At 60.8% G+C, this 57671-nt stretch carries 52 protein-coding genes and 3 pseudogenes (2 of these 55 cut by a window edge); 32 read left to right on the top strand and 23 right to left on the bottom strand.

The window, feature by feature from the left end; translation table 11 throughout:
- On the bottom strand, positions 1-433 hold the 5' portion of the coding sequence (locus tag KW839_RS25430; RefSeq protein WP_218425807.1) for a helix-turn-helix transcriptional regulator. Its footprint begins 302 nt before the window's first position; 433 of the gene's 735 nt are visible here — the first part of the coding sequence; the start codon lies at positions 431-433; the stop codon falls past the left edge of the window.
- A 223-nt stretch (positions 434-656) separates the two neighbouring features.
- Entirely contained in the window at positions 657-1586 is a 930-nt protein-coding gene (locus KW839_RS25425; protein WP_218425806.1) for a LysR family transcriptional regulator, read from the bottom strand.
- 126 nt (positions 1587-1712) lie between these two features.
- Between KW839_RS25425 and KW839_RS25420 the strand changes: the two genes are divergently transcribed.
- Together KW839_RS25420 and KW839_RS25415 are read left to right on the top strand one after the other, a co-directional pair.
- The gene (locus KW839_RS25420; RefSeq protein WP_060540531.1) at positions 1713-2726 is read left to right on the top strand and encodes a zinc-binding alcohol dehydrogenase family protein; all 1014 of its coding nucleotides are present in this window, start codon (positions 1713-1715) and stop codon (positions 2724-2726) included.
- A 213-nt stretch (positions 2727-2939) separates the two neighbouring features.
- Complete coding sequence (locus KW839_RS25415) at positions 2940-3113, top strand: hypothetical protein (RefSeq protein ID WP_177336950.1); 174 nt, start codon at positions 2940-2942, stop codon at positions 3111-3113.
- An 8-nt stretch (positions 3114-3121) separates the two neighbouring features.
- On the opposite strand, the gene KW839_RS25410 is transcribed toward KW839_RS25415, so the two are convergent.
- Together KW839_RS25410 and KW839_RS25405 are read right to left on the bottom strand one after the other, a co-directional pair.
- Positions 3122-4318: a multidrug effflux MFS transporter gene (locus KW839_RS25410; protein ID WP_218425805.1), complete on the bottom strand. Its 1197-nt coding sequence runs from the start codon at positions 4316-4318 to the stop codon at positions 3122-3124.
- A gap of 91 nt (positions 4319-4409) precedes the next feature.
- Positions 4410-4607 (bottom strand): heavy-metal-associated domain-containing protein, encoded by a 198-nt coding sequence (locus KW839_RS25405; protein WP_060540529.1) that lies wholly within the window; start codon positions 4605-4607, stop codon positions 4410-4412.
- Between the two features lie 148 nt (positions 4608-4755).
- Between KW839_RS25405 and KW839_RS25400 the strand changes: the two genes are divergently transcribed.
- From KW839_RS25400 to cueR, 3 genes are all read left to right on the top strand, one after another.
- Positions 4756-5139 carry a hypothetical protein gene (locus KW839_RS25400; protein ID WP_060540528.1) on the top strand — a complete coding sequence of 128 codons (384 nt, stop codon included), beginning with the start codon at positions 4756-4758 and terminating at the stop codon, positions 5137-5139.
- 194 nt (positions 5140-5333) lie between these two features.
- Positions 5334-7727: a heavy metal translocating P-type ATPase gene (locus KW839_RS25395; protein WP_218425804.1), complete on the top strand. Its 2394-nt coding sequence runs from the start codon at positions 5334-5336 to the stop codon at positions 7725-7727.
- Entirely contained in the window at positions 7724-8137 is a 414-nt protein-coding gene (gene cueR / locus KW839_RS25390) for a Cu(I)-responsive transcriptional regulator (protein WP_060540526.1), read from the top strand. The genes KW839_RS25395 and cueR overlap by 4 nt, the downstream gene beginning before the upstream one ends.
- A 228-nt stretch (positions 8138-8365) precedes the next feature.
- Here the strand turns inward: cueR and KW839_RS25385 are convergent, their stop codons facing one another.
- Complete coding sequence (locus KW839_RS25385; protein ID WP_060540525.1) at positions 8366-9259, bottom strand: PA4780 family RIO1-like protein kinase; 894 nt, start codon at positions 9257-9259, stop codon at positions 8366-8368.
- A 266-nt stretch (positions 9260-9525) separates the two neighbouring features.
- On the opposite strand from KW839_RS25385, the pseudogene KW839_RS25380 reads away from it, so the two are divergent.
- A pseudogene (locus KW839_RS25380) lies at positions 9526-9771 on the top strand (chemotaxis protein); the annotation flags it as partial.
- A gap of 530 nt (positions 9772-10301) precedes the next feature.
- Here KW839_RS25380 and KW839_RS25375 read toward each other — a convergent pair.
- On the bottom strand, positions 10302-11579 hold the full coding sequence (locus KW839_RS25375; RefSeq protein ID WP_218425803.1) for an acetyl-CoA C-acetyltransferase: 1278 nt from the start codon (positions 11577-11579) through the stop codon (positions 10302-10304).
- A gap of 265 nt (positions 11580-11844) precedes the next feature.
- On the opposite strand from KW839_RS25375, the gene KW839_RS25370 reads away from it, so the two are divergent.
- Both KW839_RS25370 and KW839_RS25365 read left to right on the top strand, forming a co-directional pair.
- Positions 11845-13197 (top strand): 3-oxoacyl-ACP reductase, encoded by a 1353-nt coding sequence (locus KW839_RS25370; RefSeq protein WP_218425802.1) that lies wholly within the window; start codon positions 11845-11847, stop codon positions 13195-13197.
- A 2-nt stretch (positions 13198-13199) separates the two neighbouring features.
- Complete coding sequence (locus tag KW839_RS25365) at positions 13200-14054, top strand: MaoC/PaaZ C-terminal domain-containing protein (RefSeq protein WP_218425801.1); 855 nt, start codon at positions 13200-13202, stop codon at positions 14052-14054.
- Between the two features lie 22 nt (positions 14055-14076).
- Here the strand turns inward: KW839_RS25365 and KW839_RS25360 are convergent.
- The 5 genes and pseudogenes from KW839_RS25360 to KW839_RS25340 form a co-directional block, all read right to left on the bottom strand.
- A pseudogene (locus KW839_RS25360) lies at positions 14077-14178 on the bottom strand (response regulator); the annotation flags it as partial.
- 458 nt (positions 14179-14636) lie between these two features.
- Positions 14637-15194: a DUF4136 domain-containing protein gene (locus tag KW839_RS25355; RefSeq protein ID WP_218425800.1), complete on the bottom strand. Its 558-nt coding sequence runs from the start codon at positions 15192-15194 to the stop codon at positions 14637-14639.
- 53 nt (positions 15195-15247) lie between these two features.
- Entirely contained in the window at positions 15248-15868 is a 621-nt protein-coding gene (locus KW839_RS25350) for a DUF4136 domain-containing protein (protein ID WP_060542835.1), read from the bottom strand.
- A 12-nt stretch (positions 15869-15880) separates the two neighbouring features.
- Complete coding sequence (locus tag KW839_RS25345; protein ID WP_218425799.1) at positions 15881-16630, bottom strand: methyltransferase domain-containing protein; 750 nt, start codon at positions 16628-16630, stop codon at positions 15881-15883.
- Complete coding sequence (locus tag KW839_RS25340; protein WP_060542833.1) at positions 16630-16932, bottom strand: MazG-like family protein; 303 nt, start codon at positions 16930-16932, stop codon at positions 16630-16632. The genes KW839_RS25345 and KW839_RS25340 overlap by 1 nt, the downstream gene beginning before the upstream one ends.
- A gap of 193 nt (positions 16933-17125) precedes the next feature.
- Here KW839_RS25340 and KW839_RS25335 point away from each other — a divergent pair, with 193 nt between their 5' ends.
- Positions 17126-17419: a hypothetical protein gene (locus KW839_RS25335; protein ID WP_218425798.1), complete on the top strand. Its 294-nt coding sequence runs from the start codon at positions 17126-17128 to the stop codon at positions 17417-17419.
- Between the two features lie 72 nt (positions 17420-17491).
- Positions 17492-18841, top strand: coding sequence for an MATE family efflux transporter (locus KW839_RS25330; protein WP_218425797.1), 1350 nt, complete (start codon positions 17492-17494; stop codon positions 18839-18841).
- Between the two features lie 29 nt (positions 18842-18870).
- Here KW839_RS25330 and KW839_RS25325 read toward each other — a convergent pair whose 3' ends face one another.
- The 6 genes from KW839_RS25325 to KW839_RS25300 form a co-directional block, all read right to left on the bottom strand.
- Positions 18871-19665, bottom strand: coding sequence for a DUF4123 domain-containing protein (locus tag KW839_RS25325; protein WP_218425796.1), 795 nt, complete (start codon positions 19663-19665; stop codon positions 18871-18873).
- Positions 19662-20981, bottom strand: a complete 1320-nt coding sequence (locus KW839_RS25320) for a type VI secretion system Vgr family protein (protein WP_218425795.1) — start codon at positions 20979-20981, stop codon at positions 19662-19664. Before KW839_RS25320 ends, KW839_RS25325 begins: the two co-directional genes overlap by 4 nt.
- Positions 20982-21213: 232 nt before the next feature.
- Positions 21214-23127 (bottom strand): arginine decarboxylase, encoded by a 1914-nt coding sequence (gene speA / locus KW839_RS25315; RefSeq protein WP_060542828.1) that lies wholly within the window; start codon positions 23125-23127, stop codon positions 21214-21216.
- Between the two features lie 218 nt (positions 23128-23345).
- The gene (locus KW839_RS25310) at positions 23346-23717 is read right to left on the bottom strand and encodes a translation initiation factor Sui1 (RefSeq protein WP_060542827.1); all 372 of its coding nucleotides are present in this window, start codon (positions 23715-23717) and stop codon (positions 23346-23348) included.
- 210 nt (positions 23718-23927) lie between these two features.
- Positions 23928-24497: an NUDIX hydrolase gene (locus KW839_RS25305; RefSeq protein ID WP_060542826.1), complete on the bottom strand. Its 570-nt coding sequence runs from the start codon at positions 24495-24497 to the stop codon at positions 23928-23930.
- 3 nt (positions 24498-24500) lie between these two features.
- Positions 24501-25568, bottom strand: coding sequence for a DUF2333 family protein (locus KW839_RS25300; RefSeq protein ID WP_060542825.1), 1068 nt, complete (start codon positions 25566-25568; stop codon positions 24501-24503).
- A 459-nt stretch (positions 25569-26027) separates the two neighbouring features.
- On the opposite strand from KW839_RS25300, the gene KW839_RS25295 reads away from it, so the two are divergent.
- From KW839_RS25295 to KW839_RS25230, 14 genes are all read left to right on the top strand, one after another.
- Positions 26028-27698: a PleD family two-component system response regulator gene (locus tag KW839_RS25295; protein WP_218425794.1), complete on the top strand. Its 1671-nt coding sequence runs from the start codon at positions 26028-26030 to the stop codon at positions 27696-27698.
- Between the two features lie 52 nt (positions 27699-27750).
- Positions 27751-29697 (top strand): methyl-accepting chemotaxis protein, encoded by a 1947-nt coding sequence (locus KW839_RS25290; RefSeq protein ID WP_218425793.1) that lies wholly within the window; start codon positions 27751-27753, stop codon positions 29695-29697.
- Between the two features lie 178 nt (positions 29698-29875).
- The gene (locus tag KW839_RS25285) at positions 29876-31621 is read left to right on the top strand and encodes a protein-disulfide reductase DsbD (RefSeq protein WP_218425792.1); all 1746 of its coding nucleotides are present in this window, start codon (positions 29876-29878) and stop codon (positions 31619-31621) included.
- Between the two features lie 132 nt (positions 31622-31753).
- A complete protein-coding gene (gene aroQ / locus KW839_RS25280) occupies positions 31754-32206 on the top strand; it encodes a type II 3-dehydroquinate dehydratase (protein WP_060542821.1) in 453 nt (150 codons plus the stop codon).
- A gap of 48 nt (positions 32207-32254) precedes the next feature.
- The gene (gene accB / locus KW839_RS25275) at positions 32255-32719 is read left to right on the top strand and encodes an acetyl-CoA carboxylase biotin carboxyl carrier protein (protein ID WP_060542820.1); all 465 of its coding nucleotides are present in this window, start codon (positions 32255-32257) and stop codon (positions 32717-32719) included.
- A gap of 17 nt (positions 32720-32736) precedes the next feature.
- Complete coding sequence (gene accC / locus KW839_RS25270) at positions 32737-34095, top strand: acetyl-CoA carboxylase biotin carboxylase subunit (RefSeq protein ID WP_218425791.1); 1359 nt, start codon at positions 32737-32739, stop codon at positions 34093-34095.
- Between the two features lie 326 nt (positions 34096-34421).
- Positions 34422-35300: a 50S ribosomal protein L11 methyltransferase gene (gene prmA, locus KW839_RS25265; RefSeq protein WP_060542818.1), complete on the top strand. Its 879-nt coding sequence runs from the start codon at positions 34422-34424 to the stop codon at positions 35298-35300.
- 30 nt (positions 35301-35330) lie between these two features.
- Positions 35331-36548: a DUF3426 domain-containing protein gene (locus tag KW839_RS25260; protein WP_218425790.1), complete on the top strand. Its 1218-nt coding sequence runs from the start codon at positions 35331-35333 to the stop codon at positions 36546-36548.
- A gap of 184 nt (positions 36549-36732) precedes the next feature.
- Positions 36733-37743 (top strand): tRNA dihydrouridine synthase DusB, encoded by a 1011-nt coding sequence (gene dusB, locus KW839_RS25255; protein ID WP_060542816.1) that lies wholly within the window; start codon positions 36733-36735, stop codon positions 37741-37743.
- Positions 37740-38060: a DNA-binding transcriptional regulator Fis gene (fis, locus tag KW839_RS25250; protein ID WP_007907419.1), complete on the top strand. Its 321-nt coding sequence runs from the start codon at positions 37740-37742 to the stop codon at positions 38058-38060. The genes dusB and fis overlap by 4 nt, the downstream gene beginning before the upstream one ends.
- 82 nt (positions 38061-38142) lie before the next feature.
- Positions 38143-39750, top strand: a complete 1608-nt coding sequence (gene purH, locus KW839_RS25245; RefSeq protein WP_060542815.1) for a bifunctional phosphoribosylaminoimidazolecarboxamide formyltransferase/IMP cyclohydrolase — start codon at positions 38143-38145, stop codon at positions 39748-39750.
- Between the two features lie 173 nt (positions 39751-39923).
- Complete coding sequence (gene purD, locus KW839_RS25240) at positions 39924-41219, top strand: phosphoribosylamine--glycine ligase (RefSeq protein WP_060542814.1); 1296 nt, start codon at positions 39924-39926, stop codon at positions 41217-41219.
- Positions 41220-41318: 99 nt separating this feature from the next.
- On the top strand, positions 41319-44096 hold the full coding sequence (locus KW839_RS25235; RefSeq protein WP_218425789.1) for a hybrid sensor histidine kinase/response regulator: 2778 nt from the start codon (positions 41319-41321) through the stop codon (positions 44094-44096).
- Positions 44097-44160: 64 nt separating this feature from the next.
- Entirely contained in the window at positions 44161-44757 is a 597-nt protein-coding gene (locus tag KW839_RS25230) for a MarC family protein (protein ID WP_060542812.1), read from the top strand.
- A gap of 90 nt (positions 44758-44847) precedes the next feature.
- On the opposite strand, the gene KW839_RS25225 is transcribed toward KW839_RS25230, so the two are convergent.
- The 6 genes from KW839_RS25225 to cobG form a co-directional block, all read right to left on the bottom strand.
- Positions 44848-45498, bottom strand: coding sequence for a hypothetical protein (locus tag KW839_RS25225; RefSeq protein WP_218425788.1), 651 nt, complete (start codon positions 45496-45498; stop codon positions 44848-44850).
- Between the two features lie 57 nt (positions 45499-45555).
- Positions 45556-46362: a hypothetical protein gene (locus KW839_RS25220; protein WP_256352832.1), complete on the bottom strand. Its 807-nt coding sequence runs from the start codon at positions 46360-46362 to the stop codon at positions 45556-45558.
- A 204-nt stretch (positions 46363-46566) separates the two neighbouring features.
- On the bottom strand, positions 46567-48270 hold the full coding sequence (gene cobJ, locus KW839_RS25215; protein WP_218425787.1) for a precorrin-3B C(17)-methyltransferase: 1704 nt from the start codon (positions 48268-48270) through the stop codon (positions 46567-46569).
- Positions 48270-49001, bottom strand: coding sequence for a precorrin-2 C(20)-methyltransferase (locus tag KW839_RS25210; RefSeq protein ID WP_218425786.1), 732 nt, complete (start codon positions 48999-49001; stop codon positions 48270-48272). Before KW839_RS25210 ends, cobJ begins: the two co-directional genes overlap by 1 nt.
- The gene (locus tag KW839_RS25205; protein WP_019650629.1) at positions 49001-49627 is read right to left on the bottom strand and encodes a precorrin-8X methylmutase; all 627 of its coding nucleotides are present in this window, start codon (positions 49625-49627) and stop codon (positions 49001-49003) included. Before KW839_RS25205 ends, KW839_RS25210 begins: the two co-directional genes overlap by 1 nt.
- Positions 49620-50942, bottom strand: a complete 1323-nt coding sequence (gene cobG / locus KW839_RS25200) for a precorrin-3B synthase (RefSeq protein ID WP_218425785.1) — start codon at positions 50940-50942, stop codon at positions 49620-49622. The genes KW839_RS25205 and cobG overlap by 8 nt, the downstream gene beginning before the upstream one ends.
- 168 nt (positions 50943-51110) lie before the next feature.
- Here cobG and cbiE point away from each other — a divergent pair, with 168 nt between their 5' ends.
- From cbiE to KW839_RS25165, 8 genes and pseudogenes are all read left to right on the top strand, one after another.
- A complete protein-coding gene (gene cbiE / locus KW839_RS25195) occupies positions 51111-52322 on the top strand; it encodes a precorrin-6y C5,15-methyltransferase (decarboxylating) subunit CbiE (protein ID WP_218425784.1) in 1212 nt (403 codons plus the stop codon).
- Positions 52315-53412 carry a cobalt-precorrin-5B (C(1))-methyltransferase gene (locus KW839_RS25190; RefSeq protein ID WP_218425783.1) on the top strand — a complete coding sequence of 366 codons (1098 nt, stop codon included), beginning with the start codon at positions 52315-52317 and terminating at the stop codon, positions 53410-53412. The genes cbiE and KW839_RS25190 overlap by 8 nt, the downstream gene beginning before the upstream one ends.
- The gene (locus KW839_RS25185) at positions 53409-54137 is read left to right on the top strand and encodes a cobalt-precorrin-6A reductase (RefSeq protein ID WP_218425782.1); all 729 of its coding nucleotides are present in this window, start codon (positions 53409-53411) and stop codon (positions 54135-54137) included. The genes KW839_RS25190 and KW839_RS25185 overlap by 4 nt, the downstream gene beginning before the upstream one ends.
- 136 nt (positions 54138-54273) lie before the next feature.
- Positions 54274-54378: pseudogene (locus KW839_RS27795) on the top strand (DNA-binding protein); the annotation flags it as partial.
- 97 nt (positions 54379-54475) lie between these two features.
- Entirely contained in the window at positions 54476-54874 is a 399-nt protein-coding gene (locus tag KW839_RS25180) for a DUF2946 domain-containing protein (RefSeq protein WP_060542804.1), read from the top strand.
- 48 nt (positions 54875-54922) lie between these two features.
- The gene (locus KW839_RS25175; RefSeq protein ID WP_218425781.1) at positions 54923-55402 is read left to right on the top strand and encodes a copper chaperone PCu(A)C; all 480 of its coding nucleotides are present in this window, start codon (positions 54923-54925) and stop codon (positions 55400-55402) included.
- Positions 55403-55423: 21 nt separating this feature from the next.
- Positions 55424-55882, top strand: coding sequence for a DUF2946 domain-containing protein (locus KW839_RS25170; RefSeq protein ID WP_218425780.1), 459 nt, complete (start codon positions 55424-55426; stop codon positions 55880-55882).
- Positions 55883-55968: 86 nt separating this feature from the next.
- Positions 55969-57671 carry the 5' portion of a TonB-dependent copper receptor gene (locus KW839_RS25165; RefSeq protein ID WP_218425779.1) on the top strand. The gene runs 415 nt beyond the window's last position, so the window shows 1703 of its 2118 coding nt (coding positions 1-1703); it begins with the start codon at positions 55969-55971; its stop codon lies off the right edge, out of view.

Below are 57671 nucleotides of genomic sequence, written 5' to 3'. Positions count from 1 at the left end.
AGCCCGCATCCAGCAGACGCTGGTACAGCTCCGCCGCCAGGGTGCCTCCAAGGTGATCGTCGCACAGACGTGCGCGCAGCAATGACGGAGGCTTCGCCTGGGGCTTGTACAGGGGCGCGGTACGTTTGAAGACAGCCGGAATGTCCCGGGGCGCGCTGGCGATGCTTGCACTGGCCAGCGCTTCGATTGCCGCCCCCACTTCCGGCGCCGCCAGGCGGAAAAAGCGTTTGCGCCCGCGGCTTTCGACTTTCAACAGACCACCAGCGGACAAACGTCCCAGGTGTGCACTGGCCGAAGATGGTGACAGGCCCGCCAGCAATGCCAGCTCTTCGGTTGCTCGAGCCGAGCCATCCATCAAGGCCCACATCATCGCACTGCGCTTTGGCTCAGCCAGCAATGTGGCTATCTGGCTGATGCAAGGTGCATGTTCCATGTATTCACTCCCTGTTGAATCGTTCCGTCTACTGCCCGCAGACATCCGCTGATGTACCGCCGGCCGTGGCGCTGAAGACGTCTTGAGTCTGGCGACCCAATGACAAGCCGCCGATCTGTAGATGAGGCACACGATAGTGTATGCAGATTAGTCGTCTGCTCCCGCCCGACGCCAACCCCAGGTGCTGATAGGTTCTGAGAGAAATTTCTCTTTTTTCGTGCGACTAATGATCGATCTTCGATAAACCCGGAAATTGACTACTCAACCCGGCGCATCGGCTGGCGAGCATTTCACGCAAAAGGTTCACCGGCTTACTCAATTGCGCCCGATGGGCACACAGCAGATTCAGCGGTGCGCGCTCACACAGCAACTCCGGCATCAGTATTTTCAAACGACCGGCGAGCACATCGGCGGCGACATCAAGCCACGACTTGTAAGCGATCCCTGCACCCGCCACGGCCCACAACCGCACGACGTCGGCATCATCGCTGAAGCGATCACCGTTGACGGTCAGGCCGACCTGGCGTTTGCCATCGTGGAAACTCCAGTGGTCGTGGACCCGGCTGCCGAGCATGTACAACAAGCAGTTGTGCTGCGCCAATTGCTCCAGTTGCCGTGGCTCGCCATGCCTGGCCAGATAATCCGGGGAAGCGCAGAGTACGCGGCGGTTGTTCGTGGCGATGGGCAGCGCCACCAGGCTGGAATCCTCCGGTTCGCCGTAACGCAAGGCAATGTCCACCGGCTGGCGGAACAGGTCGGCAATGCGGTCACCCAGCAGCAAGCGCACGCTGAGTTTCGGATGCTCGCGCTGAAATGCGTCAAGCCACGGCAGCAGCAGATTGCGCCCGAAGTCCGAGGGTGCCGACAGCTGAAGAATCCCGCTGACCTGATCCTGGCCGCTGGCCAACAGGCGTCGACCTTCATCGAGATTGCTCAAGGCCGCGCGAGCGTACTCAAGAAAACCCTCGCCCTCGGCAGTCAGGCGCAGGCTGCGAGTGGAGCGGGCGAGCAAGCGCGCCCCGAGTTGCTGTTCGATACGTTTGAGCGCCGCACTGGCCACCGCCGCCGACATGTCCATGCCACGCGCGGCCGCCGACAGGCTACCCAGGTCCGCCGCCCGGACAAATAGCTGCAAGTCATCGAAACGCAACATCTCAAGCTCCGATTATCAAAAAAATATTGAAAGAGACTGCTCTTGTAGCCGGTTTTATCTTCGCAAGAAATAGCCAATCATCTGTCCCATCCCGTCTTACCTTTATTTGTGTTCCTGGAGCCCTACATGAAAGCCGTTGCCTACTACTCGTCTTTGCCAATCAGCGACGACAATGCCCTGCAGGACATTGAACTGCCCGAGCCGGTTGCCGGCCCCCGCGATCTCTTGGTGGAAGTCAAAGCCATTTCGGTCAACCCGGTGGATACCAAGGTGCGTCAGAATGTGCAGCCTGAAGGTGGCGCGGCGAAAGTGCTGGGCTGGGACGTGGCTGGCGTGGTCAAGGCCGTTGGCAGTGAAGTGTCGCTGTTCAAGGCTGGCGACAAGGTGTTCTACGCCGGCTCCATCGCCCGGGCAGGCGCCAACAGTGAGCTGCATGTGGTGGATGAGCGCATTGTCGGGCATATGCCCCGCACGCTCGATTTCGCCGAAGCCGCTGCACTGCCGCTGACCGCAATCACTGCCTGGGAGCTACTGTTCGAACGCCTGCAAGTGCGCGAAGGCAACGTCGACGAAGGCCAGAGTTTGCTGATCGTCGGTGCAGCCGGTGGCGTGGGTTCGATCCTGACGCAACTGGCCAGCCAGCTCACCGGTCTGAAAGTCATCGGCAGCGCTTCGCGTGCGCAGACCCAGAGCTGGGTGAAAGAGCTGGGCGCCGACCTGGTGATCGACCATAGCCAGCCATTGAGTGAAGAACTCAAGCGTGCAGGCCTGGATCAGGTGACCCATGTCGCCAGCCTGACCCAGACTGACCAGCACCTCGATCAACTGGTCGAAGCCTTGGCCCCTCAAGGCAAGCTGGCTCTGATCGATGATCCCAAGTCGCTGGACGTGGTCAAGCTCAAGCGCAAGAGCCTGTCGCTGCACTGGGAATTCATGTACACCCGCTCGCTGTTTGAAACCGCCGACATGATCGAGCAGCACAACTTGCTCAATCGCGTCGCCGGACTGATTGACGCCGGCACCCTGAAAACCACGGTTGGCGAACACTTCGGCACCATCAACGCAGCCAACCTGCGCCGTGCCCATGCACTGCTGGAAAGCGGCAAGGCCAAGGGCAAGATTGTGCTGGAAGGGTTCTGAGCTCAATCGCCCTGCAAGGAGATACCGCGCACAATCAGGAAACCGGGAGGTAGAGCCTCTCTCTCCCGGAGCCCCGAGGCTCTGATTATTTTTGTTACACACCGTCAGTCCGACAGTTGACCCTTGTCACAAAAGCGCTCGTATAGAGGACTACAATCGAATCTCCTGTGAGGCAACCTTTTGCATGACGTCTTTTACAAGAGGAGATCAGCTGTGAAGATCCTGATAAAAGAACTGGCAAAATCCCAGTGGCAAGTCAATCTTGACCAGCATGCCGTGACTTTCCGTAGCGAAGCGGAAGCCCGTGCTTTTACCCGCACCCTGGAAGCACGTATCCAGGCACCCCACCAGATTCCCCTCCTCTATCCGCAGCGTGCTGCTGGCTGAGCCTCACCTCAAGCCTGGGCCTTCTGCAATACCCGGGTATTCTGCAAACGCCGGGTGAGCATCGCGACGCTCACCACCAGAACGCCGCACAGGCTGATGACCATGGCCATCGGCATGGCGCTGCCGTCGTGCAACACGCCTACCAGCGCGGCAGCACCTGCCGCCACGCTGAATTGCAGGCAGCCAAGCATGGCCGAAGCGCTGCCGGCGCGTGCCCCCTGGCCGTTCATCGCACAGGCCGAGGCGTTGGGAAGAATGCAACCGAGACTGGCGATACAGACGAACAACGGAATCAGCAGTGGCCACAGTTTTTCGGTTTGCAGCGAGCTGACCGCGAACAACGTCAGGCCGGCCGCCAGATAAATCCACACCGCACGCGCCAGCAAAAAAGCCGGGCCACGTTTTGCCAGTAACCGCGCGTTGATCTGCGAGACCAGAATCAATCCTGCCGCGTTGATGCCGAACAGCCAGCCGAAGTGCTCGGCGGGAACGCCATAAAGCTTGATAAAGACAAACGGTGATCCAGCGATGTAGGCAAACATCCCGGCAATGGCAATGCCTCCGGTCATGGCGTGGCCGAGGAACACCGGGTCAGCCAATAGCCGACCGTACTGGCGCAACGCCCCCGAGAGTGGTTGACGCGGCACATGGGCCGGCAAACTCTCCGGCAATCCGAAGGCCACGGCCAAGCCCGCCAATGCACTGAACCCGCTCAGGGCGAGGAAGATCGATTGCCAACCGGTGGTGTTGACCAACAGCCCGCCGAGCATCGGCGCGAGAATCGGTGCCAGCCCCATCACCAATATCAGTTGCGAAAAGACTTTTGCCGCCCCCACTGCATCGCATTTGTCGCTGACCACCGCCCGGGAGATCACCATTCCCGCACACCCGCCCAGCGCCTGGACAAAACGTGCGCCGATCAGCCACTCCAGGTTCGGCGCATAAGCACACGCCAGAGAAGCAACGGTGAACAGGCCGACCCCCGTCAGAAGTGGAATGCGTCGGCCGAAACGATCCGCTACCGGGCCGTAGGCAAGCTGACCGATGGACAAGCCGAGGAAGTACGCCGCTAGCGTCAGCTGAACGTGCTGTTCGTCCGTGGCGAACGCCAGCGCCATGGCCGGAAACGCCGGCAGATAGAAGTCGATCGCCAGTGGACCGAAAGCGCTCAAGGCGCCGAGAATCAGAATGGTGCGAAAGTTCATCAGGCATCCAGAGGGGCAAGAGTCGGCAGCCCGACAGTCTAGCCGCCCATGGACGCCTTGAACATTCCGATAGCTCGCTAACTATCAAAAATCAGACCAGCTGGATGCCATAGCCTTCTTCGCGAATCGCCTCCATAACCTGTTGCGCCGTCAAGGCACTCTCGACACCCACCTCCCTGGCAGCCAGATCGACGCGCACGCTGGCCGCCGGATCTTTAGCCTGCACTGCCTGGGTGATGGCCTTGACGCAATGACCACAGGACATGCCTTCAACATTGAAAACCTGCATGGAATGACTCCTTTGATTAGGGTTGAGTAAAGTCTCGGGCTTGCCACCATGGCAAGGTCAAGTTCTGCAGCTATCTGCCGGGCTGGCAATCGACGTCGCGCTCGGCCAAGCTGCGTCCATCAATGACTCGAACTCAGGAGATTCAGCCATGCGCTGGTCAGCTTTCAGCCTGTTTGGCTTCCTCAGCCTTTTCGCCGCCCTGCCCTCGGCCCATGCCAACGGGGAGGATTACGGCGTGCTGGTGATTTCCCGCGAGCGCCTGGAAGTCGCAACTTCCTGCGAGATCGGCGTGTACATCCAGGATCAACTGGCGGCGCGTCTGTTTCAGGAACAGAGCACTTCGTTCAACCTGCCGCCGGGCAATGTGTCGCTGCGTCTCAAGCTGCTGCCGGGGCAAACGCCGGGCTGCAACCCGGGCATGCTCGCCCCGGGCTCACAGCAGATTTCGCTCAAGGCCGGGGATGTGCTCAAGTACCGGATCGCGATGACGCAGGAAGGGATGTATCTCAAGCGAGCTGATTTGGGCTACTGACACACACATCCCTCCTGTGGGAGCGGGCTTGCTCGCGAAGGCGTCAGATCATTCAACAAATATGTCGACTAATCTGACGCCTTCGCGAGCAAGCCCGCTCCTACAGGGGTTCTGCGGTGAATATTGATTGGTGCTTGACCTTGCCAGCATGGCAAGGTTGATCCTGTGGTTATCTACTACAGGGAGCGTGACCGATGTCCGAATCCACCACCTTCGACCTACCAATTGCCGGAATGACCTGCGCCAGTTGTGCCGGACGTGTCGAGCGAGCATTGAGCAAAGTCAGTGGCGCCAGTGCGGTCAGCGTCAATCTCGCCACTGAGCAGGCCCGGGTCCAGGCACCCGGCGACAGCCTGCCGGCCTTGATGGACGCCGTGGAAAAGGCCGGTTACAGCGTGCCGCAGCAGACCCTGGAATTGAACATCGAAGGCATGACCTGCGCCTCCTGTGTCGGTCGGGTGGAACGGGCACTGAGCAAAGTGCCGGGGGTAAAACGCGTCAGCGTCAACCTGGCCAATGAACGCGCGCACCTTGAACTGCTCGGCCAGATCGACGCGCAAATCCTGATCGCGGCCGTCACCCGGGCAGGCTACAGCGCCAGCGTCCAGGAAGCCGGGCATCAACAATCCGACGATCAGCAACGGCGTCTGCACCGCGACCGTTGGGCGTTGATCATGGCTATCGGCCTCGCCTTGCCGCTGGTGTTGCCGATGTTGTTGCAGCCGTTTGGCGTGCACTGGATGCTTCCGGCCTGGGCGCAATTCGCCCTGGCCACGCCGGTGCAATTCATCTTCGGTGCCAGGTTTTACCTCGCCGCGTGGAAAGCCGTGCGTGCCGGTGCCGGTAACATGGATTTGCTGGTCGCGATCGGCACCAGCGCCGGATATGGCTTGAGCCTCTACGAATGGGCCACCGCTGCCGGGCGCATGCCGCACCTTTACTTCGAAGCGTCAGCGGTAGTGATCGCCCTGGTGTTGCTGGGCAAATACCTGGAAAGCCGCGCCAAGCGCCAGACCGCCAGCGCAATCCGTGCCCTCGAAGCACTGCGCCCGGAACGGGCCATTCAGGTGATCGATGGGCGCGAGCAAGACGTCGCCATCAGCGCCCTGCGCCTGCATGACCTGGTGCTGGTCAAACCCGGCGAACGCTTCCCTGTGGACGGTGAAGTGGTCGAAGGCCAGAGCCACGCCGACGAAGCGCTGATCAGCGGCGAAAGCCTGCCGGTGCCGAAACAACCGGGTGACAAGGTCACCGGTGGCGCGATCAACGGCGAAGGCCGCTTGCTCGTGCGCACTCAGGCCCTCGGTGCGGAAACGGTGTTGGCACGCATCATCCGCCTGGTGGAAGACGCCCAGGCGGCGAAAGCACCGATCCAGAAACTGGTGGATAAAGTCAGCCAGGTGTTCGTGCCGACGGTACTGGTGATCGCCCTGGCCACCCTGATCGGCTGGTGGCTGTACGGCGCCCCGCTGGAAACCGCGCTGATCAACGCCGTGACGGTGCTGGTGATCGCCTGCCCTTGCGCGCTGGGCCTGGCAACGCCGACGGCGATCATGGCCGGCACCGGGGTGGCGGCGCGGCACGGGATTCTGATCAAGGACGCCGAAGCCCTTGAGCGTGCCCATGAGGTCAGCGCGGTAGTGTTCGACAAGACCGGCACCCTGACCTCGGGGGCGCCACGCATTGCCCATTTGAGCGCGGTCGATGGCGACGAAGCACTCCTGTTGCAACAGGCCGGCGCCCTGCAACGCGGCAGTGAGCATCCGTTGGCGAGGGCCGTGCTGGATGCGTGTGCCGAACGTGGTTTGAACGTGGCCGATGTCAGCGACAGTCAAACCCTGACCGGGCGCGGCATAGCCGGCACTCTTGGGGGGCGGCGACTGGCGTTGGGCAATCGGCGCCTGCTCGAGGAAACGGGTTTGAGCGCAGGGCAATTGGCCGATTCGGCAGCTCCCTGGGAGACCGAAGGCCGCACCCTATCCTGGCTGATCGAGCAAAGCCCCGAGCCACGGGTATTGGGCCTGTTCGCCTTCGGTGACACCCTCAAGCCCGGCGCGCTGCCAGCGGTGCAACAACTCGCTGCACGCCACATCAGCAGCCACCTGCTGACCGGCGATAACCGTGGCAGCGCCAAGGTGGTGGCCGATGCGCTGGGGATTGCCGATGTCTACGCCGAAGTGCTGCCGGCGGACAAAGCCGCGACTGTCACTGCACTGAAAAAAACCGCCGTGGTAGCGATGGTCGGCGACGGTATCAACGACGCTCCTGCGCTGGCTGCCGCGGATATCGGCATTGCCATGGGCGGCGGCACCGACGTGGCCATGCACGCCGCCGGCATTACCCTCATGCGTGGCGATCCACGGTTGGTGCCGGCGGCGCTGGAGATCAGCCGCAAGACCTACGCAAAAATCCGCCAGAATCTGTTCTGGGCATTTGTGTATAACCTGATCGGTATTCCGCTGGCGGTATTCGGTGTGCTTAACCCGGTGCTGGCCGGCGCCGCCATGGCGCTGTCGAGCGTCAGCGTGGTGAGCAATGCGTTACTGTTGAAAACCTGGAAACCCAAGGACCTGGAGGACAACCGATGAACATCGGCCAAGCGGCTCGCCAGAGCGGTCTCACTGCGAAGATGATTCGTTATTACGAGTCTATCGGCCTGCTCAAGGCGGCCCATCGCACCGACAGTGGTTATCGGCTGTACGGCGACGATGACCTGCATACCCTGGCCTTCATCAAGCGCTCACGGGATTTGGGGTTTTCCCTGGAAGAGGTCGGCAAGCTGCTGACCCTCTGGCAAGACCGTCAACGTGCCAGCGCCGATGTGAAAGCCCTGGCCCGGCAGCATATCGATGAACTGAACCGCAAGATCCGCGAGCTGGGGCAACTGCGCGATACCTTGCAGGACCTGGTTGAGCATTGCCAGGGGGATCATCGGCCGGATTGCCCGATTCTGAAAAATCTTGAGTCGGGGTGTTGTGCGCAACTGATACATGCCTGAACCCACCCCTCACCCCAGCCCTCTCCCGGAGGAAAAGGGCTGGAGTGAGGCGCTTCAAGTAATGAGTTCGACTCAAAGTTTAAGGTTGCAGTGATTCTTGCCAATAACTCGGTCGGCTCCCTCTCCCTCCGGGAGAGGGCTGGGGTGAGGGAAGAATCTGACTGACACCCCACGAAATAACTGACACCCACAAAAAACCCGGCCGAAGCCGGGTTTTTCTTTAGCCCATCACTGCATCCAAGGCGGAGGCGGTTCTTCAGTCTTGCCTGGCGGCGCGTCATCAGCCGCGCGCACCGCTTGCTTGCGCTCTTCATCCAGGCGCGCAGCCTCGATTTCACGCATGATCCCGCCGACATCCGCCAGCTCTTCCGGTTCGTCGAACTCCCCGGTCAGGACGCTCGCCGGGTGCAAGGTGCCGGCCTCGTACAAGGCCCACATTTCCTTGGCGTACCGGGTCTTTTTCAGCTCCGGGGCAAACCGCCCGAAGTAGGACGCCATGTTGCCGACATCCCGCTCCAGCATGCTGAACGCGTGGTTGTTGCCCGCCGCATCGACCGCTTGGGGCAGGTCGATGATCACAGGCCCCGTAGGCGTCAGCAGCACGTTGAACTCGGACAGGTCGCCGTGCACCAGGCCGGTACACAACATCAGCACGATCTGCGAGATCAGGAACGCGTGATACTCGCGCGCTTGATCCGGTTCCAGTACCACATCGTTCAGGCGCGGCGCGGCATCACCGTATTCGTCGGCCACCAGCTCCATGAGCAGCACGCCTTCGAGGAAATCGAACGGCTTGGGTACCCGCACGCCGGCACTGGCCAGCCTGAACAGCGCCGCCACTTCGGCGTTCTGCCAGGCGTCTTCGGTTTCCTTGCGGCCAAACTTGGAGCCCTTGGCCATCGCCCGGGCCTGACGGCTGTTGCGCACCTTGCGGCCTTCCTGATACTCGGCCGCCTGACGGAAACTGCGTTTATTCGCCTCCTTGTAGACCTTCGCGCAACGTAACTCGTTACCGCAGCGCACCACATAAACAGCTGCTTCTTTACCACTCATGAGTGGGCGCAGCACCTCGTCGACCAGACCGTCCTCGATCAGGGGTTCAATGCGTTTTGGAGTCTTCATCAGCTTTTATTATGGGTCCTTTATTACCAAACACGCGAAAGTCATTCGTTATACGGCAATCCACTCGCCGGGGGGAGGGGTTGCCGACCTAAGACAAGCATTTCCGACACAAGCTGGCAACGCAACTCATCACATAGGCAGGATTTTTCCCGGTAATCCTCAATTTCCTTCGACCGCAGCCGAAGCTCTTGGTGACAAAGTGACGTGTCTGACAATCGCGCCAAAACCAGCGATGCCGCACTCAGGACCCGGGGTTGACCAAGAGTGAGGCGCGTAACAGCTTCGGGCAGATCCGCGAGTCGGTGGACGTGATCCGTGACATGAACACCCAGATCGGCACGGCAGCCGAGCAACAGCATCAAGTGGCCGAAGACATAAACCGGCACATCAGCCAGATCCACAGCGATACACAGTGGGTGGCGGAACTGGCGAACTCGGCGTACCTGGACTCCCAGAGTCTGGCCGGGTTGTCGAATGAGCTCGACGGGTTGATGCGGCGGTTTCGTACCTGATAGTCGGCGAAGAACCTTTAAAAGCCCCCCTCACCCCAGCCCTCTCCCCCAAGGGGAGAGGGGGAAAGGGAGCAGATCTTCAAACTGTTCAAAACCTGAGTTTGACTCAGGCTCTAAGGTCGCCGTACATCGTCCAGACGACTCGGTCAGTCCCCTTTCCCTCCGGAAGAGAGGGAAATCGAGCTGATCCTCATGCAGTTCAAAACCTGAGTTCGATTCAGACTCTCAGGTCGCCGTACATCGTCCAGACAACCCGGTCATTCCCCTCTCCCTTTGGGAAAGAGGGAAATCGAGCTGATCCTCATGCAGTTCAAAACCTGAGTTCAACTCAGGCTCTCAGGTCGCTGTATATCGTCCAGCCAACCCGGTCAGTCCCCTCTCCCTTTGGGAAATAGGGAAATCGAGTTGATCCTCATGCAGTTCAAAACCTGAGTTCAACTCAGGCTCTCAGGTCGCTGTATATCGTCCAGACAACCCGGTCAGTCCCCTCTCCCTTTGGGAGAGGGTTAGGGTGAGGGTGGCCCTTGCAGTCAACGCTCAAGTATCGCCGTCACCCCCTGCCCTCCTGCCGCGCAAATCGAAATCAACCCCCGCCCCCTGCCCGCCGCATCCAGCAACTTCGCCAGGTTGGCAACAATGCGCCCACCCGTGGCCGCAAACGGATGCCCTGCCGCCAGGGAACTGCCTTTGACGTTAAGCCGGCTCCGATCAATCGACCCCAATGGCGCATCAAGGCCGAGCCGGGTTTTGCAGTACTCGGGATCCTCCCAGGCCTTCAGGGTGCACAACACCTGCGCGGCGAAAGCTTCGTGGATTTCGTAATAGTCGAAGTCCTGTAGCGTCAGGCCATTGCGCGCCAGCAAGCGTGGTACCGCATAGACCGGCGCCATCAACAAGCCTTCAGCTCCGTTGACGAAATCCACCGCTGCCGCTTCACCGTCGCGCAGGTACGCCAGGATCGGCAAGCCGCGCTCCTTCGCCCATTCCTCACTGCCCAGCAACACCAGGGACGCGCCATCGGTCAGCGGCGTCGAGTTGCCGGCCGTCAGGCTGCCCTTCGCGCTTTTTTCGTAGGCCGGCTTGAGTGCCGCGAGCTTTTCCAAAGTCGAGTCGGGCCGCAGGTTGTTATCGCGGGTAAGCCCCAGAAAGGGGGTCATCAGATCGTTGTGCCAGCCTTCGGCGTAAGACGCCGCCAGTTTCTGATGGCTCTCGAGCGCGAGCCGGTCCTGGTCTTCGCGGGCAATGTTCCAGGTCTGGGCCATCAGTTCGCAGTGCTGGCCCATGGACAAACCGGTGCGTGGCTCACCGTTGCGCGGAAACTCGGGGACCAGATGACGGGGGCGCAATTGCAGGAACGTCTTCAGTTTGTCGCCCGTGGTTTTCGCCCGGTTGGCTTGCAGCAAAATCTTGCGCAGGCCTTCGTTGACACTGATCGGCGCGTCCGAGGTGGTATCGACACCGCCGGCAATGCCGCACTCGATCTGCCCCAGGGCAATTTTGTTCGCCACCAGCAATGCCGCTTCCAGCCCGGTGCCACAGGCCTGCTGAATGTCATAAGCCGGGGTCGCGGGTGACAGCCGCGAGCCGAGCACGCATTCGCGGGTCAGGTTCATGTCCCGGGACAACTTGAGCACCGCCCCCGCGACCACCTCTCCGATGCGCTGGCCGTGCAAGTTGTAGCGCTCGATCAGACCTTCCAGCGCGGCGGTGAGCATCACCTGATTGCTGGCCGTGGCATACGGACCGTTGGAGCGAGCGAAGGGAATCCGGTTACCGCCGATGATCGCGACACGGCGCAGCTGGGTCATAGAAGCTCCTGACAAATTATCTGATTTCAACACCTTCCCCCTGTGGGAGCGGGCTTGCTCGCGAAAGCGGTGGATCAGTCAACCAAGATGTTGAATGTGCTGGCGCTTTCGCGAGCAAGCCCGCTCCCACAAAGGTTGAGGTGCTAGCCGAATCCCGTGGTCAAACTACTCTGCTGTTACCAAGCGTAGGCCTTAAATGGTGAATCGAACGACTGATCGCCGTTCATGGTCCACACTTTGAACCCCAGCTGCTGGAGTGCGTTCCATGTCTGACCGCTATATCGACTTCGCCAACTCATCCATCGGCCATCGCCTGGTCGGCGCCCTGGGGCTGCCTTCGCCAACCCGCCTGGAGCGCTGGCAAGCAGGCCGGCTGCGGCCTGTGGAAGGTGCGCTGCTGATCGGCGGCGGGCCCTTGGCGGAAAAAGTCAGCGCCTTCGCCAACCGCCTGACCGATGCCATCTACAGCTACGGCACCGAACCCTCGACGGCGACCGCCTGGATCCCCGGTCATGGTCCGAAACTCAAAGCGGTGGTGTTCGATGCCAGCGACCTGACGCACACCGATCAGCTCAAACAGCTACGCGAATTCTTCCAGCCGCTGATGAAAAATCTGGAGCACTGCGCACACCTGGTGATCCTCGGACGCGATCCACAAACCCTGACCGAACCGTTCGCCGCCAGCGCACAGCGTGCCCTGGAAGGCTTCAGTCGTTCGCTGGCCAAGGAACTGCGCAGCGGTGGCACCCTGCAGCTGATTTATGTCGGTGAAGGCGCCGAGGATCAACTGGAAGGCCCGTTGCGGTTTTTCCTTTCGCCGAAAAGTGCATTCGTCTCCGGACAGGTCATTCGCCTGGCTCCCTGCGAGACCCAGGTGAGCGACTGGACGCGCCCGCTCGCCGGACGCAAGGCGCTGATCACCGGTGCCGCGCGGGGTATCGGGGCCTCCATCGCCGAGACCCTGGCCCGGGATGGCGCCGAGGTCATCCTGCTTGACGTGCCACCGGCCAAAACCGATCTCGACGCCCTCGCCGCCCGCCTCGGTGGCCGCAGCGTCACCCTGGACATCTGCGCCAAAGACGCCGCCACGCAACTGGTCGAACAGTTGCCCGACGGCATCGACATCGTGGTGCACAACGCCGGCATCACCCGGGACAAAACCCTGGCCAACATGACCCCGGAATTCTGGGACGCCGTGCTCGCGGTCAACCTCAACGCCCCGCAAGTGCTGACCAAAGCCCTGCTCGACAGCGGCACCCTGCACGACAACGCCCGGGTGATTCTGCTGGCGTCCATCAGCGGCATCGCCGGCAATCGCGGGCAAACCAATTACGCCGCCAGCAAGGCCGGACTGATTGGCCTGGCACAGGCCTGGGCGCCCTTGCTCAATGAGCGTGGCATCAGCATCAACGCCGTGGCGCCGGGCTTTATCGAAACCCAAATGACCGCACACATTCCCTTCGCCCTGCGCGAAGCCGGGCGGCGCATGAGCTCCATGGGCCAGGGCGGCCTGCCGCAAGACGTCGCCGAAGCCGTGGCGTGGCTCGCGCAACCGGGTAGCGGCGCCTTCACCGGGCAAGCGCTGCGCGTGTGTGGACAAAGTGTTCTGGGGGCTTAGCCATGATCACTGACTGGCACACACTCAACCGCGAACCGAGTCTGCCGGGGCTGTATGCGCGGGCGGCGACGCGACGCAAAATCACCGGCACGACCCTGCCCGACTCAGGTTTGCGCTGCTGGGTGGACGTCGATCCGCAGCGTCTGGCGGCTTACCGCAAGGTTTGTGGTTTCGCTGATAACGGCCTGCTGCCACCGACCTATCCGCACATCCTTGGCTTTGCCCTGCAGATGCAATTGCTCACTGCCAGCAACTTTCCGTTCCCGCTACTGGGGTTGATTCACCTGAGCAATCGCATCCGCGTATTGCGCCCACTGGGTGGAGTGAGTCGCGCCCGGGTGAGCGTGCAGGTGCAGAACCTGCAACCCCACGCCAAAGGCGCAACCTTTGATCTGGTGACAACCCTTGACGATCAGTTGGGCACGCTGTGGGAGGCGCAAAGCCAGATGCTCTGCCGCGGAGTCAAACTCGATGGTGAACCGGTCGAGGAGGCGCTGGCATCGACCCTGATGTTAAGCGAAGTTGAAGACTGGAAAGCACCCTCGGACATTGGCCGGCAATACGCCAGAGTATCGGGCGATTACAACCCGATTCACCTGAGCGCCGCGAGCGCCAGGCTCTTCGGTTTCCCGACCGCCATCGCCCATGGTCTGTGGCTCAAGGCACGCACGCTGGCTGCGTTGGGCGAGCAACTGGCTGTGTCGAATGTCGACATCGCCGTGCAGTTCAAAAAACCGGTGCGCTTGCCCAGCGAGGTGACCTTGTTGGCCAGCGCGGCAGGGTCGAGCGGGGACTTGCGCCTGGCGGGCGCCGGGGATCTGGAGCACATGGTCGGGCATTGGCAACCGCTCGCCTGAGGGCGCACGTTTCAGGGAAGACTCAGCTTTTGACCAGATAAACCTGCGGCTGCGGAAACAGATTGTTCAGGGTTTCCAGCAGTCGCACGTGGTAGATCGGCTTGCGGAAAAGATCGAGCAACCGTTATCGCTCCAACCGTCGCCACCGCACCAGCCCCCGCCATCGCGGTACCTGCGCCAGCGGAGGACCTCGTCCGCCAGCCCGTGGTCGTGCTCGTCAATGGTGTTGCGCCGTTCGCGCAAATCAGCGCCGCCGACGTGGCCCTGGAAAATCTGCGCACGGTTCCGCCCGGCAGTCTCACTCGCCTCGACCAGGCCATTGTTGTCGGGCCGGGCCGCGAAACTGCATGCGGGGAGACATGGCGCACTCCTTTGCCGACGCACTGCGGGGCTCGACCTCCGTTGGTGAGAAGCAGTGTAGACAAAGGTGGCCATGGCTGCCGGCAACTCGCCACTCAAGATCCAAAAATGAACCCTGTGGCAGCGGGCTTGCTCGCGAATACGGTTTCTCAGGCGACCCTGCCTTGAATGAGAAATCGCTTTCGCGAGCAAGCCCGCTCCCACAGGGTAGGCAGGAGGGGCTTATCGTGGTGGGTAGTTGGCCAGAATCCGGGTGACCGTTTCATGGATGGCATTGCTTCGATCCGAGGGGTTCGGCGTGCGGCTGAGCATCTGCTCATCACTGCCGCGCCACACCAGTCTGCCGTCCTTGCCATCGAGCATGTCGATCTGGATGGTCGCTACCTTGTAGTTGACGTTGCGGGTTTCGTTATACATCGGCGCGCCCCAGTAACCGTTCCACGGGTTACCCCAACCGCCGCCATAACTGGTGGTCACCTGCTGTTGTCGGTCTTCGACAATCAGGTAGGTCTGCACATTCAAGTCACCCTTGGCGTCGGCGGTTGCCTGACGCAAGCCACGGGAATCGAGCTGGTCGGTAACAGCCTGGCGGATGCGTTGATCGGTCAGGTCACTCTGGATCCGTGGATCATCGGGGCGGTATTGCACGGCGGGCTCTTTCCAGCTCCAGCTGTGGTAAGCCGCAAAATCACGGCTGGCATCAAAGTCATGATTGACCTGGTTGGCAGCGCAGGCACTGAGCAACGCGGCCACTGCCAGTAAAGCGAGACGGCGAAACATGATGGTTCTCCGGTTGAAAAACAACGATGCGAAATGCTTCTTATCTACAGAAGTTAATGAGGAGGATACGCCGACATTGCCTTTTCCACAGCCTCACGAATGGCATCGACCCGCTTGCTTTCGCTGTCAGCATTGCCAGTCTCGGCGCTGGAACTCCAGATGGCCTGGCCGCTCTGGGCGTCATACAGGTCTACCTGGACCACCATGACCTGTTCCGAATAGGTGCGAACAATCGGCACGGCGGTGTACATGCCGTAGCCCGAGCCGTACCCGTGGTTGTAGCCACCATAACCGCCATAGACTCCGCCGTAGTAGTCATCCTGAACCTGACGCAAGCGGGTTTCCATGCGCAGGTCGGCGCTGACGAACAGGTCTGCCGGACGGTTACCGTGCAGCGGTCGCAACCCTCGCTGATCCAGCGCACTGCTAACCGCTTCGGCGACCTGGGCCGAGTCCGCCCAGACCGTGCCGGGTGGCGGATGCCCGTCGAGCCAGGCCCAGCTGCGGTACTGTCCATAGTTCCGGATCGGCGCAGGATAGGCGCTATGGTCGAAGGTATTGGCCGCCTGGGGTGGCGCCGGTGGCAAGGGCCTGGAGCTGGCCACATAAGGGTTGCTGCCCTGACAGGCCGCCAACCCCAGGCAGAACACCAGCACAGCTGAACGACTCATCATTTCGCGCTCCGATCAGATCGGCCGGCAAATCCAGTGCAAGTAACGCCCGAGCCCGGCAAAGCTTGGGTGACGGCGGTGAGCCAGTTCCATTTCCAGCAGATCCACCAGTTCGGCGCGGGCCTGGAACTCCACCGGCATGTAATCGTGAAAAACCCGCACCCCACTCTGAGTTTCGACCCGCCACAGACCTTCAAGTTGCGCCGCCAGTTCGCGCGGATCAAGGGGTTGCTGCGGGGTCAGGCTCTGCTTTTCGCCGGCCATGTCATTCTTGCGCATCTTGCGAAAGTGGCCCTTGAGCAAGTTGCGGTAAATCAGCGCATCGCGGTTGTAGAACGCCAGGGACAGCCAGCCGTCCGCCTTGGTCAATTGATGCAGGACCGGCAGGATCGCGTGGGGCTCAGCCAGCCATTCCAGCACCGCGTGGCACAGCACCAGATCGTAGGGTTCGGTGAGCTGGCCGAGCAACTCCTGCCATGGCGCCTGAATGAAGGTCGCGGTCTGGCCGGCCTCGGCGAAACGCTGGCGGGCACCTTCAAGCATCGGCTCGGCGGGTTCGGCCAGGGTCACCTGATGGCCGCGCTGGGCCAACCATAAAGACATGTGGCCAAGGCCGGCGCCAATGTCCAGCACTCGCAGCGGCCGGTCCGGCAGGGTTTCGGCCAGGTCCGCCTGCAACACCGCCAGGCGGATGGCACCTTTGGCGCCACCGTAGATTTTTTCAGCGAAACGGGTCGCCAGTTGATCGAAATGACGGTCGCTCATCAGCTGAACCTCCGTTCACTGTCAGCCAGTTTGCTGCGCACCACTTCTTCCATATCCAGCCCCAACTCGCTGCACAGCAGCAATAAATACAGCACGATGTCGCCAACTTCCTGACCGGCATGCGCCAGTTTTTCCGCCGGCAACTGGCGTGACTGGTCTTCGCTCAGCCACTGGAAAATCTCCACCAGCTCGGACATTTCCACACTCGCGGCCATGGCCAGGTTTTTCGGGCTGTGAAATTGCCGCCAGTCATTGCGATCACGGATGGCGTGCAGGCGTTCGGTCAGTTCAACAAGGTTCATCGGGTTCTCCTGAAGGCGTATAGCTTCGGGGGGATGGGCAGTGAAGGCAAGTGGCAGCGTCATCCCGAGGACTTTGCGTCATAATCGAAAAGATCGCAGCTTTGGGCAGCCTCTGCAGGGAACTCGGTGCCATGATCGACAGCCCAAGCTCAAATCTGGCAACCATGCCTCTCTTTGATCAGGACGTCACTCCATGCAGGTAGAAGGTTTTTCCGAATGGCTCGGTCAGTTACTGGGCTCGATCATCCGCTTCGTCGTTGATGGCCTCAGTGGGCTGTTCAATCTGCTGAGCCAGGCCAGCAGCAACTTTGTCGAAGGTTTGTCCAACGCCCTGGGCATGGACACCTCCATCGTCAGCATCATTACCCTGATCCTCGGCCTGGTGCTGCTGTGGTCGGCAATCCGCGCTTTTCTCAATGCGTCGATTATCATGGGGATCATCTGGTTGATGCTGGGGCTCTGGTTATTGAGCTGGATAATTCACTGACACCGCTTGCGTAATGGAATACGGAAGATTGCAAATGTGTCGATACAATGCCCGCTCCCCCAAGGAGCCTGCATGTCCAACCTGACCACCGACTGGCGCGACCGCCCCACCCATCGCCGGGTCTGGGCGCTTGCCGCGCCGATGATTCTCTCCAACATATCCGTGCCGCTGGTGGCGCTGGTCGACAGCACCGTCATCGGCCACCTGCCCCATGCCCACCAACTCGGCGCCGTCGCGGTCGGCGCCAGCCTGTATACCTTTCTCGCCTGGGCAATGGGCTTTCTGCGCATGGGCTCGACCGGGTTCGCCGCCCAGGCCGCCGGGCGCGGGGATGGTGCGGCGCTGCGGCAGATTCTGTTGCAAGGCCTGTTGCTGGCCATGGGCCTGGCCGTCGTATTGGGAGCGCTCGGCGTTCCCTTGAGTGGTATCGCGCTGCATTTCATGCAGCCGTCGGCCGAGCTTGATCAACTGACCCGCGAGTTCTTTCACACCCGGCTGTTTGGCCTGCCCGCCGCGCTGGCCAGCTATGCGCTGGTCGGCTGGTTCCTGGGCACCCAGAACGCCCGGGCACCGCTGGCGATTCTGCTGAGCACCAACCTGGTCAATATTGCCCTCAACCTGTGGTTCGTCCTCGGGCTGGACTGGGGCGTGGTCGGCTCGGCCAGGGCTTCGGTGATAGCCGAATGGACCGGTGCGCTGATCGGTCTGCTGATGACCCGCAAGGCCCTGCGCGCCTACCCGGGGCATATCGTCTGGGCGATGTTGGCGGTATGGCAGAGCTGGCGCCCGCTGCTGGCAGTCAACCGCGATATCTTCATCCGCAGCCTGGCGCTGCAATCGGTGTTTTTCCTGATCACCGTGCAAGGCGCCCGGCTGGGCGACGCTACCGTCGCCGCCAACGCGCTGCTGCTCAACGGCCTGCTGCTGACCGCCCATGCGCTGGATGGCCTGGCCCATGCGGTGGAAGCCCTGTGCGGGCATGCCATCGGCGCCCGCGACCGCGATGCCCTGCGCCGTTCATTGGTGGTGGCCTGTGGCTGGTCGTTGCTGGCGAGTCTGGGCTTTGCCGTGCTGTTTCTATTCGCCGGGCATCTGTTCATCGAGATGCAGACCGACATTCAAAGCGTGCGCGACACCGCCTTCATCTACCTGCCCTACCTCGCCGCGCTGCCGTTGATTGCCGTCTGGAGTTACCTGCTCGACGGACTGTTCATCGGCGCCACCCGCGCCCGAGAGATGCGCAACGGCATGCTGCTGACGGTGGTGCTGGTATTACCGTTTGGCTGGGGATTGCAGGATTGGGGCAACCACGGCCTGTGGATAACCTTTCTGGTATTCATGTTGCTGCGCAGCCTGACCCTGGGTGTCATCGCCTGGCGCCTGCAGCGCGACGATGGCTGGTTTGCCCACGCAACGCACTGAACCGGCATGGGCTCGCCATCGATTTGCGTTCAGGGTTGGTTGTTCTGCCATAACTGACGCAGGCTATCGAGGCGCTCCTGTTGAGTCAGCCCCGACATCGGCGGCACAGGTATCGCCGCGGGGAACTGCATGCGCAGCCAGATCCAGCCATCGAGCACTGCACGCTCAGTGAAACCCAGTGTCAGCCCTTCCTGCAGCAGGGGCCACAGGCGGGTGAAATCGATCCCGCTGGATCGACTCCAGCGCCAGGCATGTTGTTCGAGCAGGCAGGTTTGCAGCTTCTCCCGTTGCCAGGCACTGAGGCTTTCCTCAACGGCCAAGGGGGTAACCGCCAGCGCCGGATTCAGCAGGCGCTGCCAGCCTTCGCAACCGATCGCACGGTCGGCCCAGGTGCCACCGAACCAACGTAGCTGGCTGATCGGCCCTAGCCAGCGACTCAACTCCACCGCATCACAAGCATCAAAGAAGTAACTGGCCGTGTTCGGATTGTAATAACTCAACAGGGCCCGATGCACGCCGACAGTGACCGTGAGCATCCGTCGCAAGTGCGCCAGCAGCGTCAGCTCCGAGGTCTGGCTGACAATCAGCAAGCCGCGCCAGCGTTGCCCGTCGACCAGGCATAAATCAGCCAGCGCCGGGCATGTGCGCAGATCAACGAGTACAGGTCCGTGCTCATGCAGCGCATGCCACTCGGTGCCCTCGAACAGCCAGAACCGCCGGGCTTGCACAAAGGTCTGCTGCAAGACCGTCACCACCCCTGGCGAACCCGGCACATCCAGCAACAGCCACTGGGGGCGTGGGGTGGGCATTTGCGTGGTGATCATGCCCGACCACCATGTTCGAGCCCCAGCGCTGCACGACAAGTGCAAAGCGTCTGTTCGCAATGGTTGAAGCTGCCACCACCGGGTAGCAGGCACAGCAACATGAGCGGTTCACCGGAGCCCAGCCATTGCTGCAGACCGGCCTGGACAGTTGCCGGGCACTGCGCCATGAGGGCGCTCGCTGCCTCGTCGGCTTGCGGGACGTGAAGCAGGCTGGTTATCAAAGGCTGGTCCGGATCTCCGTCGATGAAGCTCACCAGCACTTCGGTCCCTTCTCGCAGTGACTCCAGGGTGAGCGCCTGCAAATCGGCCGCCAGGGGCAGCCAGCAGTGGCTGGGGGTCGCCCCTTCGCCTTGATACAGCCAGTCGAATTGCACCGGTACCGGTCTGCCGGGAGCCGGGCGCAGTTCATCGACTTCCACCACCCATGCCCGCTGTAGACCGTGCATGCGTGGCTTGGTGACTGAACGGGGTGGCTCGAAAGGAATACGCCCACTCAGGGCGCGAACCTGATTGTAATAAGGCGTCAGCGGATCCTGGCTGCCCCGATGCTCGATATGGGTCAGCAACCAGCGCTGATTGCACTCGGCAACCGGGTGATCGGCCAGCGGCATCAGTTGCCCGCTGCGCAAGGTCGCCAGGTCCGTACGGCAATCAGCAAACTGCACCGCAGAATCCGTGGAGCACTGAAGTTCGAACTCACGTACTGCCGGTTGCTCACCCTTTCTACGAAACAACGCACGCTCGCTCAGGGGAAGTTGCTGCCGATCATCACGGAACACCACGCGGTGTCGACGCGCCAGGTGTTCGAAGTGGTAATCAAGCTGTTCCTCGGCACACAGGCGCTGGAGAAACTGCAAATCCGACTCCTTGTACTGCGTACAAAAATCGCGAAATGGATAATCGCCTTCCAGCTCGAAGCGTCGGTCATCGCCGACGATGCCGTGTTCCTTTAGCACCTGATCGATGATTTGCGGCACCGAACGGCCACTGAAAATCCGCTGGCTGAAGCGCTGGCCCAGACACGCCAGCTTCGGCCCCAGACGGATCTGGCAAAGCCTGCTCCCCTGGCCCTGGTCACGCTGGACAAGTTCATGCAGTTGTCCGCAGATGCAGCTTCCTGGCGGCCCGAAGTACAAAGTGGCCGGCCGATACAACAAGCTGGCAAGGTCAGGCACCGAGTCATGGATCAGCAGTTCGACATCGAACACAAACGGCTCGTTGACAGCCTCTTTACCGGTAAAGGCAAGGACCTCGAAGGGATCGGGCAGACCGGCTACATCCAGACGAAATGAGGGCTCGCTGACTGGATTGGACATCGGCATTTCTCTACTGGGGGGGCGGCCGGGGATTCTCGCCGAGAGACATGGCCGAGTAGAGGGCAGAAGTACAACTTAGGAAACGGCCTACGCGAAAAGAGGACGTTTTTGCTTTGATCGCCGCAGCGTGGAAATTTCCTACGGGATAAAGAGAGATGCCGCACCAGATCATCTGAAATTTCCGCAGAAACCGGAAAAAAATTCAGACGATCTGGTCAGCGCGTCCCTGACCTCAGGAAGACAGGTAGGACGAACGAGTCAACCCCAGGCGCAGGGCATCGAGGAACTGCGTGCGCTCGCTGGCACTGATGCGGGCACTGGCGCACTTGTCGCGGTAGTGGGTCATCAGTTCTTCCGGCGACAAGTGCACATAGCGCAGCATGTCTTCGATGGTGTCATGGGTCTCGATACCGGCGTGGTACACGCTGCCGTCGGCGTTCTGGTAGATGTTCACCGAGTCGGTGTCACCGAACAGGTTGTGCATGTCACCGAGAATTTCCTGGTAAGCCCCCACCAGGAACACGCCCAGCAGGTAATCCTCACCTTCGTTCAGGCCATGCACCGGCAGGCTGGTTTCGATGCTCTGCTCGTCGACGTACTGGTTGATCTTGCCGTCGGAGTCACAGGTCAGGTCCTGCAGCACCGCACGACGCAGCGGCTCTTCATCGAGGCGATGCAGCGGGATGATCGGCAGTACCTGGTCGATGGCCCAGGTGTCCGGCAGGCTCTGGAACACCGAGAAGTTGCAGATGTACTTGTCGGCCAGCTTGTCGTTGAGTTCGTCGAGCACCTGACGGTGCGAACGCTGACGCGCCTTCAACGAATTGTGCAGGCGACGGCACACGGCGAAGTAGCATTGCTCGGCCAGGGCTTTCTCGGCCAGGGTCAGCTTGCCGTCGGCGTACTGCGACGCGATATCACTCATGTAGTGCGTGGCGCGCCAGTAGGTTTCGGTGACCATCTCGATGTCGGTCGGACCCAGCAGGTCCACCAGCCACTGCACGGTTTCCGGCAGGTTTTCCTTGTTTTCGATCAGCGGGATTTCGTCGTTGTGTTTCTCGACGTCGGTCACCTGAATCACCAGCATGGCATGGTGCGCGGTCAGGGAGCGGCCACTTTCGGAGAAGATGTTCGGATGCGGCAGGCTCTGCGCGTCGCAGAATTCCTTGAGCATGCCGACCACGACACCGGCGTAATCGTCCATGTCGTAGTTGATCGAGCTGGCGTTACGCGAGTGTGTGCCGTCGTAGTCCACGCCCAGGCCGCCACCGACGTCGATGTGATCGACCGGCAGGCCGAGGTTGCGCAGTTCGCCGTAGTAGCGGATGGCTTCCTTGAAGCCGTGCTGGTAGTCCGCCAGGTTGGCGATCTGCGAGCCCATGTGGAAGTGCAGCAGGCGAATGCCCTGGTCCAGACCGGCCGCGCGGAAGCGCTCGACGACCGACAGCAACTGCGCCGCCGACAGACCGAACTTGGATTTTTCGCCACCGGTGTCCGCCCACTTGGACGAGGCCAGGGACGACAGGCGTACGCGCAGGCCGACCTGCGGCTTGACCTTGAGCGACGCCGCTTCTTCGATCACCAGGCCGACTTCGGACTCTTTCTCGATCACGATGAACACGTTGTGGCCGAGCTTCTGGCCCATCAGCGCCAGACGGATGAACTCGCGGTCCTTATAGCCGTTGCAGACAATGGTGCCGCCCTTCGGCGCCAGTGCCAGCACCGCCAGCAGCTCAGGCTTGGAGCCGGCTTCCAGACCGATGGAGACATTCTGGGTGGCGATGATGTTCTCGATCACCGCTTCTTGCTGGTTGACCTTGATCGGGTACAGCGCGGTGTACTTGCTCTGGTATTCCAGACGCTCGATATTGGCGTCGAACGCACCGGTCAGCTGACGCACGCGGTCTTGCAGAATATCCGGGAACCGTACCAGCAGCGGCAAGGACAAGCCGCTCTTGCGCAGCTGGTCGACTTGCTCGAACAGGTCGATAGGCGAGCTGCTCGGACCGTTCGGACGAACTTCGACGCGACCGGCGTCATTGATCGCGAAATACCCGGCCCCCCAATGGCGAATCCCGTAAACACTGCGGCTGTCCGCAACTGTCCATTGGCTGCCATCGTCTTTGCGTGTGCGTCGTACGGACATCGAAGTCCCCTATAAAGAAGTCATAGTGCGTCGCCTGGGTTCAGGCCGGCGCAGTCTAAAGAATGAAAATGACGGTTGGTCAACGAGGTCATAGACCCCGCCGACCGCTACGAGTTTAGATACCGGTCATGAACAGGCTCTGTGAAAACCATGTAGACGGCGCCGGGCCCGAATGCAATCGAGGCCGGTCAAGCCGGGGGTGGGTTTCACAGAGGCTGCTAGCCGCCGGACTTCTTCGCTTTGAAGCCGTGCTTGATCAGCTCCGCCAAGAGTAGCTCGACATGATCGCCCTGGATTTCGATGATCCCGTCTTTCAACGCTCCGCCTGTGCCACAACGCTTTTTCAACGTGGTCGCCAGTTCCCTGAGCGCGTCTTCAGCCAGCGGCACGCCGGTGATGGTAGTCACCGTCTTGCCGCCACGGCCCTTGCTTTCGCGACGCACGCGAGCAACGCCGTCGCCGGCCGGGATAACGGTCTGTTTGCAGATACAGGCGTCCACCGGTTTACTGCATTCCGGGCAATGACGACCTGCGTCGGTGGAAAATACCAGGCCACCGAGGGCGGCGAAGGATGCGGCTTTTTTGGCCACCGGCAATCCTCTTTGGAGGACAAAGACTGGTCGCAGCAACCCGGGCAGGTGCCATCGACCGCGAAGCCCCACTCAGGCAGGGGCAGCGCTACTGAAACGGTATAACCCTGCAGGCTCGCTCCTACAGTTACAGCCATACCGGTTCAGTTTGAAAAGGTCGCGCAGTGTAACGGCAAAAACGCCGATTGCTAAGAGCCAATCGGCGCCAATTTATAGCTCTTTTGCGACGCTGGTTTGTTTAGCCTTCAGATAACGCTTCAACGCTGCCAGGGAGTCCGGGCAATAGGGCTTCTGCTGGATTTCCAGCATCACCTGTTCGATGGGGATGAAACGCGCTTCCAGCACTTCTTCCGGTTGCAGGATCAACGGCCCGTCCCACACCGCGGAAAACGCCGAACACCACAGGCGATTGCCGGTGTCTTCAAAGAAAAAATGGTCATGGGCGGTCAGTTCCACACCACTGACACCCAACTCCTCCTCCAGCTCACGGGCCGCGGACTCGGCATAGGTTTCACTGGCGAGCACCATGCCGCCTGCTGCCACGTCCCAGTAGCCGGGGTAGATCGCCTTGCTCAGGGTGCGCCGGTGCACGCACAACTCCCCGGCGGAGTTGAACAACATGATGTAGGTGCCGCGCCCGATCAGCCCGCGCTCACGCAGGTCCGAACGGGCCAGGGACCCGAGCGGATTGTCCTGCTCGTCGACCCAGGCGATTTGCTCGGCATCAGAGGCCGCCCGGTGCGCGGCCTCGCGTAAGTTATCGGCGCAGCTATCAACCATGACTCAGCCCTGATTGAGCAATTGACGCAAATCGATTACTGCGGCGTTGGCCCGGGAGATGTAGTTGGCCATGACCAGCGAGTGGTTGGCCAGCACGCCGAAACCGCTGCCATTGAGGATCATCGGGCTCCATACAGCCTCCTGCGACGCCTCCAGTTCACGAATGATCTGGCGCACACTGACCGTGGCGTTCTTTTTCGCCAGCACATCGGCGAAGTCGACTTCGATGGCGCGCAGTAAATGGGACAAGGCCCAGGCCTGACCGCGGGCTTCGTAGAACACGTTGTCGATCTGCATCCATGGTGTTTCGACGATTTCCTCGTCGACCTGCGGCACTTCACCCGGGGCTACAACCTCGGTTTTCAAGGCGGTATTGAGCTTGACCCGGCCGACACTGGCCGACAATCGTTGCGACAACGAACCCAGGCGCGTCCCGACATCACCCAGCCAGTTGTTCAGGTTGTCGGCGCGGGCATAAAACAGCGCACCCTTCTGGTTCGGATCAGACAGGCGCGCCTGATAGCGGCTCAGGGAATTGATGCCTTCCTGGTATTCGGACTCACTGGATGGCAGCACCCAGCTTTTATTGTCGAAGTTGAAACGCGGTTCGGCCTTGGCCAGATCGGCGTCTTCGGCGGACTGTGATTGCGAACGGGCGAAGTCTTTACGCAGGGCGCGGCTCAGGTCGCGAACCTGCACCAGTACGCCGTACTCCCAGCTCGGCATGTTGTCCATCCACAGTCCCGGCGGGAAACGGTCATTGGATATATAGCCACCCGGCTTGGCCAACAAAGTACCGGCAACGGTCTTGAGGGTTTCCACCGTGGTGTAGCCGATGACCATCTGCTTGCCTTCTCTCTCGGCAGCCATCTGTGCGGTTTGCTGGACCGGGAACAACGCGGGTTCCTGGCTCCAGTACCAGCCCAGCGCAATCGTCACCAGCAGGTAAAGAACGACCAGCGTAGCCAGCGCCCGGCTGAACAACAGGCCGCCCAGATAACTGCGGGTGGCCGACTTGGGTTCAGCGGCACGTTCAGGCGCACTGCCTTCGCGGTTTTTCCAGTCCAGCATGGCGATATCCTTTCAATTACTTGAGTTCACGGTTCGACCACAACCATACAACAACGTGCCTTTGCCCGGCACCCGCCAATGCGTTGTTGGCGGAAATTACCGGGCGGGCGGACGAAAAACTCGTAACCGGGACACCCATCGCCAACCTTGACGCAGACTTGTTGGTCATGATCAGGTCCCATCAGGGAATCCCTTAGGTACCAGCGCCCAAAAAAGCGCGCAGATTTGCCCCTGCGCAAGACCAGAAACACTCAAAGTCCTCTTTGCGCGGATCGCTCTGAAAGAGGCATTTGATCGGCCAAAGGCCTGATTTTACGAGCCAGGAGCGGACCGACCAGTCACAAACTGAATGAGGTCGGTTTACAGATAATTACCCTACACCTCTCATGTCATTGAAAAGAGGTGCTAGCATAGAGCCACCAGTCGATCTCAGCGTACCCCCTAACTAGTAGTCAGGATATGACCGAGCCAGAAGATCCCAGCCGCGAGCGTCTCAAGCACCACTTTGCCCAGCGGGTAATTCATCAGGCTCGTCAGATTCTTGAGATATGGCAGCGCCTGCAACACGCTGAATGGTCCTGCGCTGACCTGGCACAATTGAGTGAAGCCAACTTGCGCCTGTTGCGCTTCGCCGAACGTTTCGAGCAGCAGGAACACATTGAACTGGCCCGTCAGATCGGTCATTCGCTCAAGGCTGTCGAGGCCAATCGCGCACGCCTGAGCAGCGATCTGATTACAGACCTCAATCGCTTGATGCAGCGTTTGTCACGCACCGGTCTGCGCCATGCAGACCATCTCGACAACACCTTCCTGCCGCCTGTGCGCAAGCCGATCTATGTGATGTTGCAGGACAATGACCGCGCCGAGCGCCTGGCCAAGCAACTGGAATTCTTCGGGCTCAGCGCCCAGTACCTGGACAGCGTAGACGCATTTCGCTCCTCGATGGCCGAGCGTTTGCCGGCCGCGATCGTCATGGACGTCGACTTCAGCGGACCCGGGGTCGGTCTCAAACTGGCCGCCGAAGCCCAGGAAGGCCTTGATCATCTTCTGCCGCTGTTGTTCTTCAGCCTGCACGAAACCGATACCCCGACCCGCCTCGCTGCTGTGCGCGCCGGTGGCCGGGAATTCCTCACCGGCACCCTCGAAGCGTCGAGCCTGCTGGAGAAGATCGAAGTCCTGACCTGCGTCGCCCCCTACGAACCCTATAAAGTGCTGATCATCGATGACTCCCGCGCCCAGGCCTTGCACACCGAACGTCTGCTCAACAGCGCGGGGATCATTACCCGGACCCTGATCGAACCGATCCAGGCCATGGCCGAACTGGCGGATTTCCAGCCAGACCTGATCATCCTCGACATGTACATGCCGGCCTGCACCGGTACGGAACTGGCCAAGGTGATTCGCCACAACGACCGCTATGTCAGCGTGCCGATCATTTACTTGTCGGCCGAAGACGACCTGGACAAGCAACTCGATGCCATGAGCGAAGGTGGCGACGACTTCCTGACCAAGCCGATCAAGCCCCGTCACCTGATCACCACTGTGCGCAACCGCGCGGCACGGGCGCGCAACCTCAAGGCACGGATGGTTCGCGACAGCCTCACCGGCTTGTACAACCACACGCACATACTGCAATTGCTCGAAGACTGCTCGTTCCGCGCCCGCCGCGAAAACAAGCCGCTGAGTTTTGCGATGCTCGACATCGACCACTTCAAACGGGTCAATGACAGCCACGGCCACCCCATGGGCGACCGGGTGATCAAGAGCCTGGCGCTGTTCCTCAAGCAACGTCTGCGCAAGACCGACTTCATCGGCCGCTATGGCGGTGAGGAATTCGCCATCGTCATGCCGGACACTGATATCGAAGCGGCCTACAACGTGCTCGATGAAATCCGTCAGCGCTTTGCCGAGATTCATTACCCGGCTCAGCCTCAGGACCTGTGGTGCACCTTCAGTGCCGGGCTAATTGAACTCGGTGATGACTCAGACAGCCTGTTGATGGCCAGTCAGGCGGATGAGGCGCTATATCGTGCCAAGAACGCCGGTCGCAACCGCATTCAGGCGGAACAGGCGATAAAGCAAAGTGCCACCTTTTCATCAAATCCGACCGATACGGTCATAACTCTGTAACAGGAACGCAATAACTTCTGGCGCTCACCATTTCTGCCGTTGGTAGTCCTTAATGCGCCTGAAGCTGCTGACCAATCTCAATACCCTCCTTTTGGTGGCCGTCTGCGTGGCCCTCGGCGCTACGTTATGGTGGTCGCAAAAAGCCCTTGAGCGCCCGTATCTGCTGATGGAACGCTACCTGGAGCTGTCGCAGACCTTTCAGAATGAAGTCGCGCGCAACGTTGAGGAGTATCTGGGCAGTGGCGATGCCTTGCGCCTGAGCAGCGCCAGCCAGGCCATCGACAGCCTGCAACAGGAACTTGGCGAACTGCCACCAGACCTGGCCGACTCATTGCGCCCGAGCCTGTCGAACCTTGCGCAATTCAGCAGAACCGACCTGCTGGCCGCCGGCAAACTTGCCGGTGATCCGCAAGCGCTGCTGCTGCAGGCTGAACGGGAAATCGGCGCCAGCCTGGCTCAATTGAGCCAGTACGCCAGCGGCAACGCAGCGTACTTGACACCCTTGCTCGTCGCCTCGCAGCACTTGGGCAGACTGTCGCTGGCGCGGGACAAACTGGTCAGCAGCGGACGAAGTGAACTGGCCGCCGACGTCGAGCGAGAAGTCGCCAGCATCAGGGCCCAGGCAGAGATACTGGACAGCCTCCCGCTGCTGGGCGTCACCGCCAGCAGTGAATCGAACACCGATGACTTCGCCTCGATGATGGGCCTGCAGAGCACGGAAAAAGCTGTGACCGAAGACGCCGGTGTCAGCCTCAAGCGCGAACTCCACAGCCTGCTCACCCGCTACCCGGCCGAACTTTCGCGCACCCGTGACCAGATTCAGAAACGTGCCGACCTCAGCAGCGCAACTCATCTGAAAATCGCCGGCGTACAACAAGCCATCACCGGGCTGGAACCGGTGGTGCGCGCCCAGCACGGGCAGATCCAGAGCGAAGTGCGGCTGATGCAAGGGTTGATGATCGGTCTGATCCTGTTGATCGCCCTGCTGATTGACACGCTGCAACGGAAATTGGCCCGCACCCTGACCCTGCTCGCCCCGGCCCTCTCGACCTGGGCCGAAGGCGACTTCAGCCGCGACATTCAACTGGGCAACACCAACCGCGAACTGCATGACATTCAAGCATCGCTCAACCGCTTGCGTGCCTATCTGGTGGACCTTGTGGGCACCATTCGCCTCAACGCCGAACAGGTCGCCGGCAGTAGCCGAACCCTGGCTGACCTGAGCAATGACCTGCACGACGGGGCGCAGCATCAGGCCGGGGACACGGCAATCATCCGCGATTCCCTGAGCGAACTTGAAGCGACCATTCAACAGGTCGCCGGCGATGCCAGCCAGGCCGCCGACGCCAGCCGCCACGCCGGCCAGGCAGTGGAGCACGGGCAGAAGGTCATCGGCCTGAGCCTCACCGGCCTGCACGCGCTGGTGGGTGAAGTACAAGGCAATGCACAGATGATCGAACACCTGGCCGAGGAATCGGCCACCATCGGTGGTGTGTTGACGGTGATCCGCTCGATTGCCGAGCAGACCAACCTTCTGGCCCTGAACGCGGCCATCGAAGCGGCACGGGCCGGGGAAATGGGTCGGGGCTTCGCGGTGGTAGCAGAAGAGGTTCGCTCGCTGGCCCAACGCACCGCCGGGGCCACCGGCGAGATACAAAGCCTGATCGCCGGCCTGCAGACCGCCGCGCGACAGTCAGTGGAGGGCATGCGCACCCAGCTGGAACACGCCGAAGCAACCGCCAGCCAGGCCCAGGCCGCCGACTGCGCGCTGGACAAGATCGTTGGGGCTATCCAGACCATTTCCGACACCGCCGTACGCATCGCCGATGCCACGGCCCAGCAGAGTGGCGCGGTGAGTGAGATCCGAGACCACAGTGAAAGGATTCATCAGTTGGGCGGGGATAATTTACTGCGTATCGGTGAGGGGCGTGAGCAGGGGGAAAAACTGTTGGTGTTGGGTGGGCGGCTGCATACAGCCGTTCAGGCTTTCCGCGTCTGACAGATAGTCTTCGCGAGCAAGCCCCCTCCCACAAGTGACCGCATTCCCATGAAAGAACGCGGTCACCTGTGGGAGCGGGCCTGCTCGCGAAGGCGTCAGAAAAACCACCGCAAAACTCCCCCTGCACACCGGCCCACCGTCCGCTATCATCCCCCCAATTCCGATACGCGAGATCGTCATGCGCCGCTTGCTCTGCCTGCTGCTTTTAGTCTTTGCCCTGCCGGCCAGTGCCACCGGTCTGCTGGAGAGCCGGCCCAGTTCGACCCTCGGCTCGATCAACAACAGCGCCGACTTCCTGCCCGTGCGAGAAGCCTTCCAGCTGAGCCTGGTTGAAACCACGCCGCAATCGATCAAGCTGCGATTTGTCGCGACCGAGGGTTACTACCTCTACCGCCACCGATTCCAGTTTCGCGCCGATCCAGCCGACGTCACCCTCGGGGCGGCAAAGTTGCCCGACGGTCAGAAGAAACACGATGAGTATTTCGGCGATGTCGAGGTCTATCACGGCATTCTCGATGTAGAACTGCCACGCACCGATCAACGTGCCTTCACCCTCGTCGTGACCTATCAGGGCTGCGCCGACAAGGGCCTGTGCTATCCGCCGGAAACCGAGCGTTTAAGCATCGACGGCAGTGGTGGCCCGGCACAGGCTTATGCCTGGACCTGGCGTGAACTGGCGCTGTTTTTCCTTGCGGGCATCGGCCTGACCTTTACCCCCTGCGTACTGCCGATGCTGCCGATTCTTTCCGGTGTAGTGCTGCGCGGCCAGGTCGGAGGCTGGCGCGGTTTCAATCTGTCACTGGCTTATGTCCTGCCGATGGCCGCCTGCTTTGCCCTGCTCGGCGCACTCATGGGCCTGTTCGGCGCCCAACTCAATCTGCAGGCGCGACTGCAATCGGTCTGGGTGCTGGTGCCCTTCGCGATGTTTTTTGCGCTGTTCGCCCTGGCGATGTTCGGCGTATTCGAACTCAAGTTGCCGAACGCCATCAGCAGCCGCCTGGATCGCATCGCCGGTCGCACCGAGGGCGGCTCATTGTGGGGCGCCGCGGTTCTGGGGGTGGTGTCCAGCCTGCTGGTTTCACCCTGTGTCTCGGCGCCTTTGGCCGGCGCACTGCTGTACATCAGCGCCAGCGGCGATGCCCTGGGCGGCGGGCTGAAACTGTTCATGCTCGGTCTGGGCATGGGTGCACCGCTGTTGCTGGTGGCCACGGGCGGTGCCGCGTGGCTGCCAAAAAGCGGGCCATGGCTGATCTACGTAAAAAACGCGATTGGCGTATTGTTGCTGGGGCTGGCCATTGCCCTGCTCAGTCGCGTCCTGCCCGGCCAGGTGACTTTGCTGTTGATCGGCCTGCTGGCCGGTGGCGTCGGATTGTTCATGGGCGCGCTGGAGTTCGTCTACAAGCCGCCGCGAAAACGCCTGGGCCAACTGCTCGGGATGTTCCTGGTGTTTTACGCCCTGAGCTGCTGGTACGGCGCGTTCAGCGGACAGACCGATCCGTTCAATCCGATTGGTCAGCCACGGCTCGTCGAAAATGCTGCGCAGCCGTCAAGCATCAACGCCTGGCAAACTGTCAGCACCCCCGCGGACCTCGACCGGGCGCTGGCCGAAGCCCGATCCTCCGCAACCCCGGTATTGCTCGACTGGTATGCCGACTGGTGCATCAGCTGCAAAGTCATTGAACGTGAAGTCCTCAACGACGCCACCGTGATCGAGCGTCTCAAGGGCTATCGGCTGATTCGTTTCGACATCACCGCCAGCAATGCCGAGCAGCGCGCCCTGCTCGACCGCTATCAACTGTTTGGCCCACCAGCCCTGATGTTTTTCGGCAAGGACGGGGTCGAGCGCAGCGATGTGCGGGTGATCGGCGAGATCAACGCAACGGACTTCGCCGAACGTGTCGCCAGGGCGAATGACCGGATTTAATCAAGCGGTCACATATTTCGCGCAAACATCGGTCATCGTGCTGGCTATTGCAGAGAACTGGACAGTCATAAACGCTTTGCGGCATAGTCGCCGGGTTCTGACAACTGCACACAGATAACCAAGGAACAGCCGATGGCGACGCTACTCGTTCTGCACGGACCCAACCTGAACCTGCTCGGCACCCGTGAACCGGGCACCTATGGCGCCACGACGCTGGCGCAGATCAACCAGGACCTGGAACGTCGCGCCCGTGAAGCCGGCCACCATCTGCTGTACCTGCAAAGCAACGCCGAGTACGAATTGATCGACCGCATTCATGCCGCTCGCGGCGAAGGCGTGGACTTCATTCTGATCAATCCAGCAGCTTTTACACATACAAGTGTCGCATTACGTGACGCGCTGCTGGCGGTGAGCATCCCATTCATCGAAGTGCATTTGTCTAACGTGCACAAACGCGAACCTTTCCGCCATCACTCTTACTTCTCCGACGTAGCGGTGGGAGTGATCTGCGGCCTTGGCGCCAGCGGTTATCGACTGGCCCTGGAGGCCGCACTAGAGCAGCTTGAAAGACAGGCAACGGCTTGAACAACAAGCGTTGAACGCCCCTGACCGACCCTTGGGAGTTGATGATTCATGGATATCCGTAAAGTTAAGAAACTGATCGAATTGCTGGAAGAGTCCGGCATCGACGAGCTCGAGATCAAGGAAGGCGAAGAGTCCGTACGCATCAGTCGTCACAGCAAGACCCCGGCTCAGCAGTACTACGCACCGGCTCCAATGCCTGCTCCGGCTGCCGCGCCAGCCGCTGCCGCCGCTCCGGTTGCCGCTGCCGCACCTGCGGCGCCTGCCGCACCGGTACTGAACGGCACCGTTGCCCGTTCGCCGATGGTCGGTACGTTCTATCGCAAATCTTCGCCAACCTCGCCGTCCTTCGTGGAAGTCGGCCAGACCGTGAAGAAAGGCGACACCCTGTGCATCGTTGAAGCCATGAAGATGATGAACCACATCGAAGCTGAAACCAGCGGTGTGATCGAATCCATCCTCGTTGAAGACGGCCAGCCGGTTGAGTACGACCAACCGCTGTTCACCATCGTTTGAACCGCGGAGAGCCTTTGATGACTGCGAAGTTGGAAAAAGTTCTGATCGCCAACCGCGGTGAGATCGCCCTGCGGATCCTGCGCGCCTGCAAAGAGATGGGCATCAAGACCGTCGCCGTTTACTCCAAGGCTGACAAGGAACTGATGCACCTGGGCCTGGCAGACGAATCGGTTTGCATCGGTCCGGCATCGGCCGCCCACTCCTACCTGCACATTCCGGCAATTATCGCCGCAGCCGAAGTGACTGGCGCCACCGCCATTCACCCAGGCTACGGTTTCCTTGCGGAAAACGCCGACTTCGCCGAGCAGGTCGAGAACTCCGGCTTCGCGTTCATTGGCCCGAAAGCCGAAACCATTCGCCTGATGGGCGACAAGGTATCGGCCAAGCACGCCATGATCGCCGCTGGCGTACCGACCGTTCCGGGCTCTGACGGCCCGCTGCCGGAAGACGAAGAAACCGCTCTGCGCATTGGTCGTGAAGTGGGTTACCCGGTGATCATCAAGGCCGCTGGCGGCGGTGGTGGTCGCGGCATGCGCGTTGTGCATAAAGAAGAAGACCTGATTTCCTCGGCCAAACTGACCCGCTCCGAAGCAGGCGCGGCGTTCGGCAACCCGATGGTCTATCTGGAAAAATTCCTGACCAACCCACGCCACGTGGAAGTCCAGGTACTTTCCGACGGCCAGGGCAGCGCCATCCATCTGGGCGACCGCGATTGCTCGCTGCAACGTCGTCACCAGAAAGTTCTCGAAGAAGCGCCGGCACCGGGCATCGACGAGAAGGCTCGCCAGGAAGTTTTCGCTCGCTGCGTCAAGGCGTGCATCGACATCGGTTACCGTGGCGCGGGCACTTTCGAGTTCCTGTACGAAAACGGCCGCTTCTACTTCATCGAAATGAACACTCGTGTTCAGGTAGAGCACCCGGTTTCGGAAATGGTCACCGGTATCGACATTGTCAAGGAGATGCTCAGCATCGCCGCCGGCAACAAGCTGTCGTTCACCCAGGATGACGTGGTCATCCGCGGTCACGCGCTGGAATGCCGGATCAACGCCGAAGATCCGAAAACCTTCATGCCGAGCCCGGGCACGGTCAAGCATTTCCACGCACCAGGCGGCAACGGCGTTCGCGTCGACTCGCACCTGTACAGTGGCTATGCCGTTCCGCCGAACTACGACTCGTTGATCGGCAAGCTGATCACTTACGGGGCAACCCGTGACGAAGCCATGGCGCGCATGCGCAATGCGCTGGACGAGATCGTAGTCGACGGGATCAAGACCAACATCCCGCTGCACCGTGATCTGGTTCGTGACGAAGGCTTCTGCAAAGGGGGCGTGAACATTCACTACCTCGAGCACAAGCTGGCTGGCGAGAAGCACTAAGCTTCGACCCTGCACCTGACAAAGCCGCCTTCGGGCGGCTTTGTTGTTTCTAAACATCGCCGCCACGCTCCCTGTGGCGAGGGGGCTTGCCCCCGCTCGGGTGCGCAGCAGCCGCAAAACTATCCAATCCAATGACACCAGACAAACCCGACCAGCCGTTTTTGCGACCGCTTCGCAGTCCAACGGGGGCAAGCCCCCTCGCCACAGGTAGCTGTGCGGCCCTGATTGCGTGCCAACCCGGTCGTCTTCTTCCCCGCTCTCGCGTAAACTTGCGCGCTTCTCGCAGCCCGCTAGGCTGCAATCAATATTTTTCAAAGGTGCCCGCCATGCCTTGGCTGCAAGTCCGTCTCGCCATCAGCCCAGAACAAGCCGAAACCTACGAAGACGCTTTCCTTGAAGTGGGCGCCGTGTCGGTGACCTTCATGGACGCAGAAGATCAGCCGATCTTCGAACCGGAACTCAATACCACTCCTTTGTGGTCGCACACGCACCTGCTGGCCTTGTTCGAAGGCGGTACCGAGCCCGGCCCGGTACTGGCTCACCTCGAACTGTTGACCGGCAGTCCGCTGCCCGAGCATCACAGCGAAGTGATCGAAGACCAGGACTGGGAACGCAGCTGGATGGACGGTTTCCAGCCGATGCGCTTCGGCCAGCGCCTGTGGATCGTGCCGAGCTGGCATGCCGCGCCGGAGCCTGACGCGGTAAACCTGCTGCTCGACCCGGGCCTGGCGTTCGGTACCGGCACTCACCCCACCACCGCACTGTGTCTGGAATGGCTTGACGGCCAGGACCTCAAAGACTGCAACGTGCTGGACTTTGGCTGCGGCTCGGGGATTCTGGCCATTGCCGCCCTGCTGCTGGGCGCCAGGGAAGCCGTCGGCACCGACATCGACGTGCAGGCGCTGGAAGCCTCCCGCGACAACGCCGGGCGCAATAACATCGCCGATGAATTGTTCCCACTGTACCTGCCGGAAGATTTGCCGCAGGTTCAGGCTGATGTACTGGTGGCCAATATTCTTGCAGGCCCGCTGGTTTCCCTGGCGCCACAATTGTCTGGTCTGGTCAAGTCGGGCGGTCGCCTGGCGCTGTCGGGCATCCTCGCCGAGCAAGGTGAGGACGTCGCTGCTGCCTACGCCAAAGACTTCGATCTGGACCCGATCGCCAATCGCGATGGCTGGGTGCGCATCACTGGCCGTCGGCGCTAGAATGGGCGCCTGCATAATCCGGATCGCCGCATGACAGACAGCTTCGTCACCCAGTGCCCGCATTGCCAAACCAGCTTCCGCGTCAGCCATGCTCAGTTGAGCGTGGCGCGGGGCGTGGTTCGTTGCGGCTCATGCCTGCAGGTTTTCAATGCTGCCAAGCAGCTGCTTGAGCAAGCAGGCAAGGAAGCGCCTGTATCGGCTTCTGTGGCCGCCGAACCGACCGAGCCTGCGCAACCGCGTGCCATCAGCCAAAAGCAATGGAGCGCCACCGAACTGGATCTGGACAGCCTGGACCTCGACGAAGAACTCGCCCGACTGGAACAACGTGAAATCCAGCCGACCACCGAATTCAGCCGGCATCGTGATGATTCGCTGAGCGCCCGTCGCGATACCGTCGAGCACGATGAAGAGCCATGGTCCGACAGCCTGTTCAGCGAATCGGCCGCCGAACGTGCTCAAGCCGTCGACAACGATTCCCCGGACTCCGAGCCGGAGCCGGCCTCGCGCACCGAGCCCTCGCTGACCCTGGAGCCCGTCGATCTGGACGACGAGCCGCAACCACCACAATTGCGCCTGCACGATCCACTCGACGCGCCACTCAACCATGAACGCCTGTCGGCTACCGACGAGCAGGAGCTCGACGACCACCTGCCTTCGATTGAACCACTGCGCAAACGACGTGAGCGCGAACCAGGCGTGCGCGCCGAAGTACTGCAGGACCTGACCGACGACCCGCTGCAACTGGACTGGCAACAGCGCCGCACGCCCTGGGGCCGTCGGCTGCTCTGGCTGCTGCTGACCCTGCTCGCCGCTGGCGCACTCGCCGGCCAGTACATCGCTTACCACTTCGATGAACTGGCACGTCAGGATCAATACCGCCCCTGGTTCCAGCAATTGTGCCCGCACATCGGTTGCACCGTGCCCTCGAAAGTCGACATCGCGAAAATCAAGAGCAGCAACCTGGTAGTACGCAGTCACCCGGAGTTCAACGGCGCCCTGGTAGTCGATGCAATCATCTATAACCGCGCGCCCTTCTCCCAGCCGTTCCCGCTGCTGGAGTTGCGCTTTGCCGATCTCAACGGCCATCTGATAGCCAGCCGTCGATTCAAGCCCGGCGAGTACCTGAGCGGCGATCTCGAAGGCCTGGCCGAAATGCCACCGCAAACACCGATCCACATCGCCCTGGACATTCTCGACCCTGGCGCAAAAGCCGTGAATTACAGCCTCAGCTTCCATTCTCCAGAGTGAAACCCTTCACCGGCTGGCAATTGACACCGGCTTTCTGAGCGCCCCGGGCAAACCAAACCACAGGCAATAACAGAATAGCTGTTCAGATTTTGTTCAATTCAGCCTTTAACCAGTCATCGAGAGCGGGTATCATGCCAACCCTTTTTCGAACTCTCATGATCCGGCCCCACAACAGGGAAGTCCTATGTCGGCGGTACGCATCGGTCCATACGCATTAAATAACGGCTTGATTCTCGCCCCGATGGCGGGCGTCACCGACCAGCCCTTTCGTCAGCTGTGCAAGCGTTTGGGTGCGGGACTCGTGGTTTCGGAAATGGTCACCAGTGACATGAGTTTGTGGAACACCCGCAAATCACGCATGCGCATGATCCACGAAGGTGATCCCGAGCCACGCTCGGTACAGATCGCCGGTGGTGATGCCCGGATGCTGGCGGATGCAGCCCGGGCCAATGTCGAGCTGGGCGCACAGATTATTGATATCAACATGGGCTGTCCGGCGAAGAAGGTCTGCAACAAGGCCGCCGGTTCCGCACTGTTGAAGGATGAAGCATTGGTCACCGAGATCCTGCAGGCCGTAGTGGCTGCGGTTGATGTGCCGGTCACCCTGAAAATCCGTACCGGCTGGGACCGGGACAACAAGAACGGCCTGACGGTGGCGAAGATCGCCGAACAGGCAGGCATTACGGCGCTGGCGGTGCATGGCCGCACCCGTGCCGATCTTTATACAGGTGAAGCCGAATACGACACCATTGCCGCGATCAAGCAGGCCGTGTCGATTCCGGTCTTCGCCAACGGCGATATCGATTCGCCGGAAAAGGCCCGGTACGTGCTCGACGCGACCGGTGCCGACGGCCTGTTGATTGGCCGGGCCGCCCAGGGGCGGCCGTGGATTTTTCGCGAGATCGACCATTTCCTGCGTACCGGCGAGAAGCTCCCGGCGCTGGAACTGATCGAGGTGGAACGCATACTGCTAGAGCATTTGGCTGCCCTGCACGCCTTTTATGGTGATGTCATGGGTGTGCGCATTGCTCGCAAGCATGTGGGCTGGTATCTCGCAACCTTGCCGGGCGCCAGGGAATTTCGCGCCCACTTCAATCGTTTGGATGGTACGGAAACACAATGCGCCAACGTCCGGGAGTTCTTCGCCGAACGTTACAAGAGCCTGACAGGGGACGGAGAAGGGGTGGCCGCATGACGATGATGACCGAGACTTTAGTGAGTGGAACAACACCCGTGAGCGACAACGTGAATTTGAAACAGCACCTCAATACGCCGAGCGAAGAAGGCCAGACCCTTCGCGGGAGTGTCGAGAAGGCGCTGCACAATTATTTCGCCCACCTTGAGGGCGCTGCCGTCACGGATGTGTACAACCTGGTGCTCTCCGAAGTCGAGGCTCCCCTGCTCGAGTGCGTGATGAACTACGTCAAGGGCAACCAGACCAAGGCCAGCGAGCTGCTCGGACTGAACCGGGGCACGCTGCGCAAGAAACTCAAGCAGTACGATTTGCTGTAAGCATTCAATCAAACCAGAAAGGCGCCCGCGTAAAACCGGTCGCCTTTTTTGCTGACTTCCTTTGCTTTTGATGGAAATTGAGATGACCGACCAGACTACCCGCCTGCCGATCCGCCGCGCCTTGATCAGCGTTTCCGACAAGACCGGGATCCTCGAATTCGCCAAGGAGCTTGAAGCCCTGGGCGTCGAGATCCTCTCCACCGGCGGAACGTTCAAGCTGCTGCAGGACAACGGCGTTGCCGCAGTGGAAGTCGCGGATTACACCGGTTTTGCAGAAATGATGGACGGCCGGGTAAAGACCCTGCACCCGAAAATCCACGGCGGCATCCTTGGTCGTCGCGGTATCGATGACGCCATCATGAACGAGCACGGCATCAAGCCGATCGACCTGGTAGCGGTCAACCTGTACCCGTTCGAAGCCACCATCAACAAGCCAGGATGCGACCTGCCGACAGCGATCGAGAACATCGACATCGGTGGCCCGACCATGGTTCGTTCGGCAGCGAAGAACCACAAAGACGTGGCAATCGTGGTCAACGCCAGCGACTACGCCAGTGTCCTGGAAGGCCTCAAGGCCGGCGGCCTGACCTACGCTCAGCGTTTCGACCTGATGCTCAAGGCCTTCGAACACACCGCAGCCTACGACGGCATGATCGCCAACTACATGGGCACCGTTAACCAGGCTGCCGAAGTACTGAGCACCGAAGGTCGCAGCGAATTCCCGCGCACTTTCAACAGCCAGTTCATCAAGGCCCAGGAAATGCGCTACGGCGAGAACCCGCACCAGAGCGCGGCGTTCTATGTTGAAGCCAAGCCTGCCGAAGTCGGCATCGCCACCGCGACCCAACTGCAGGGCAAGGAACTGTCGTACAACAACGTGGCCGACACCGACGCCGCGCTGGAATGCGTGAAGAGCTTCGTCAAACCGGCTTGCGTGATCGTCAAGCACGCCAACCCGTGCGGCGTGGCCGTGAGCCCGGACGCCGAAGGCGGCATCCGCAAGGCCTACGACCTGGCTTACGCTACCGACACCGAATCCGCTTTCGGCGGCATCATCGCCTTCAACCGCGAACTGGATGCTGAAACCGCCAAAGCCATCGTCGAGCGTCAGTTCGTCGAAGTGATCATCGCCCCTAGCGTCAGCGAAGAAGCCCGCGCCATCGTAGCCGCCAAAGCCAACGTACGCCTGCTGGCCTGCGGCGAGTGGTCGGCTGATCGCGCCGCTGCCTGGGACTACAAGCGCGTCAACGGTGGCCTGCTGGTACAGAGCCGCGACATCGGCATGATCAGCGCCGACGACCTGAAGGTCGTGACCAAGCGCGCGCCGACCGAGCAGGAAATCCACGACCTGATCTTCGCCTGGAAAGTCGCCAAGTACGTCAAGTCCAATGCCATCGTCTACGCCAAGAACCGCCAGACCATCGGTGTCGGCGCCGGCCAGATGAGCCGCGTGAACTCCGCGCGAATTGCTGCAATCAAGGCCGAACATGCTGGCCTGCAAGTGGCAGGCTCGGTAATGGCCTCCGACGCATTCTTCCCGTTCCGCGACGGCCTGGATAACGCGGCCAAGGTCGGCATCACTGCAGTGATCCAGCCAGGCGGCTCGATGCGTGACAATGAAGTGATTGCAGCAGCGGATGAAGCCGGCATCGCCATGGTCTTCACCGGCATGCGCCACTTCCGTCACTGATTCAACTCGATCCAGATGTGGGAGCGGGCTTGCTCGCGAATGCAATCTGTCAGCGACAACTGTTTCGACTGACACTCCGCTTTCGCGATCAAGTCGAATCGTCGCACCGCCGCTCCCACAGAAAAGCACCCCAGCGGTGCTCAACAGAATTAGCGTCATCCGAGGTTTTTGAAATGAATGTTTTGATCATTGGCAGCGGTGGCCGTGAACACGCCTTGGCCTGGAAAGTGGCTCAGGATCCGCGCGTGCAGAAAGTTTTCGTGGCCCCGGGCAACGCCGGTACCGCCATCGAAGCCAAGTGCGAGAACGTCGCCATCGACGTACTGGCGCTTGAGCAACTGGCAGACTTTGCCGAGAAAAACGTTTCGCTGACCATCGTCGGTCCTGAAGTGCCATTGGTTGCCGGTGTTGTGGATCTGTTCCGCAGCCGTGGCCTGGATTGCTTCGGCCCCACTGCTGGCGCCGCTCAGCTGGAAGGTTCGAAAGCTTTCACCAAGGACTTCCTGGCTCGCCACAAGATCCCGACCGCCGATTACCAGAACTTCACCGAGATCGAGCCAGCCCTGGCTTACCTGCGTGAAAAAGGCGCACCGATCGTGATCAAGGCCGACGGCCTGGCTGCCGGTAAAGGCGTGATCGTCGCCATGACCCTGGCCGAAGCCGAAGACGCCGTGCGCGATATGCTGGCTGGCAATGCTTTCGGTGACGCCGGTTCGCGAGTGGTGATCGAAGAGTTCCTCGACGGCGAAGAAGCCAGCTTCATCGTCATGGTCGACGGCAAGAATGTACTGCCAATGGCCACCAGCCAGGACCACAAACGCGTCGGCGACGGCGACACCGGCCCGAACACCGGCGGCATGGGTGCCTATTCCCCGGCTCCAGTGGTCACCGCCGAGGTGCACAAGCGGGTCATGGACCTGGTGATCTGGCCGACCGTTCGCGGCATGGCCGAGGAAGGTAACGTCTACACTGGTTTCCTGTACGCCGGTCTGATGATCGACAAGGCGGGCAATCCGAAAGTCATCGAGTTCAACTGCCGTTTCGGTGACCCGGAGACCCAGCCGGTCATGCTGCGTTTGCAGTCGAGCCTGGTGCTGCTGGTCGAAGCAGCCCTGGCACAGGCGCTGGACAAGGTTGAAGCCCAATGGGACCCGCGCCCGAGCGTCGGCATCGTCCTGGCCGCTGGCGGCTATCCTGGTGACTACGCCAAGGGTACAGCCATCAATGGGCTGGATAGCGCTGCGACCCTGGAAGGCAAAGTCTTCCACGCGGGTACTGCGCTCAAGGATGGTCAGGTCGTGACAGCCGGTGGTCGGGTGCTGTGCGCCACTGCCATGGGTGCCAGCGTGGATGCTGCTCAACAGCAGGCCTACAAGCTGGCGGCAAAGATTGACTGGGAAGGCTGTTTCTATCGCAAGGACATTGGCTATCGCGCCATTGCCCGCGAGCGTGGCGAGAACCAGGAATAAGGTAAGCACCACGCCAGGCAAGGACCACGGGCCCTTGCCTGGCTATTGCCGCGCCGCGCATCGTTATATTATGGCATCAACCTAAGAAGGGATTTCGCCGTGCGCTGGCTCAGGAATGCCATAAGTTTAACCGTCACGCTGGTGACCTTGCTCTGCATGCTGCCGGCCTTGGCCGCGCAAGGCAGTGGCTGGGCGATATTGCTCGACGAACAGGGCGATCTGCAACTGAGCGACATCCGCTCCGCACGTTACACCAATCAATTCAGCCCCATCGAACTCGACCACATCACCGCGGCCGAACCCGGTGGCGCGCTATGGTTACGCTTCAGGCTTACCCCGGGCAAGCATGAACAACTGTTGCGAGTCTTCGCACCCGACCTGCGCCAGTTGAATCTGTATGTGCTCGATGGCGACACTCTGATCGAACACTCCAGCACGGGCAACGAACAGCCCCTGGCTGAGCGGCCACTGCCCAGTACCGACTTCATGTTGCCGTTGCCACAAAGCGAGAAACCCCTCGACGTTTATCTGCAACTGGCCTCCGACCACCAGTTGCGGCCTTACATCACCCTGCAATCGGCGGTCGTGACCGCGGCCAGACAAACCCAGATGCTGATTTATGGCCTGCTGTTCGGGTGCATCGGCATGCTCGTCCTGCACAACCTCATCCGCTATGCCTACACCCGGTCACGCAGCAGTTTGTGGTTGGCGACATGCGAAGCGATGTTAATGCTCAGCCTGATGCTGTTGTTGAACCTGGCCGGGCCATGGCTGCCGGACTGGCGCGCACTGCAAACGCCGGGCGCTTACCTGGCGTTGTTGCTGACGGCACCTTGCGGCCTGATGCTCGCTTACCAGTTCTTCTCGCCACTCGGTCCGCATCCGCTGAACAGGATACTGCTGGGTGAGGTCGTCATCATCACGGCCTGTAGCCTGATGCTGCTGTTCGTCAACACCCTGCCACTGAACCTGATCACCTACGCCCTGGTTGCCCTGGCCGGTCTGACCATGTTGTTCGTGAGCGCTTATCACTGGCAAAAAGGCTATCGCCCGGCACGCTATTTCGTGGCCGCCATGGTGGTATTCAACCTCGGGACCCTGGTGATCCTGCCTGCCCTGCTGGGGCTGACGTTGATCGAACCCCAAGGTTTGATCACCACCCTGCTCGCCTTCGTCTGCATCAGTGGTTTGCTGATGAGCATCGCCTTGAGCGAGCGCCAGCGCAGCATCACCGAAGACCGTTTCAGCATCAGCCGCGACCTGGCTGCCAGCAACGCCGAGATCAACGCCAAGGCCGAGTTCCTGGCGAAGATCAGTCATGAGATCCGCACCCCGATGAATGGCGTACTGGGCATGACCGAGCTGCTGCTGGGCACGCCACTCTCGGTCAAGCAGCGCGACTATGTACAAACCATCCACAGCGCCGGTAATGAACTGCTGACGCTGATCAACGAAATCCTCGACATTTCCAAGCTCGAATCCGGGCAGATAGAACTCGATGATGTGCAGTTCGACCTCAATGCGTTGATCGAGGACTGCCTGAGCATCTTCCGCGCCAAGGCCGAGCAGCAGAACGTCGAACTGATCAGCTTCATTCAACCGCAGGTGCCGCGGGTGATCAGCGGCGACCCTACCCGTTTGCGTCAGACCCTGCTGAGCCTGCTGGAAAATGCCCTGAAGAAAACCGACGAAGGTGAAATCCTGATCGTCGTGGCACTGGATGAACGGACGACCAAACCGCGCCTGCGCATCGCCGTGCAGGACAGCGGCGAGCCGATGGACGCCCAGGAGCGCGACGCGCTCATGCATGCCGAACTGCACAGCCGGCACTTCCTCTCAGCCACCCATCTGGGCGGAAATCTGGGGCTGGTGATCGCTCGCCAGTTGATTCGCCTGATGCAAGGCGAGTTCGGCATCAAGAGTGGCAACAACCAGGGCAGCACCTTGTGGCTGACCCTCCCCCTCGACCCGGACCGCCTCGAACACCCGACCTCCGACCTCGATGGCCCGTTGCAAGGTGCCCGCGTGCTGGTGGTGGACGACAACGACACTTGTCGCAAAGTGTTGGTTCAGCAGTGCACTGCCTGGGGCCTGAACGTGAGTGCGGCCTCATCCGGCAAGGAGGCCCTGGCATTGCTGCGTACCAAGGCGCACCTGCGCGATTATTTCGACGCGGTCCTGCTCGACCAGAACATGCCCGGCATGACCGGCATGCAACTGGCAGCCAAGATCAAGGAAGACCCGAGCCTGAACCACGACATCCTGCTGATCATGCTCACCGGCATCAGCAACGCGCCCAGCAAGATCATTGCGCGCAATTCAGGCATCAAGCGCATCCTCGCCAAACCGGTGGCCGGTTATACCCTCAAGACGACCCTGGCCGACGAACTGACCCAACGCAACAAAGGCCTGATTGTCACCCAGCAACCACAAATCGGCCCGAGCCCGGCGGTCATGGTTCCGAGTGATTTCCGCATTCTGGTGGCCGAGGACAACAGCATCTCGACCAAGGTCATCCGCGGCATGCTCGGCAAGCTCAACCTTCACCCGGACACCGCCTGCAATGGCGAAGAAGCCTTGCAAGCGATGAAGGCCCAGCGTTACGACCTGGTCCTGATGGACTGCGAAATGCCGATCCTCGACGGCTTCTCGGCGACCCAGCAACTGCGCGCCTGGGAAGTCGGCAACCAGCGGGTCCGCACCCCGGTGGTGGCATTGACCGCCCATATCCTTGCCGAACATAAAGAGCGTGCACGCCAGGCCGGCATGGACGGACACATGGCCAAACCGGTTGAACTGTCGCAGTTGCGCGACCTGATCGAACACTGGGTCGCCCAGCGCGACCAGCAGAATCGCGCAGCGACCCATACCTCTTGAGCCGACAGACTTCAAAACGCCTGATAGACTCCCCTCGACCTTCCTCACCGACGAGCTACGCACCATGCTCCACGAGTTGTTCAGCGTTTACCTGAAGATGCTGGTGCTCTACAGCCCGTTCTTCGTCTTGTCCTGCTTCATCAGCCTGACACGCGGTTATTCACGCAAGGAACAGAAGCGGCTGGCCTGGAAAGTGGCATTCGCCACCCTGGTCTCGAGCGTGCTCCTGTATCTGTTCGGCCGAATGATTTTCGGTGTCTTCGGCATCACGGTGGACGCATTCCGCATCGGTGCCGGCAGTGTGCTGTTCATCTCGGCACTGGGCATGGCCCAGGGCAAGTCAGCTGTACAGACCGACAACGTGCAGCAGGATGTCACCATCGTCCCGCTGACCATTCCGCTGACGGTCGGCCCCGGCACGATCGGTGCCTTGCTGGTAATGGGCATAGGCCAGCCGCATTGGGACGACAAGCTCACAGCCATTCTCAGTATCGCCCTGGCCAGTTTCACCGTGGGGGTGGTGCTGTACCTGTCGAGCCGCATCGAGCGCATTCTGGGTGACCAGGGCTTGCAGATTGTCAGCCGGTTGATGGGGTTGTTTGTGTGTGCGTTGGCGGCGCAGATTATTTTTACCGGGGTGAAAGGGTATCTGGTGCCCTGATACTCGCAGTTGTCCGCGCATTTGCCCGTACTGGAAAAGCAGGGCCTTGTGCAGTACAAGGCCCTTGCCGCACTACAAGTAAACAATCACTCAGCGTTTGAGTGTACACACGAACGCCTTCGCCGAATAAGCATCGATCTTCGCCTGAACTCGACTACGGTAGCTTTCAAACATCTCCCGATCAAAGACAAACACAGCACCGTCCGGGATGATGACCACCTCTTTTTCGAACTCACTCCAGAAGAAAAACTCGCTCTCGATCAACGTCGCGCTGTAGCGCAAGCCAAGCAAGCAGACGATCACCTCACCTGAAGGCGTGCGTTCGCAAGGAGCGCACTTGAGTATCCCCGAGCCAGCACCTGCGACATTGCCACGAAAGAAATTCCAGGCAAATTCGTCCAGCTTCAAAGCCTTGTAAGTGTCCTCGAAGAGCTGCCCCAAACGTTCCATTCCCAACCGGCCAATCATCGTATGGCTGACCGACAGCAATTGGTTGACACTCGACACCCGCAATGGCTCGGATGGAACAACGGTCTTTAGCCTGTAACCCGCTTTGAGCAAGCGCCCCTGAAAATAGTCGAACCAGATTTTTTTCGAAACCTTGCCTGGATATTTTTCATTCGCAGCCAACTCCGCGTACAGCAGACTGTCTTGTATATCCTGCTGATCCTGCAAACTTACACCTTGGGTGAAGGATAACAAGCAGCCACCTACTATGGCGGCATTAATGGGCACTGTCATGTCCGCTCCAGATCATCAGCTCTGCACAGTTAAAACAGCGAAAATTTCTGCCCTTTCTTATTCCCCCGTCACTTTCTTAAAGAGACCGTCGGCATTTTTATCATTGTATGCATACACCATATTTCTCTTACGATCGAACGCGCGACGGTTAAATTTACGCACACCTGCCGCCTGAAAAATCTTTAACCCTTGGGTTTTGTAGGTAACAAACAAAAAGTTTCCATTGTATTCTTTATCAACAAGGTCTAGCCCTCCCGTCAGCATTGCCATACCGCCGCCTTTCACCGCGATGCATGGAACTGCCTTGAAGCTGACAACATCGTTTTTCTTGCTGCCTGAATCCACTATTTTCAGCGCGTCCTTATCCCCCTTCAACTTGCTGAAACCCGACGCCACCATGTTGAGCACGTTGCCGGAAGCGCCGGAGATAACGGTCTCTAGCACCTGCAACACCGCCTCATTCATCGTAAGGGTAAATTGCTCGCTGACGTATCTCTTATAAGTAAAGCTTTCCGTCACCCAGCCAACTGCCAACAAGGCTTCGTTGTACTTCAAATAACGCTCTTCATTACTGGTTCCTTTTGGCAGAAGACTCACTACAGCTTCTGCAAACTGCTGACTGTCCAGAGCGTCTTGTTTGTCGTCATCCGAAAGCATTTCATCAAATACGACAAGCGAGGGACCTACCACTGCTGTATCAATACTTTCTGCAACAACACCTGATGAACCACCGAGCATAGTCCTGGGACGCTTTGAGCGCTGCGCAACACACTCCAGCTCAGGACAAAGACTCATAAAATATTCATCCTGCATTTCGTCATCAAAAGCATTCAGAACAAGCGGCTTTTCCATTCCATTAGTCATATCAAGCTTCCTTTTAATAATAAGTCGCGCCATGCGACATATCAGAAACTAAAACAGCAAACTTGGCGCGTCAAATCCAAAGCAAGAAAAAACCATTACAACTGTTGAACGTAGCAGAACGCACGTCGCACAATTATTATTCAGGACACTAACCATTCATGGACTTGAACTTAGGCCAGCGGCCCCGGGCGGGGCCGCATGACTTCAGGAAACCGGCCGGGTTTCATACCAGCGCGGTGTGTAAACCCATTCGCCGCCGCCGGCGCGAGGGAATACACAGGTAGTGGACGAACCGATCAGCACCATGGTGCGCATATCCACTTGATCCGGGGTCAAGGCTCCCAGCGTGGTGACACGCAAGGTCTGGCCCGGCCGACCGATATCCCTGCCCAGCACCACCGGCGTTGCAGCGATGCGATGCCGTGCGACGATCTCCAGCGCACGCCCCAGTTGCCAGGGCCGGGAGCGGGAGATCGGGTTGTAGAACGCCAGCGCCAGATCTGCTTCGGCGGCCAGATCCAGTCGCTTCTCGATGATCGACCAGGGTTTGAGGTTGTCCGACAGGGACAGTACGCAGAAGTCATGCCCCAGCGGCGCACCGGCCTGAGCAGCGGTGGCGAGCGAAGCGGATACCCCCGGCAGAATTTCCAGATCGACGTTATGCCAGGCCGGATCACTCGACTCATGCAACGCCTCAAGTACTGCCGCCGCCATGGCGAACACACCCGGGTCACCAGAGGACACGACGATCACCGAACGACCCTGTGCCGCCAGTTCGAAAGCGTGGCGGGCACGCTGCATTTCTTCGCGGTTGTCGGTGCAGTGCAGCACTTGATCGGCGCGAAACGGCCCGGCCATGCGCACGTAGGTTTCGTAACCCAGTACATCGGTGGCCCGCGCCAGTTCGGCCTTGACCGCCGGCACCATCAGCTCGGCTGCGCCAGGGCCGAGGCCGATTACCGCCAGTCGCCCGCGCGCCCTGCCGATTTGCGCGACTTGCAGCGGCTGATCGGCTATGGCAATCGCAATATTGTCGAGGGGCGCTTCGACGGTCGCTCCAGGCACCGCACTACGGGCCAAGGCGCCGATATCGACCGCCGGCGCCACGAAGCGCAGCGGCACGCCTAACTCCAGCGCCGCTTCACGCAACGTGGGATTGGCCATCTGATCGTCCGCCGCCAGAAGGCAAGCCACCGATTGCACCGCGACGTTGGCCTGCTGCAACGCCGCGCGAATCGCCTGCGGCACATCCACCACACCAGTGCTGACCGCCACGGCGACACTCCGTGGATAGATCAGTAATTCATCAGCCCTGGCCTCACGCGCGGCACTGCCGACATGAATCGAACGAAGCGCCGCCGGATCCTCGGGCAACTGCGCCTGATCCAGCCAGGGCGCGTTACCTTCGACACGCACGCTGTGCCCGGCCAGCAGATCGGAAACGAAACGCTTGCCCAGCTCCAGATCGCCAAGGGTGTAGCCGCTGGGCGGATTGAGCAGGCAGGTACCGAAGCGCAATTCGCCACTGGTGGTGATCGCCGCTGCAACCTGCAGCCCGGCCGCAATTTCCCGTGCCATGACATTCACCCCGCCAAGGCCACCGAGCAGCGGCACCACGGCGCTGCCATCTTCGGCCACCGCGAGCACCGGCGGCTCGGCGCCCTTCTGCAGCAACAACGGCGCCAGCGTGCGGATCACGATGCCGGCGGCGCACAGGGCAATGATCGGCGAGTCTTGCTGATACAGCTCGCGCAAGGTCGCGCCGAATTCATGATAGTCACGGTCCGCACCCTCGACCCGCCCGACCAGACCGTGGATCAAGGCGCCGGGGTACACCTGTTGAATCTTGCGCGCGGTGGCGAGGCTGCCATTGCCGAGAATGACAATTGCCGGAGCTGGACGAGTCATCAGCCTTGCCACCTTTCACCCGGAACGATGATCAACGAGAAGTAAGGCGAGGACATCGGTTCGACCTGATCCAGTGGCACGATCTTCTGATTGGTCATGGTCGCGCGCTCGACATACAACGCGCGTTCGGCCAAACCGAGTTCTTCCAGCACCTGACGCACCTTGGGAAAGTTACGCCCCAGCTTCATGATTACCGCCGCATCGGCATCAGCCAGACGGCGTTTGAGATCATCGTGAGGCAGCACGCCGGACAACACCGACAGGCTCTGATTGCGATACACCAGCGGCGCCCCCAGCACCGAAGCACCGCCGAGCATCGAGCACACGCCTGGTACGACTTCGGCCTGATAGCGCTCGGCGAGCCGGTCGTGCAGGTACATGTAGGAGCCATAGAAGAACGGATCGCCTTCGCAGATCACTGCCACATCACGACCCGCGTCCAGATGCGCAGCGAGCTCCTGTGCAGCGTCATCATAAAAGTCGCTGATCACTTGCTCATAGGACAGCGGTGCCGGCAAAGCTTCGGTGGTCACCGGATACACCAGCGGCAGCAAGGTTTGAGCACCCTGCAAATGCGCTTCAATTATGCCGAAGGCATTGCCCTTCTTGCCCTTGGCGACGAAGTACGCCACCACCGGAGACTCGCGCAGCAAGCGCAACGCTTTGACAGTAATCAGCTCCGGATCACCGGGGCCCACGCCAAGGCCGATCAATCGTCCAGGTTGCTGCATTATTCGATCTCCGTGGCGAGGGCATTGACGGCGGCGGCGGCCATGGCGCTACCACCGAGGCGACCTTGCATGATGACAAACGGCACGCCACGGCTGTCCGCCGCGAGCATCGCCTTGGACTCGGCGGCACCGACGAAGCCCACCGGGAAACCGAGGATCAGTGCCGGTTTCGGTGCGCCGGCATCGAGCATTTCCAGCAAGTAGAACAGTGCGGTCGGCGCGTTGCCAATCACCACCACGCTGCCTTCCAGATGCGGGCGCCACAGTTCCAGCGCGGCAGCGGAACGGGTGTTGCCCAGTTCACGTGCCAGCTCCGGCACGCTGTCATCGCGCAGCGTGCAGATCACCGGATTGTTCGCCGGCAAACGGGCGCGGGTCACACCTTCGCTGACCATCCGCGCATCGCACAGGATAGGCGCGCCGGCGGCCAGCGCGTCGCGCCCGGCCTTGCCCGCCCCTTCGGAAAACTGCAAACCGTCGATGGCCTCGACCATGCCGCAGGCATGGATCACACGGACGGCGAGTTTCTCCAGATCGGCCGGGATACGGTCGAGGTTGGCCTCGGCGCGAATGATCGCGAAGGAGTTGCGATAGATCTCCTGACCGTCGCGGATGTAATCAAGCATCAAGGGGGCTCCGAGAGTGGGCGTCGAGCAAGGTCGCGGCCGCTTCAATAGTAAGGTTGCGTGCGTGCAGCGTGCCGAAACCCGGCTGCGCTGGATCGCGAAAATAGAGGTCGTAGTAACCGGGGGCGATGGCCAGGAGTGTGACGGATGCGGTGTGTGCGGCGGCACAGGAGCGCGGGCATCCGCTCAAATGCACATTCAGCGCAGCCCCCTGACGTTGCAGCAGCGCCGCCAATTGCAGCGCATCGCCCTTGGTGTCGGCCAGCCCCTTGGCGCACCCCTGTGAACCGGTACAGGCAATCAAACCGGTCAACGGATGACTGGCCTGACACTGCAGGCCCAGCCCTTGTAGACGCTGGATAACTTCAGCGGTGTCAGTAAAACGGACATTGGGCAACAACAGGCTTTGCCATGGTGTGAAACGCAGGCTGGCGTCGCCGAAGTCCTGGGCGAGTTGCGCCGCACCCCGGAGCATCGCCGGCGCTAGGCGACCCAAAGGAGGCGCCGCCCCTACATAAACGAAAGCAGGATCAGCCTGGGGATGGCTACCAATGTGCAGGACATCTGCGTGGGGGACACGCTGCCAATCGACAACGGCCTGAACGGCTACACGCCTGGCCAGCCGCGCCAGCAGATCCTCGACCCTGTACTCGACCAACAAATGGCGCATCCGCGTTTGCTCGGGGCGCGCAAGGTCGAGGAACAACTCAAGCACAGCGACCACCAGATCATGGCCATCCTCGAGGGCAACCGAACCGGCCGGCCTGTCCGTGGGACATCCCGCCAGACCGAATGCCAGCCGTCGTTCGCCGTTTTGTACAAATGCCGAGAGCCACAGGTCATGGGGATGTTCGAGCATCGCCAGGGCCTCGCCACCATCGAGTTGTACGGCGAACTTGGCGCTGAGATCGTGGAAAGGTGCATGACTCTGCAACGTGGCGAGGATCTGTTGTGCCAACGGGCGTGTGTCGACCAGCAAGTGCCGATCAATCCCGGCGCCCGGGCTGAGCATCAGGTTGCGCACATCATCGCCCGCCGCCGTGCGCGGCCCCAACCCGGTAGCCAGCAGGCTGTCGATTAATGCCGCGTGCGCACTGCCAATGCCGCGAATCTGCAGGTTGGCGCGGTTGGTTGCCTCGATCACACCACCGGCGAACTGTTCAGCCGCTGCTGCCACCGCTACGGCCTGTGCGCTGCTGATCGACCCACCCGCAAGCTTGATCCGGCAGATACCGCCATCCAGTGCCGGGACAATACGCAGCAACCCCGGACAGGCCGAGGGGCGCAAGCTGCAAGATGGCGGACGTTGGTTCAAGGATGACCCGTTCAGGTGGCAAGGCAATGGACGGCAAAAGTGCGCGGTATTATGCCTGCTTTACTTCACCGCATGAAAAGACTCCGGTCGGGAATACAAGGCAGTCAGCTCAGGGAACCCGCGCTATCATGCCGCCCAATAACGATGAACGCGCGATTGAGGGACGGCATGACACCCTGGCTGACGGTAGTAGGCATTGGTGAAGACGGTTTCAAAGGCCTGGGCAAGAATGCCCGCCATGCGTTGTTGCGTGCATCGAAGATCTTCGGCGGCCAGCGGCATCTGGATTTATTGCCAGCGTGCATAGGCGGCGAACACCTGACTTGGCCCAGCCCCTTCTCCCTCGATCCGTTGCTGGCGCTGCGGGGTGAACCCGTGTGCGTCCTGGCCAGCGGCGATCCGATGTTCTTCGGTGTCGGCGCCAGCCTCGCTCGACTACTGCCCTGCGATGAAATGCTGATACTGCCGGCACCCTCATCCTGCTCACTGGCCGCCGCGCGAATGGGCTGGCCGTTGCAGGATGTGGTCACGCTGTCGGTGGTCGCCCGCCCGATCACGGCGCTCAACGCGCAGTTGTTCAGCGGCATTCGTTTGCTGGTACTCAGCAACGACGGCCAAAGCCCTGCCGCGATTGCCGCGCTGTTACGCGAACGCGGATTCGGGCCGAGTCGTCTGAGCGTGCTGGAACATCTGGGCGGCAAAGCCGAACGTCGTATCGATGGCATCGCCAGCGACTGGACCGATCCGGCAATCGCCGACCTGAACCTGGTCGCCATCGAGTGCATCGCTGAACCCGGCACACCGCGCCTGTCGCGTCTGGCCGGCCTGCCCGACTCGGCATTCAGGCACGACGGCCAGCTGACCAAACGCGATGTACGCGCGATCACCCTCGCCCGCCTCGCCCCGGTCCCTGGCGAACTTTTGTGGGATGTCGGTGCCGGCAGTGGCTCGATCGGCATCGAATGGATGCGCGCCCATCCTGGCTGCCGGGCGCTGGCCATCGAGGCGGATGACGGGCGGCAACAGTTGATCGAGCACAATCGTGATGCCCTCGGCGTGCCCGGCCTGCAATTGATTCGCGGCAGTGCGCCGCAAGCCCTGGCCGGGCTGGAAGCTCCGGATGCGATTTTCATCGGCGGCGGCGTCACTCGTGAAGGCGTGCTCGACACCTGCTGGGCCGCGCTCAAGCCCGGGGGTCGCCTGATCGCCAATGCCGTCACCCTGCAAAGCGAAATGGCCCTGATGGCGTGGCGCGAAATGCACGGCGGCGAGCTGACCCGCATTCATATCGCTCAGGCACAACCGCTGGGCGAGTTCGACACTTGGCGCCAGGCCTTGCCGATTACCTTGCTGGATGTGACGAAGCCTTTCGATGCGTGACGAAACCGCCGAACAACCCGCCCCGCTGCGCAGTGGCCTGACCACTGGCAGTTGCGCCACCGCCACCTGCCTCTCTGCCGCACGCCTGTTGCTCGCCGGCAGCAGCGCTGACGCGGTGCAGATCGTGTTGCCCAAGGGTAAACAGGTGCAGATGCGCCTGGAGTTCTGCCGCCTGACCGATGACGGTGCGGAAGCGGGCACGATCAAGGATGCCGGCGACGATCCGGACGTCACCCACGGCGCCCTGCTCTACTCCCGGGTACGCCTGAGCAGCAAACCGGGGGTTCGTTTCCATGCCGGGCGTGGCGTCGGCACGGTGACCCGGCCCGGGCTGGTCCTGGCCGTCGGTGAGCCGGCGATCAATCCGGTGCCGCGCAAAATGATCACTGATCACTTGACTCAACTGGCCAGCGAACATGGCTACAGCGGTGGTTTCGAGGTCACGGTAAGCGTGAAGGATGGCGAAGCCCTTGCGTTGAAAACCATGAACCCGCGCCTGGGTATTCTCGGCGGCTTGTCGATCCTCGGCACCAGTGGCATCGTCCGGCCATTTTCCTGCGCGGCCTATATTGCCTCGATTCATCAAGGCATAGACGTGGCCAAGACCAACGGTTACCTGCACATCGCAGCCTGCACCGGCAACGCCAGCGAGGACACCATGCGCCGGGTCTACGACCTGCCGGAAATTGCCCTGATCGAAATGGGCGACTTTGTTGGTGCCGTGCTCAAGCACCTGCGCAAAGTGCCTGTGGATAAACTCAGCCTGTGCGGCGGCTTTGGCAAGATCAGCAAGCTGGCGGCCGGGCATATGGATTTGCACAGCCGTCATTCGAGCATCGACCTACCGCAGTTGGCGTTATGGGCGGCAGCCATCGGCGCCGATGCGCAACTACAGCAAGGCATCCGCGAAGCCAATACCAGTCAACAAGCCCTGGCGATGGCCAGTGCGGCGGGAATTGCCCTGGGCGATGAGGTGTGCCGGCATGCCCTGGAATTTGCCCGCAGCGTGGTACCGGCGCAGGTTCAGGTGGAAGTCTTTGCTATCGATCGCCAGGGTGGCGTTGTCGGCCACGCGGGAGCTTTTCAATGAAGCGCATTTTGTTGCTCGGCGGTGTGACCGAAGCCCTTGCCATCGCCCGAACGCTGGGGCCGCAGCATATCTACAGCCTGGCTGGCATCGGCCGGGTACCGACGGACCTGCAATGCCAGGTTCGCGTAGGCGGTTATGGTGGCGCAGAAGGTCTGGCCCAGTTTGTCCGCGATGAAGGCATCGATCTGTTGCTCGATGCCACTCATCCCTACGCTGCGCAAATCAGCCACAACGCCGCAACCGCCGCTCGCTTGAGCGGCATTCCCTGCTGGGCATTGCGGCGTCCGGCGTGGCAGGCCCGGACGGGGGATGACTGGCGAGAAGTCAGGGATTGGGCCGAACTGATCGAAGCCCTGAAACCTTTCCGTCGACCACTGTTTACCCTGGGTCGCGAGCCCCTGGAGCATCTGCACGAAATCCCCCCTGAGCAATTCTGGACCCTGCGCGCGCTGGAGGTTTATCCCGGCAACGCCCGCTGCGAAGTGATCGGCGCCCGCGGGCCTTTCCTGCTCGACGATGAACGCGCCTTGTTTGAACGCCGCAACATCGACGTGCTGATCAGCAAAAACAGCGGCAGCACCGCCACCGAACCGAAGCTGGACGTGGCGCGCGAGCGTGGGCTGCCGGTGATTGTCCTGCAGCGGCCGCCATTGCCGAGTGTTGAACGGGAGTTTGAGTCGGTGGCGCAAGCGCTGGCAGCGCTCTCGCTATCGAATCGCTTTTGATGCCTGCATAATTTTCGACTTCTCCTACAGCTCCTTCAGATAAAGCCGGTATCGACACTACGGTTCCAGCCCTAAAGTCAGCCCCCCGCTGATCTCGTCAAGCGCATCGCTGCACAAGTCAAATCAAAAACGAGGCGAAAGCCTGTACAAAGCGCTGAGCAGCACTGGCAATCCGGAATTCGCGACTATTATGAAAGTGATGAAGGCGTTGGGTTTGCGATTGCATGCTGTTGCTCTCTGAACGCTGCGACACCACACCGCACGCGGTGTTTTTACTTATCGGCCTTGATCAGGCTAAATAGCCCGCGCCTGATCGCTCACCCAACCGGATTTGTCCCATGTCCCGACAACGGCTCGCAATTGCCTGGATAGCCTGCTTCGCAGTGCTGTTCAACCTGCTCGCCATGCCGATGTCCGGAGCAATGGCGCAGTCGGCCAAGGCGCCTGCCGAACAATTGTTGTGGGGCAGTTTCTGTTCGTCCGGCGGCACCAAGATGGTGGCGATTTCCCTGGGCGATATCGGGCAGAAAGCCCCGCAAGGCGACGAACACTCCAACATGCAGCATTGCTGGTGCTGCTCCGGTTCCGCTGCGCTGGTGGCGCTACCCGGGCATGAACCGCAACTGTATTTCGCCCGTTTCGAATCCAATCGAAGCCTGCCCGCCGCTTCTCTCGATACACCGACACCGCGCCAGCAATGGCCGAGCCTCAACCCCCGCGCGTCTCCTCTGGTGTGATTCTTTCTCGCAATTGACCTGCGTCCTGAATCGCCCTGGAGAACTGCCATGTTGAACAAACTCATCGTCCTGGCCGCCTTGCTGCTGCCTGCCTGCTTTGCCAATGCCGACGAATACAAGGTCGGCGCACTGGAAATCGCCACCCCCTGGTCCCAGGAGTTGCCGCCCAACGCACCGACCGTGGCTGCCTATTTCGTCATCCACAACCAAGGCAACGCTGCCGACCGTCTGCTCAGCGTCGACTCGCCGGTTTCCGGCGAAGCTCAGCTGCACGAGCATGTGATGCACAACGACCTGATGAAAATGCAGCCGGTAACCAGCGTGCAAATCCCTGCGGGCGGCGAAGTCACTTTCGCGCCGATGGCTTACCACGTGATGTTGGTGAATCTCAAAGACCGCAGCCTGCTCAGTGACGGCAAGCACTTTCCATTGACCCTGCACTTCGAGAAGGCCGGTGACGTGACGGTCGAAGTTGCGGTGCGCAAGCAGGCACCGGATAGCGTGCAAGCGCACGTACATAACCCGTAATCGCCTGAGTCAAAGCCGCCCATGCGCCCGCTTAGCGCCAGCAGATCCTTGCCCGTCCGTCAGCCATTGAGCCTGACACGCGGCAGTTGGATCAGCCTGTTCGCCATGCTGATGATCTTTATCGGTCCGCTGATTTCTCAGTCGATGCCGATGGATTCGCGCACCCCCATGCCTATGAACATGCCCATGGATATGAGCATGGACATGAGCATGGATATGGCTGCGATGGATCACGCCGAGCACGGCACTCAAGCTGCCGCCGAACACTGTCCACCTGCAGCCGGGCATCATGCGCTGTGGGAAAAATGTGGCTATTGCAGCCTGCTGTTCAACTGCCCGGCACTCACCGGTGGCGAGTCTTTCACGACGTTCGCCATCGCGCACGCCAACACCTTCACCCCACCCTCACCTCGCTTGGGCCATGCCCGGCAAACCTTCTTCCCCGGCGCCCGCAGCCGCGCCCCGCCCGTCGTCGCGTAAACAACCACTCCGGATTTCACACACGGTTGAGAAGACAGCCCGAGGCTGCCGACCGTGTCGTTTACGAATGTTCGATGGAAATTGTCATGTCCAGGTTTTCTGCTGTCCCGTGCTTGAGCATTGCCCAAGCCTCTTTAGCTCTGAACGAATCCAGTGTTCGTTTCAGGCACGCCACCGCGATCCTGTGCGGTGCCTTGCTGGCGCCATCTGCGCTGGCCGATGACCATTCAGCTCACAGTGAAGAACTGAGCCCGACGGTCATCACCGCCATTGCTCCGAGTTCACCCCTGACCATCGTCACCAACCCCAAGGACCCGCGCCAACCGGTACCGGCCAGCGATGGCGGTGATTATCTGAAAACCATTCCGGGCTTCGCCCTGGTGCGCAATGGCGGCACCAATGGCGATCCGGTGCTGCGCGGCATGTTCGGCTCACGCCTGAATATCCTCACCAACGGCAGCATGCTGCTGGGCGCCTGCCCAGGCCGCATGGACGCCCCGACCTCGTACATTTCGCCGGAAACCTACGACCAGCTCACCGTGATCAAAGGCCCGCAATCAGTTCTATGGGGACCAGGCGCCTCGGCCGGCACCGTCCTCTTCGACCGCGAACCGGAACACTTCGGCGAACTGGGCACGCGGGTAAACGCCAGCGTACTGGCCGGCTCCAATGGCCGCTTCGACAAAGTCGTTGATGCGGCCGCCGGCGGCCCGTCGGGCTACGTGCGAGTCATCGGCAACACCGCACACTCTGACGATTACCAGGACGGTAACAACGACACCGTGCCGTCGCGCTACGACAAATGGAACGGTGACGTTGCCGTTGGCTGGACCCCGAACGCCGACACCTTGCTGGAGCTGACTGCCGGCAAGGGCGATGGCGAAGCGCGTTACGCCGGGCGCGGCATGGATGGCTCACAGTTCCTGCGCGAGAGCCTTGGCCTGCGCTTCGAGCAATCGAACATCGGTGACGTGCTGGATAAGGTCGATGCGCAGGTCTACTACAACTACGCCGATCACGTGATGGACAACTACACGCTGCGCACGCCGTCCGGTACCGGGATGATGGCCGGCCCCATGGCGTCAAACGTCGACCGTCGCACCCTGGGCGCCCGGATCAAGGCCACCTGGCGCTGGGCCGATGTGCAACTGATCAGTGGCCTCGACGCGCAGACCAACGAACACCGCCAGCGCAGTGCCATGGGCATCGACACCTACAAAAACCAGCCCTTCACCAAGGACGCCGACTTTCACAATTACGGCGTGTTCAGCGAGCTGACCTGGTACGCCGCCGACCGTGACCGCTTGATCAGCGGCGCACGCCTGGATCGCGCTTCGGCCAAGGATTACCGGCAAACACTCGGCTCGGGAATGTCGACCCGGCCCAATCCGACCCTCGACGACACCCGTGCCGACACCCTGCCGAGCGGTTTCGTCCGCTACGAGCACGACCTGGCCGACAGCCCGACCACCCTGTACGCAGGCCTCGGCCACAGCCAGCGCTTTCCCGATTATTGGGAGCTGTTTTCGCCTAACTCCGGCCCCGCAGGTTCAGTGAACGCCTTCGATTCGATCAAGCCGGAAAAAACCACTCAGCTTGATTTCGGCCTGCAATACAAAACCGCAGACCTTGAAGCCTGGGCCTCGGGTTACATCGGCCAGGTGCGCGACTACATCCTGTTCGACTACACCCCCGGGATGATGGGTACGACCTCGCAAGCGCAGAACATCGACGCGCGAATCATGGGCGGCGAGCTGGGTGCGGCCTACAACCTGACCGCCAACTGGAA

It is taken from the genome of Pseudomonas sp. PDM31, from assembly GCF_019218965.1.
Taxonomy (GTDB): domain Bacteria; phylum Pseudomonadota; class Gammaproteobacteria; order Pseudomonadales; family Pseudomonadaceae; genus Aquipseudomonas.
Note: the sequence above shows the minus strand (reverse complement) of the source record. Positions and strands in the feature narration are given on the sequence as shown.

Coding starts and splice junctions, on each gene's coding strand:
- KW839_RS25400 (WP_060540528.1), top strand. CDS start 4,756: ATGCGCTGGTCAGCTTTCAGCCTGTTTGGCTTCCTCAGCCTTTTCGCC.
- fis (WP_007907419.1), top strand. CDS start 37,740: ATGACGATGATGACCGAGACTTTAGTGAGTGGAACAACACCCGTGAGC.
- KW839_RS25405 (WP_060540529.1), bottom strand. CDS start 4,607: ATGCAGGTTTTCAATGTTGAAGGCATGTCCTGTGGTCATTGCGTCAAG.
- KW839_RS25290 (WP_218425793.1), top strand. CDS start 27,751: ATGCGCCTGAAGCTGCTGACCAATCTCAATACCCTCCTTTTGGTGGCC.
- speA (WP_060542828.1), bottom strand. CDS start 23,127: ATGTCCGTACGACGCACACGCAAAGACGATGGCAGCCAATGGACAGTT.
- KW839_RS25205 (WP_019650629.1), bottom strand. CDS start 49,627: ATGCTTGATTACATCCGCGACGGTCAGGAGATCTATCGCAACTCCTTC.
- KW839_RS25340 (WP_060542833.1), bottom strand. CDS start 16,932: ATGAACCTTGTTGAACTGACCGAACGCCTGCACGCCATCCGTGATCGC.
- KW839_RS25170 (WP_218425780.1), top strand. CDS start 55,424: ATGCGCCCGCTTAGCGCCAGCAGATCCTTGCCCGTCCGTCAGCCATTG.
- cbiE (WP_218425784.1), top strand. CDS start 51,111: ATGACACCCTGGCTGACGGTAGTAGGCATTGGTGAAGACGGTTTCAAA.
- KW839_RS25375 (WP_218425803.1), bottom strand. CDS start 11,579: ATGACCCAGCTGCGCCGTGTCGCGATCATCGGCGGTAACCGGATTCCC.
- KW839_RS25395 (WP_218425804.1), top strand. CDS start 5,334: ATGTCCGAATCCACCACCTTCGACCTACCAATTGCCGGAATGACCTGC.
- KW839_RS25425 (WP_218425806.1), bottom strand. CDS start 1,586: ATGTTGCGTTTCGATGACTTGCAGCTATTTGTCCGGGCGGCGGACCTG.
- KW839_RS25385 (WP_060540525.1), bottom strand. CDS start 9,259: ATGAAGACTCCAAAACGCATTGAACCCCTGATCGAGGACGGTCTGGTC.
- KW839_RS25175 (WP_218425781.1), top strand. CDS start 54,923: ATGTTGAACAAACTCATCGTCCTGGCCGCCTTGCTGCTGCCTGCCTGC.
- KW839_RS25295 (WP_218425794.1), top strand. CDS start 26,028: ATGACCGAGCCAGAAGATCCCAGCCGCGAGCGTCTCAAGCACCACTTT.
- KW839_RS25410 (WP_218425805.1), bottom strand. CDS start 4,318: ATGAACTTTCGCACCATTCTGATTCTCGGCGCCTTGAGCGCTTTCGGT.
- KW839_RS25325 (WP_218425796.1), bottom strand. CDS start 19,665: ATGATCACCACGCAAATGCCCACCCCACGCCCCCAGTGGCTGTTGCTG.
- KW839_RS25330 (WP_218425797.1), top strand. CDS start 17,492: ATGTCCAACCTGACCACCGACTGGCGCGACCGCCCCACCCATCGCCGG.
- KW839_RS25210 (WP_218425786.1), bottom strand. CDS start 49,001: ATGCAGCAACCTGGACGATTGATCGGCCTTGGCGTGGGCCCCGGTGAT.
- KW839_RS25320 (WP_218425795.1), bottom strand. CDS start 20,981: ATGTCCAATCCAGTCAGCGAGCCCTCATTTCGTCTGGATGTAGCCGGT.
- KW839_RS25230 (WP_060542812.1), top strand. CDS start 44,161: ATGCTCCACGAGTTGTTCAGCGTTTACCTGAAGATGCTGGTGCTCTAC.
- KW839_RS25345 (WP_218425799.1), bottom strand. CDS start 16,630: ATGAGCGACCGTCATTTCGATCAACTGGCGACCCGTTTCGCTGAAAAA.
- KW839_RS25260 (WP_218425790.1), top strand. CDS start 35,331: ATGACAGACAGCTTCGTCACCCAGTGCCCGCATTGCCAAACCAGCTTC.
- KW839_RS25285 (WP_218425792.1), top strand. CDS start 29,876: ATGCGCCGCTTGCTCTGCCTGCTGCTTTTAGTCTTTGCCCTGCCGGCC.
- prmA (WP_060542818.1), top strand. CDS start 34,422: ATGCCTTGGCTGCAAGTCCGTCTCGCCATCAGCCCAGAACAAGCCGAA.
- cueR (WP_060540526.1), top strand. CDS start 7,724: ATGAACATCGGCCAAGCGGCTCGCCAGAGCGGTCTCACTGCGAAGATG.
- accC (WP_218425791.1), top strand. CDS start 32,737: ATGACTGCGAAGTTGGAAAAAGTTCTGATCGCCAACCGCGGTGAGATC.
- dusB (WP_060542816.1), top strand. CDS start 36,733: ATGTCGGCGGTACGCATCGGTCCATACGCATTAAATAACGGCTTGATT.
- KW839_RS25420 (WP_060540531.1), top strand. CDS start 1,713: ATGAAAGCCGTTGCCTACTACTCGTCTTTGCCAATCAGCGACGACAAT.
- KW839_RS25190 (WP_218425783.1), top strand. CDS start 52,315: ATGCGTGACGAAACCGCCGAACAACCCGCCCCGCTGCGCAGTGGCCTG.
- KW839_RS25180 (WP_060542804.1), top strand. CDS start 54,476: ATGTCCCGACAACGGCTCGCAATTGCCTGGATAGCCTGCTTCGCAGTG.
- accB (WP_060542820.1), top strand. CDS start 32,255: ATGGATATCCGTAAAGTTAAGAAACTGATCGAATTGCTGGAAGAGTCC.
- KW839_RS25300 (WP_060542825.1), bottom strand. CDS start 25,568: ATGCTGGACTGGAAAAACCGCGAAGGCAGTGCGCCTGAACGTGCCGCT.
- KW839_RS25370 (WP_218425802.1), top strand. CDS start 11,845: ATGTCTGACCGCTATATCGACTTCGCCAACTCATCCATCGGCCATCGC.
- purD (WP_060542814.1), top strand. CDS start 39,924: ATGAATGTTTTGATCATTGGCAGCGGTGGCCGTGAACACGCCTTGGCC.
- KW839_RS25185 (WP_218425782.1), top strand. CDS start 53,409: ATGAAGCGCATTTTGTTGCTCGGCGGTGTGACCGAAGCCCTTGCCATC.
- KW839_RS25225 (WP_218425788.1), bottom strand. CDS start 45,498: ATGACAGTGCCCATTAATGCCGCCATAGTAGGTGGCTGCTTGTTATCC.
- purH (WP_060542815.1), top strand. CDS start 38,143: ATGACCGACCAGACTACCCGCCTGCCGATCCGCCGCGCCTTGATCAGC.
- KW839_RS25335 (WP_218425798.1), top strand. CDS start 17,126: ATGCAGGTAGAAGGTTTTTCCGAATGGCTCGGTCAGTTACTGGGCTCG.
- KW839_RS25220 (WP_256352832.1), bottom strand. CDS start 46,362: ATGACTAATGGAATGGAAAAGCCGCTTGTTCTGAATGCTTTTGATGAC.
- KW839_RS25305 (WP_060542826.1), bottom strand. CDS start 24,497: ATGGTTGATAGCTGCGCCGATAACTTACGCGAGGCCGCGCACCGGGCG.
- KW839_RS25350 (WP_060542835.1), bottom strand. CDS start 15,868: ATGATGAGTCGTTCAGCTGTGCTGGTGTTCTGCCTGGGGTTGGCGGCC.
- aroQ (WP_060542821.1), top strand. CDS start 31,754: ATGGCGACGCTACTCGTTCTGCACGGACCCAACCTGAACCTGCTCGGC.
- KW839_RS25355 (WP_218425800.1), bottom strand. CDS start 15,194: ATGTTTCGCCGTCTCGCTTTACTGGCAGTGGCCGCGTTGCTCAGTGCC.
- cobJ (WP_218425787.1), bottom strand. CDS start 48,270: ATGACTCGTCCAGCTCCGGCAATTGTCATTCTCGGCAATGGCAGCCTC.
- KW839_RS25365 (WP_218425801.1), top strand. CDS start 13,200: ATGATCACTGACTGGCACACACTCAACCGCGAACCGAGTCTGCCGGGG.